The sequence below is a fragment of the Acinetobacter rathckeae genome (genome assembly GCF_015627125.1).
Classification (GTDB): domain Bacteria; phylum Pseudomonadota; class Gammaproteobacteria; order Pseudomonadales; family Moraxellaceae; genus Acinetobacter; species Acinetobacter rathckeae.
This window is the reverse complement of record NZ_VTDO01000005.1, coordinates 57,672-115,342: the sequence shown is the minus strand read 5'-3', so window position 1 is coordinate 115,342 and position 57,671 is coordinate 57,672. Positions and strand designations below refer to the sequence as shown.

47 protein-coding genes and 2 tRNA genes (2 of these 49 cut by a window edge) are annotated in these 57,671 nt (G+C 39.3%); 24 read left to right on the top strand and 25 right to left on the bottom strand.

From position 1 onward, the window contains the following. Both truA and infA read left to right on the top strand, forming a co-directional pair. A protein-coding gene (gene truA / locus I2F31_RS09540; protein WP_195768959.1) for a tRNA pseudouridine(38-40) synthase TruA crosses the window boundary here: on the top strand, nt 1–612 show its 3' portion. The gene continues 186 nt to the left of window position 1, outside the view; the window shows 612 of its 798 coding nt (coding positions 187–798); the start codon falls outside the window, past its left edge; it ends in the stop codon at nt 610–612. A 102-nt stretch (nt 613–714) separates the two neighbouring features. Next, the gene (gene infA, locus I2F31_RS09535) at nt 715–936 is read left to right on the top strand and encodes a translation initiation factor IF-1 (protein ID WP_004692529.1); all 222 of its coding nucleotides are present in this window, start codon (nt 715–717) and stop codon (nt 934–936) included. Nucleotides 937–1,399: 463 nt separating this feature from the next. Here infA and leuB read toward each other — a convergent pair whose 3' ends face one another. From leuB to leuC, 4 genes are all read right to left on the bottom strand, one after another. Next, entirely contained in the window at nt 1,400–2,476 is a 1,077-nt protein-coding gene (gene leuB, locus I2F31_RS09530) for a 3-isopropylmalate dehydrogenase (protein WP_195768958.1), read from the bottom strand. A 39-nt stretch (nt 2,477–2,515) separates the two neighbouring features. Beyond that, nucleotides 2,516–3,091: a hypothetical protein gene (locus tag I2F31_RS09525; RefSeq protein ID WP_195768957.1), complete on the bottom strand. Its 576-nt coding sequence runs from the start codon at nt 3,089–3,091 to the stop codon at nt 2,516–2,518. Between the two features lie 86 nt (nt 3,092–3,177). Continuing rightward, nucleotides 3,178–3,828 carry a 3-isopropylmalate dehydratase small subunit gene (gene leuD, locus I2F31_RS09520; RefSeq protein ID WP_195768956.1) on the bottom strand — a complete coding sequence of 217 codons (651 nt, stop codon included), beginning with the start codon at nt 3,826–3,828 and terminating at the stop codon, nt 3,178–3,180. Between the two features lie 11 nt (nt 3,829–3,839). Then, nucleotides 3,840–5,258: a 3-isopropylmalate dehydratase large subunit gene (gene leuC, locus I2F31_RS09515; RefSeq protein ID WP_213014856.1), complete on the bottom strand. Its 1,419-nt coding sequence runs from the start codon at nt 5,256–5,258 to the stop codon at nt 3,840–3,842. Between the two features lie 242 nt (nt 5,259–5,500). Here leuC and I2F31_RS09510 point away from each other — a divergent pair, with 242 nt between their 5' ends. Both I2F31_RS09510 and I2F31_RS09505 read left to right on the top strand, forming a co-directional pair. Beyond that, entirely contained in the window at nt 5,501–6,364 is an 864-nt protein-coding gene (locus I2F31_RS09510; protein WP_195768954.1) for a LysR family transcriptional regulator, read from the top strand. 49 nt (nt 6,365–6,413) lie between these two features. Beyond that, the gene (locus I2F31_RS09505) at nt 6,414–6,764 is read left to right on the top strand and encodes an SH3 domain-containing protein (protein WP_195768953.1); all 351 of its coding nucleotides are present in this window, start codon (nt 6,414–6,416) and stop codon (nt 6,762–6,764) included. A 99-nt stretch (nt 6,765–6,863) separates the two neighbouring features. Here the strand turns inward: I2F31_RS09505 and I2F31_RS09500 are convergent, their stop codons facing one another. Next, nucleotides 6,864–7,517: an HAD family hydrolase gene (locus tag I2F31_RS09500; protein ID WP_195768952.1), complete on the bottom strand. Its 654-nt coding sequence runs from the start codon at nt 7,515–7,517 to the stop codon at nt 6,864–6,866. A gap of 186 nt (nt 7,518–7,703) precedes the next feature. Between I2F31_RS09500 and I2F31_RS09495 the strand changes: the two genes are divergently transcribed. The 3 genes from I2F31_RS09495 (at nt 7,704) to I2F31_RS09485 (ending at nt 10,971) form a co-directional block, all read left to right on the top strand. Further along, entirely contained in the window at nt 7,704–8,177 is a 474-nt protein-coding gene (locus I2F31_RS09495; protein WP_195768951.1) for an RNA pyrophosphohydrolase, read from the top strand. A gap of 99 nt (nt 8,178–8,276) precedes the next feature. Then, nucleotides 8,277–10,571, top strand: coding sequence for a phosphoenolpyruvate--protein phosphotransferase (gene ptsP / locus I2F31_RS09490; RefSeq protein WP_195768950.1), 2,295 nt, complete (start codon nt 8,277–8,279; stop codon nt 10,569–10,571). A gap of 1 nt (nt 10,572) precedes the next feature. Continuing rightward, entirely contained in the window at nt 10,573–10,971 is a 399-nt protein-coding gene (locus tag I2F31_RS09485; protein WP_195768949.1) for a hypothetical protein, read from the top strand. Between the two features lie 59 nt (nt 10,972–11,030). Here I2F31_RS09485 and katG read toward each other — a convergent pair whose 3' ends face one another. Then, a complete protein-coding gene (gene katG / locus I2F31_RS09480) occupies nt 11,031–13,226 on the bottom strand; it encodes a catalase/peroxidase HPI (RefSeq protein WP_195773830.1) in 2,196 nt (731 codons plus the stop codon). A gap of 453 nt (nt 13,227–13,679) precedes the next feature. Between katG and I2F31_RS09475 the strand changes: the two genes are divergently transcribed. Continuing rightward, complete coding sequence (locus I2F31_RS09475) at nt 13,680–15,194, top strand: catalase (protein WP_195768947.1); 1,515 nt, start codon at nt 13,680–13,682, stop codon at nt 15,192–15,194. A gap of 114 nt (nt 15,195–15,308) precedes the next feature. Here I2F31_RS09475 and I2F31_RS09470 read toward each other — a convergent pair whose 3' ends face one another. Continuing rightward, a complete protein-coding gene (locus tag I2F31_RS09470; protein WP_195773829.1) occupies nt 15,309–16,349 on the bottom strand; it encodes an MBL fold metallo-hydrolase in 1,041 nt (346 codons plus the stop codon). 1,246 nt (nt 16,350–17,595) lie between these two features. Between I2F31_RS09470 and I2F31_RS09465 the strand changes: the two genes are divergently transcribed. Beyond that, the gene (locus I2F31_RS09465) at nt 17,596–18,525 is read left to right on the top strand and encodes a LysR substrate-binding domain-containing protein (protein WP_195773828.1); all 930 of its coding nucleotides are present in this window, start codon (nt 17,596–17,598) and stop codon (nt 18,523–18,525) included. On the opposite strand, the gene I2F31_RS09460 is transcribed toward I2F31_RS09465, so the two are convergent. Both I2F31_RS09460 and I2F31_RS09455 read right to left on the bottom strand, forming a co-directional pair. Beyond that, nucleotides 18,462–19,154: an HAD-IA family hydrolase gene (locus tag I2F31_RS09460; protein ID WP_195768945.1), complete on the bottom strand. Its 693-nt coding sequence runs from the start codon at nt 19,152–19,154 to the stop codon at nt 18,462–18,464. The two genes, I2F31_RS09465 and I2F31_RS09460, sit on opposite strands and share 64 nt — an antisense overlap. A 47-nt stretch (nt 19,155–19,201) precedes the next feature. Further along, a complete protein-coding gene (locus tag I2F31_RS09455; RefSeq protein ID WP_195768944.1) occupies nt 19,202–20,128 on the bottom strand; it encodes an RluA family pseudouridine synthase in 927 nt (308 codons plus the stop codon). Between the two features lie 692 nt (nt 20,129–20,820). Here I2F31_RS09455 and I2F31_RS09450 point away from each other — a divergent pair. The 3 genes from I2F31_RS09450 to I2F31_RS09440 all read left to right on the top strand — a co-directional run bounded on the left by I2F31_RS09450 (nt 20,821) and on the right by I2F31_RS09440 (nt 24,573). Continuing rightward, nucleotides 20,821–24,186: an Rne/Rng family ribonuclease gene (locus I2F31_RS09450; protein WP_195768943.1), complete on the top strand. Its 3,366-nt coding sequence runs from the start codon at nt 20,821–20,823 to the stop codon at nt 24,184–24,186. A 211-nt stretch (nt 24,187–24,397) separates the two neighbouring features. After that, nucleotides 24,398–24,473 (top strand) — tRNA-Lys (locus tag I2F31_RS09445). Nucleotides 24,474–24,497: 24 nt separating this feature from the next. Next, a tRNA-Lys gene (locus I2F31_RS09440) sits at nt 24,498–24,573 on the top strand. A gap of 43 nt (nt 24,574–24,616) precedes the next feature. Here the strand turns inward: I2F31_RS09440 and I2F31_RS09435 are convergent. Beyond that, nucleotides 24,617–25,264, bottom strand: coding sequence for a hypothetical protein (locus tag I2F31_RS09435; RefSeq protein ID WP_195768942.1), 648 nt, complete (start codon nt 25,262–25,264; stop codon nt 24,617–24,619). A 223-nt stretch (nt 25,265–25,487) separates the two neighbouring features. On the opposite strand from I2F31_RS09435, the gene I2F31_RS09430 reads away from it, so the two are divergent. The 3 genes from I2F31_RS09430 to glyS all read left to right on the top strand — a co-directional run bounded on the left by I2F31_RS09430 (nt 25,488) and on the right by glyS (nt 28,944). Further along, nucleotides 25,488–25,751 (top strand): PspC domain-containing protein, encoded by a 264-nt coding sequence (locus I2F31_RS09430; RefSeq protein WP_195768941.1) that lies wholly within the window; start codon nt 25,488–25,490, stop codon nt 25,749–25,751. A gap of 146 nt (nt 25,752–25,897) precedes the next feature. Then, nucleotides 25,898–26,875, top strand: coding sequence for a glycine--tRNA ligase subunit alpha (glyQ, locus tag I2F31_RS09425; protein WP_195768940.1), 978 nt, complete (start codon nt 25,898–25,900; stop codon nt 26,873–26,875). Next, nucleotides 26,875–28,944: a glycine--tRNA ligase subunit beta gene (gene glyS, locus I2F31_RS09420; protein WP_195773827.1), complete on the top strand. Its 2,070-nt coding sequence runs from the start codon at nt 26,875–26,877 to the stop codon at nt 28,942–28,944. The genes glyQ and glyS overlap by 1 nt, the downstream gene beginning before the upstream one ends. 47 nt (nt 28,945–28,991) lie before the next feature. Here the strand turns inward: glyS and I2F31_RS09415 are convergent, their stop codons facing one another. Then, a complete protein-coding gene (locus tag I2F31_RS09415; RefSeq protein WP_195773825.1) occupies nt 28,992–30,254 on the bottom strand; it encodes a hypothetical protein in 1,263 nt (420 codons plus the stop codon). A 261-nt stretch (nt 30,255–30,515) separates the two neighbouring features. Here I2F31_RS09415 and I2F31_RS09410 point away from each other — a divergent pair, with 261 nt between their 5' ends. Next, entirely contained in the window at nt 30,516–31,130 is a 615-nt protein-coding gene (locus I2F31_RS09410; RefSeq protein WP_195773823.1) for a hypothetical protein, read from the top strand. A 141-nt stretch (nt 31,131–31,271) separates the two neighbouring features. Next, the gene (locus tag I2F31_RS09405) at nt 31,272–32,057 is read left to right on the top strand and encodes a class I SAM-dependent methyltransferase (RefSeq protein ID WP_195768936.1); all 786 of its coding nucleotides are present in this window, start codon (nt 31,272–31,274) and stop codon (nt 32,055–32,057) included. A gap of 9 nt (nt 32,058–32,066) precedes the next feature. Here the strand turns inward: I2F31_RS09405 and I2F31_RS09400 are convergent, their stop codons facing one another. The 3 genes from I2F31_RS09400 to I2F31_RS09390 form a co-directional block, all read right to left on the bottom strand. Further along, nucleotides 32,067–32,480: a protease inhibitor I42 family protein gene (locus I2F31_RS09400; RefSeq protein WP_195768935.1), complete on the bottom strand. Its 414-nt coding sequence runs from the start codon at nt 32,478–32,480 to the stop codon at nt 32,067–32,069. Nucleotides 32,481–32,561: 81 nt separating this feature from the next. Continuing rightward, nucleotides 32,562–33,137 (bottom strand): hypothetical protein, encoded by a 576-nt coding sequence (locus tag I2F31_RS09395; protein WP_195768934.1) that lies wholly within the window; start codon nt 33,135–33,137, stop codon nt 32,562–32,564. A gap of 83 nt (nt 33,138–33,220) precedes the next feature. Continuing rightward, nucleotides 33,221–33,688, bottom strand: a complete 468-nt coding sequence (locus tag I2F31_RS09390; RefSeq protein WP_195773821.1) for a Holliday junction resolvase-like protein — start codon at nt 33,686–33,688, stop codon at nt 33,221–33,223. 105 nt (nt 33,689–33,793) lie between these two features. On the opposite strand from I2F31_RS09390, the gene I2F31_RS09385 reads away from it, so the two are divergent. Then, nucleotides 33,794–34,438 carry a ParA family protein gene (locus I2F31_RS09385; protein WP_195768932.1) on the top strand — a complete coding sequence of 215 codons (645 nt, stop codon included), beginning with the start codon at nt 33,794–33,796 and terminating at the stop codon, nt 34,436–34,438. A 40-nt stretch (nt 34,439–34,478) separates the two neighbouring features. Further along, nucleotides 34,479–35,549 (top strand): AI-2E family transporter, encoded by a 1,071-nt coding sequence (locus I2F31_RS09380; protein WP_407647877.1) that lies wholly within the window; start codon nt 34,479–34,481, stop codon nt 35,547–35,549. 67 nt (nt 35,550–35,616) lie between these two features. Here the strand turns inward: I2F31_RS09380 and I2F31_RS09375 are convergent, their stop codons facing one another. The 8 genes from I2F31_RS09375 to I2F31_RS09340 form a co-directional block, all read right to left on the bottom strand. Continuing rightward, entirely contained in the window at nt 35,617–36,078 is a 462-nt protein-coding gene (locus I2F31_RS09375) for a hypothetical protein (RefSeq protein WP_195768930.1), read from the bottom strand. Next, nucleotides 36,071–40,369 (bottom strand): hybrid sensor histidine kinase/response regulator, encoded by a 4,299-nt coding sequence (locus tag I2F31_RS09370; RefSeq protein WP_195773817.1) that lies wholly within the window; start codon nt 40,367–40,369, stop codon nt 36,071–36,073. The genes I2F31_RS09375 and I2F31_RS09370 overlap by 8 nt, the downstream gene beginning before the upstream one ends. 111 nt (nt 40,370–40,480) lie before the next feature. Next, nucleotides 40,481–42,577: a methyl-accepting chemotaxis protein gene (locus I2F31_RS09365; protein WP_195768928.1), complete on the bottom strand. Its 2,097-nt coding sequence runs from the start codon at nt 42,575–42,577 to the stop codon at nt 40,481–40,483. A gap of 45 nt (nt 42,578–42,622) precedes the next feature. Continuing rightward, complete coding sequence (locus I2F31_RS09360) at nt 42,623–43,147, bottom strand: chemotaxis protein CheW (protein ID WP_195768927.1); 525 nt, start codon at nt 43,145–43,147, stop codon at nt 42,623–42,625. Between the two features lie 24 nt (nt 43,148–43,171). Beyond that, nucleotides 43,172–43,534, bottom strand: coding sequence for a response regulator (locus tag I2F31_RS09355; protein WP_195768926.1), 363 nt, complete (start codon nt 43,532–43,534; stop codon nt 43,172–43,174). 43 nt (nt 43,535–43,577) lie between these two features. Beyond that, the gene (gene pilG / locus I2F31_RS09350; protein ID WP_195768925.1) at nt 43,578–43,946 is read right to left on the bottom strand and encodes a twitching motility response regulator PilG; all 369 of its coding nucleotides are present in this window, start codon (nt 43,944–43,946) and stop codon (nt 43,578–43,580) included. Between the two features lie 342 nt (nt 43,947–44,288). Further along, complete coding sequence (locus tag I2F31_RS09345; RefSeq protein WP_195768924.1) at nt 44,289–45,929, bottom strand: hypothetical protein; 1,641 nt, start codon at nt 45,927–45,929, stop codon at nt 44,289–44,291. A gap of 187 nt (nt 45,930–46,116) precedes the next feature. After that, nucleotides 46,117–46,473, bottom strand: a complete 357-nt coding sequence (locus I2F31_RS09340; RefSeq protein ID WP_195768923.1) for a roadblock/LC7 domain-containing protein — start codon at nt 46,471–46,473, stop codon at nt 46,117–46,119. 519 nt (nt 46,474–46,992) lie between these two features. On the opposite strand from I2F31_RS09340, the gene yccS reads away from it, so the two are divergent. Beyond that, complete coding sequence (gene yccS / locus I2F31_RS09335) at nt 46,993–49,146, top strand: YccS family putative transporter (RefSeq protein WP_195768922.1); 2,154 nt, start codon at nt 46,993–46,995, stop codon at nt 49,144–49,146. A gap of 33 nt (nt 49,147–49,179) precedes the next feature. Here yccS and I2F31_RS09330 read toward each other — a convergent pair whose 3' ends face one another. Beyond that, complete coding sequence (locus I2F31_RS09330; protein WP_195768921.1) at nt 49,180–50,403, bottom strand: MFS transporter; 1,224 nt, start codon at nt 50,401–50,403, stop codon at nt 49,180–49,182. Between the two features lie 660 nt (nt 50,404–51,063). Between I2F31_RS09330 and I2F31_RS09325 the strand changes: the two genes are divergently transcribed. After that, on the top strand, nt 51,064–52,869 hold the full coding sequence (locus I2F31_RS09325) for an aminopeptidase P family protein (protein ID WP_195773815.1): 1,806 nt from the start codon (nt 51,064–51,066) through the stop codon (nt 52,867–52,869). A 149-nt stretch (nt 52,870–53,018) separates the two neighbouring features. Here the strand turns inward: I2F31_RS09325 and I2F31_RS09320 are convergent, their stop codons facing one another. Further along, complete coding sequence (locus tag I2F31_RS09320; protein ID WP_195768919.1) at nt 53,019–54,428, bottom strand: FAD-binding oxidoreductase; 1,410 nt, start codon at nt 54,426–54,428, stop codon at nt 53,019–53,021. An 88-nt stretch (nt 54,429–54,516) separates the two neighbouring features. On the opposite strand from I2F31_RS09320, the gene serA reads away from it, so the two are divergent. The 3 genes from serA (at nt 54,517) to I2F31_RS09305 (ending at nt 57,594) form a co-directional block, all read left to right on the top strand. Then, complete coding sequence (gene serA / locus I2F31_RS09315; RefSeq protein WP_195768918.1) at nt 54,517–55,749, top strand: phosphoglycerate dehydrogenase; 1,233 nt, start codon at nt 54,517–54,519, stop codon at nt 55,747–55,749. Nucleotides 55,750–55,816: 67 nt separating this feature from the next. Next, complete coding sequence (locus tag I2F31_RS09310; RefSeq protein ID WP_195768917.1) at nt 55,817–56,710, top strand: EamA family transporter; 894 nt, start codon at nt 55,817–55,819, stop codon at nt 56,708–56,710. A 26-nt stretch (nt 56,711–56,736) separates the two neighbouring features. Next, nucleotides 56,737–57,594 carry an EamA family transporter gene (locus I2F31_RS09305; RefSeq protein ID WP_195768916.1) on the top strand — a complete coding sequence of 286 codons (858 nt, stop codon included), beginning with the start codon at nt 56,737–56,739 and terminating at the stop codon, nt 57,592–57,594. A gap of 28 nt (nt 57,595–57,622) precedes the next feature. On the opposite strand, the gene I2F31_RS09300 is transcribed toward I2F31_RS09305, so the two are convergent. Beyond that, on the bottom strand, nt 57,623–57,671 hold the final stretch of the coding sequence (locus I2F31_RS09300; RefSeq protein ID WP_195768915.1) for a sulfite exporter TauE/SafE family protein. 725 nt of this gene lie beyond the right edge of the window; the window shows 49 of its 774 coding nt (coding positions 726–774); its start codon lies beyond the right edge, outside the window; the stop codon is at nt 57,623–57,625.

Below are 57,671 nucleotides of genomic sequence, written 5' to 3'. Positions count from 1 at the left end.
GCACATTTTGATAGTCCATCTGATCGTACCGATCACGGTTGGGTTAGAGGTACAAATAGCCAACTTCCAAAAGATATTTCGGTACAGTGGATTAAACGCATGAATGATGACTTTCATGCACGTTTTAAAGCCAACTCACGGCGTTATCGTTATGTGATTTATAACGCACCGCATCGCCCTGCACTATTGCATAAGCAAGTCACCCATATACACACGCCACTCGACTTTTTAGCCATGCAACAGGCAGCGAAGAAATTTGAGGGCACACATAACTTTGAAAGTTTCCGTGCAGCAGCTTGCCAGTCCAACCAACCAATCAGACATGTTTCTCACTGTACACTGACCCAGCATGGGCCATTTATGGTATTAGACATTCAAGCAGATGGTTTTCTACATCATATGGTACGTAATATTGTTGGCTGTTTACTCGATATTGGACAACACGTCCACGATGAAGATCATATAGATACCATTTTTGCGGCACTCGACCGTAAAGCCGCTGGCATGACCGCACCTCCAGATGGGCTATATTTTATTCAAGCAGGCTACCCTGAAATATTTGATTTACCTCAAGTGGCACTTGGCCCACAATGGTTAAACTGGCCAACGTAAATACCCTGCTCATTTTATAGGTCGCAATAAGTTGCTTGCTTGTATTCTTATTGTAAGTTGTATATAATTTGCACCTTGTTATTTTATTCATTTAGGTAGGCTATGGCCAATAAAGAGGAACTGATTGAGTTCGAAGGCGTTGTCACCGAAACGCTTCCTAATACTATGTTTCGTGTTCGTTTAGAAAATGGGCATGAAGTCATTGCACACATTTCTGGTAAAATGCGTAAACATTACATTCGTATTTTAACTGGCGATAGCGTAAAAGTTGAAATGACGCCTTATGACTTAAGTAAAGGTCGTATTACTTATCGTGCGCGCTAGTCATTAGTCGAAGCAAAAAAGCCACTGCATATCATGTGGCTTTTTTTACGCCTTTATTTAGGTATTGAACGTTTGCCAGTTCGATTCTTTCGTATATGAAAAAATAAGAAAAGCCAATAATGTACTAATAGGAAAACCGAGCACTAAAAAGTAAACCAAGACCCTTGATAAAATTTTACCAAGTTATTTCCCCTTACTTACCTCGCTATATGCTTTGAAATGCATTGCAATTATAAAGGCCAAGAAACACATATAACCAATTGCCACATGACCTAATGCTTAATTCACACTGAATGACAGCACAGCAATCATGACAAAAACTATAAGATAAAAAATACCCAACCCCAAATAAAAACCGGACAACTTTTTATTTAATGAAACAAATTTCCCCTGAAACAATAAATAAAAAAATGCATGGCTCTACCTAAATATAGCCATGCATTACTAAACAAAAAAACTTGCGTTATAGAGCGTTTACAACAGCCTCGCCCATCGCTTTTGTGCCTACTTTGGTCATACCTGTAGACATAATATCTGCTGTACGTAAACCTTGGTCTAGTACTTTACCGACAGCTTGCTCAATCGCTACCGCAGCCGTTTCTTCTCTAAACGTATAACGTAGCATCATCGCTACAGACAAAATGGTTGCAAGTGGGTTAGCAATATCTTGACCTGCAATATCAGGGGCTGAACCATGACAAGGCTCGTACATGCCCTTGCCTTGTTCATCAAGTGATGCAGATGGCAACATGCCAATTGAGCCTGTAAGCATCGCCGCTTCATCAGATAAAATATCGCCAAACAAGTTGCCTGTCACAATCACATCAAATTGCTTTGGCGCACGTACCAGTTGCATTGCGGCATTGTCTACATACATATGCGACAAGTTAACATTTGGGTAACTGTCTTGCTGTACTTGAGTGACTGTTTGCTTCCAAAGTTCAGTGACTTCAAGCACATTGGCTTTATCTACTGAACACACTTTACCACCACGTAACTGTGCCATTTCAAAAGCGACTTTTGCAATACGCTTAATTTCAGATTCAGCATATACGTCTGTGTTATAGCCTTGTTTCTCACCATTTTCTAATTCACGAATACCACGAGGTTGGCCAAAGTAAATACCACCTGTGAGTTCACGTACGATCAAAATATCTAAGCCAGCAACCACTTCAGGTTTTAAGCTAGATGCATCGGCAAGTTGTGGATACAAAATTGCAGGGCGTAAATTGGCAAATAAATTGAGTTCACTTCTAATTTTAAGCAGACCACGTTCTGGACGAATTGAACGCTCAATACGATCCCATTTTGGTCCACCCACAGCACCTAACAAAATAGCATCTGCATTTTTCGCTTGCTGACTGGTGACATCAGGGTATGGACTACCATGTGCATCAATTGCAGCACCACCGAGTAAACCATGCTCCCAAGCCAAGTCTAGGTTAAATTTTTGATTCACTTCAGCCAGTACAGTTTCAGCCGCTTTAATAATTTCAGGGCCAATACCATCGCCCGCTAAAATAAGAATTTGTTTTGACATCGCATGTTCCATGGTAATATTTTATATAAAAAAGACTGATCACCTCAGTGATTTAAAGTCATTTTTTTGCTCTACAAACTCACCTAAACCTGTTAAAACATTGTATGGCTTACAAAAGACACGAATGACTCGTTGTCCTTCTAAAAGCTTGACACACAACGGGTCTGGTGTAGATAAGCTCAGTAAATTATTGTCACGCTTAATCCGATCTCTATACATACTAAATGTATAGGTTTGATTTGGTTTAAACTGATGAATCACATTAATTTTTTCAGCACGCTCTAAAGAAATTGGATAAAACCGAATCACAACTTCTTGTTGCTGTGCAGGTACGGTTAAGTACAAGTGGTTTGACTCTAAAGTCGAACTTAACTGTAAGCGAACATAGCCTTTTTGAATGGCATCATAGTCAACCAAGTGTGTGTTTTCATTTACAATGCGCACATGGCTCACACGCTCAAACTCACATGCTTTTGCACCATCGCAAAAAATTTTTACAGTACTATTATTAGGTAACGCTTGCTTTGAAACCAAATGCTTCGGTGTTGTTTGACATGCACTGAAACTCAAACAGCACATGCCAATAAACAGCATTTTAGCAATCATGTTTTTCATGGATTTAAGCCAACCTGACGGCAGTCTACTCAAAAGATGACTCATCTTAGCAAGAGTTTGTTTGGCACACCACGACTATCATTGGCTTAAGATGAAAGTGCATTAAAAATCCATGGCTTACGTTGTTTAATTTTATCTTCGTAAGCACGAATTAAATCGCCATCTTGTAAGGTTAAACCAATATCATCTAAACCGTTTAATAAACAGTGTTTACGAAATGGGTCAACTTCAAATGTAAATACCTCACCCGTACTCAAACGTACTTCTTGTGATGCAAGATCAACTGTTAAGGTATATCCCTCATTGGCTTGGCAAGATTTAATAATAAAATCAACCTGCTCTTCCGACAAAATCACAGGTAACATGCCATTTTTGAAACTATTGTTGAAAAAAATGTCGGCATAGCTTGGTGCAATCACAGTACGAAAACCGTATTCATTGAGTGCCCACGGTGCATGCTCACGACTTGAACCACAGCCAAAGTTTTTACGGGTCACTAAAATGGTTGCACCTTGGTAACGTGCTTGGTTTAACACAAAATCTGGGTTTTTCGGACGTTTATTAATGTCTTGTCCTAAATACCCTTCATCTAAATAACGAAGCTCGTCAAATAAGTTGTCGCCAAAACCTGTGCGTTTAATTGATTTTAAAAACTGCTTAGGAATAATTAAGTCGGTATCGACATTGGCACGGTCTAAAGGTGCAACAAGGCCTGTTTCAACGATATATGCTTTCACTGTGCTACTCCTTAGAATGTGCGAACATCAACAAAATGACCTGCAATCGCAGCGGCTGCTGCCATTGCTGGACTCACTAAATGCGTACGACCACCATTACCCTGACGGCCTTCAAAATTACGGTTTGAGGTTGAAGCACAATGCTCACCTGACTGTAATTTATCTGCATTCATCGCCAAACACATTGAACAACCTGGCTCACGCCATTCAAAACCTGCATCAATAAAGATTTGATGTAAACCTTCATTCTCTGCCTGTGACTTCACTAAGCCTGAGCCTGGTACAACCATCGCTTGCTTAATGGTAGGTGCGACTTTACGCCCTTTAACCACTTCTGCTGCTGCACGAATATCTTCAATACGTGAATTAGTACATGAACCAATAAACACTCGATCAAGGCAAATGTCTTGTAACGCTTGACCTGCAGTTAAACCCATATATTGGTATGAGCGAATCCAGTCGTTACGTTGCACATCATCTTTTGCTTCTTCAAGTGTAGGCACCATTTTAGACACGGGAATAACCATTTCAGGTGATGTACCCCAAGACACTTGTGGTTCAATCTCTTCACCTTGTAATACCACGACAGTATCGAAATGTGCATCATCATCTGAATGCAAGGTGTTCCAATACTCAACAGCTTTGTCCCAATCTTGACCTTTTGGTGCATATGGTCGGTTTTTCACGTATTCAATGGTTTTGTCATCTACAGCGACTAAACCAACACGTGCACCACCTTCAATGGCCATGTTACACACCGTCATACGTCCTTCTATAGACATATCACGGAATACTTGACCACCAAATTCAATGGCATGCCCCGTGCCACCTGCCGTACCAATTTTACCAATAATGGCAAGTACAACATCTTTTGATGTCACGCCCTGACCCAACTTGCCATCGACACGTACAAGCATATTTTTCATTTTTTTCTGTACTAAGCACTGCGTTGCAAGGACATGCTCCACTTCTGATGTACCAATACCATGTGCCAAACAGCCAAATGCACCATGTGTGGCAGTATGCGAGTCACCACATACCACAGTCATACCCGGCAAGGTTAAGCCTTGCTCAGGGCCAACCACATGCACAATACCCTGACGAATATCATTAATACCAAACTGCACGACATTAAAGCTTTTACAGTTATCATCTAAGGTTTGTACTTGTATACGAGAGGTATTGTCTTCAATTCCTGCAATGCCTTGCTCACGTTCTTTTTTAGAGGTTGGTACGTTATGATCTGGTGTAGCAACATTTGCCCCTAAACGCCACGGCTGACGACCTGCCAGTACAAGACCTTCAAAGGCCTGTGGTGAGGTTACTTCATGTAAAAGTTGTCTGTCGATATAGATTAAACTTGAGCCATCGTCACGTTGTTTAACTAAATGGTCATCCCATAATTTATCGTATAACGTTTTGCCTGCCATGTCGTTGTACTCCATTGGACTGGGTGCGTTTAGGTTGCTTTCACTGTATTATAACTAGAGTCTATCATAAATCTAATTTATCATTTTTATACATCATTAAACTTTTTGGAATCATTTCAGTACATTTAGTCACAGAATGAATCCTCTATTTAAAAAGCCAAGACACAACAAAAGTTGCATAAAAAAAAATAATAAGATATATGATATTGTATAAAATTATTTTTAATAAAAAGGAATAAACCATGAATCTGGCTGCTTTTGAAGCATTTGTCAAAGTCATGGAAACAGGCTCTATTTCTGTGGCAGCAGATTTACTTTTTATTACTCAGCCTGCTGTGACGAAACGTATTCATAATGTAGAGGCTTACTTTAACGTACGCTTATTTGAATCTGCTGGCCGAGGCATTCAACCCACACAAGTGGCGTATAGCTTATTGCCTCAAGTGAAAACATGGCTCAATACCCTTGGCAGTATTCATCATACATTAAGCCATGAACATGATTCTGTTCAAGGTTTACTTAAATTGGGTACAAGTCACCATATTGGACTACATCATTTACCTCACCATTTAAAACATTACGTACAGCAGTACCCTCAAGTCACGCTCGATGTAAAGTTTGTAGATTCGGAACAGGCACATGAGCAAGTACTTGCAGGTGACTTAGAAATTGCTTTTTTAACCTTACCCCCAAAACTTGATGAACGCTTGAGTTATATTTCGTTATGGGAAGATCCTCTTATTTTTGTGGCCGCACCATTCCACCCATTGGCATCAGTCAAACAACTGAGCCTTGAGCAGTTAATAACATACCCAAGCCTATTGCCTGCAGCAAAAACATATACCAGTCAAATTACTTTGGCTGAATTTGAAAAGCACAATTTACGCCCGAAAGTCAGTATGACCAACAACCCTTTAGAGTCCATTCGTATGTTGGCTTCTATTGGTTTAGGCTGGTCAGTCTTACCTCAAACACTGCTGAATGATGAGCTTGTGCGTTTAGATATTGATATTGAGCTTAAACGTACCCTAGGTATGGTCTGGCACCCCAATCGCAGTCAATCTAAAGCCACTGAAGCACTGATTCAGTTTATGCAAACACAATAATCGCCTTAAAAGCATGTCTTAAATAGCAAAACTGATGGGATAGTTTAAAGTGATATTTAATGTCATCAAAAAATATGAAAGCCAATACAAAAATCCAATCATAGTCACACGTGGCACTAAAGTAGATATTGGTTTACAAGATGAGCAATGGAAGGGCTGGTTTTTTTGCAAAACACAGAATAATAGCGGTTGGATCCCCAAACAAATCATCGACTTTCAAAGCAATACAGAGGGCTATATCAATAAAAACTATTCGGCAAAAGAATTAGATGCTGATACCAACGATATAATTGAAAAAATAGAAGAGCTCAATGGTTGGATATGGGGTATCAATAAATCGACCAAAGAAGAAGGTTGGATTCCTTTAGAGGTGCTGCAAAAGTGTATAGAAAACACATAATCTATGTGTCACATGAGCACAGAACACTTGCAAGAACCCCATTTCAAGCATGATGTCTTTAGCAAAGTGCTCTGTTTACAATAGCTTAATCCAAAACCGTTAAGCCATAGACCAATCTAAAATTGGCCATGCTTGCTCATGCGCAAGTACTGCTAAACGGTCATCAGGTGTCACAGCAAACGCATGTGTAGCATACTCTAATAAAAAACGGTCATTAAATGAATCTGAATATGCCCAACTTTCTTCAACATCTTTGCCATTAAGCCACTGCTCTAAACGCACTAACTTCCCTGCTTGAAAACACGGCGTTCCTGCCACATGGCCTGTATACACACCTGCTTTTTGTTCAGCTTGTGTGGCAATCACCTGTGTAATCCCAAAAGCATTAAAAATAGGGGTAGTAATAAAGTCGTTGGTTGCGGTAATACCCACCAACGCATGACCAAGCGATTGATGGTACTTCACCATCTCTAACCCCTGTGGTCGCATTTGAGGAACGATCACTGTTTGCATAAATCGAGCATGAATTTTTGCGAGCGTAGCCTGATCATGTTGGGTTAAAAACTCAAAGACAAACTCATTATAAGCAATTGGGTCTAATTGGCCTGTTTTGTAATCTTCATAAAACTGATCATTCATTTCACGATGACGCTTTTCATCAACCAAACCCTCTTTAATCAAAAACTCTCCCCAAGAATGATCTGAGTCGGTATTTAGTAGGGTGTGATCTAAGTCAAATAAAGCCAATTTCATGAAAACTCTCATTTAATTTGAATAATAAAGAAAAAAAATGTAAATCAATCACCGATTAAGGTCAGAAATTCGTTAAGATCATAACAATTATTTAATAAGATTCTACGGTCTTTTTTTGACAACTGTATAAAAAACGCATTTGCCCAAATCAGACCTATAAAAATCAGCACAATTACAGGTAGCCAAATGATCGACTCCGAAGGTTTCCGACCCAATGTCGGGATCATTTTGGCAAACGATAATGGACAAGTGTTATGGGCAAAACGCATTGGGCACAATGCTTGGCAATTTCCACAAGGTGGTATACAGCAAGGTGAAACTGCTGAGCAAGCCCTTTATAGAGAGCTTAGGGAAGAAGTTGGTCTACTTCCAGAACACGTCCAAATGATTGCTCAAACCAAAGGTTGGTTACGCTATCGTTTGCCACACAGATACATTCGTTCAGGATCTGAACCGATTTGTATTGGTCAGAAACAAAAATGGTTTTTATTGCGTCTCATCGCACCAACCAAATACATACAGCTAAATTTGTCACACCCACCCGAGTTTGACCAGTGGCAATGGGTCAGTTATTGGTATCCACTTGGGCAAGTCGTCAATTTTAAACGAGATGTTTACCGCAAAGCCATGCTTGAGTTATCTACGCAATTTTTGCACTAAAGTAGATCAAAAGAGACATTTTTAGTGAATGATTTTTCTGTATGATACTGTTATAACTAAAGCTACTATTACTTATTAAATGCTCGGGAGTATGCATTTATGTCGAACATGCAACTAGACACATTAAGAAGCATTGTACAAAAAATCAATGCCTCTAATGACCTGCATGAATCCTTAGATATTATGGTCAAACAAGTATCTGAGGCCATGGATGTAGATGTATGTTCGATTTATTTACTCGATGAACGAAATCAATGCTATTTGCTGATGGCAAGTAAAGGGCTCAATGTTGAATCTGTGGGCCATGTGTCATTGCAATTTGGCGAAGGGTTAGTCGGCTTAGTTGGGCAACGAGAAGAAATCGTTAATCTTGAGCGTGCATCAGAGCATGAGAAATATGCTTACTTCCCTGAAACAGGCGAAGAAATATATAACTCATTTATGGGTGTGCCCGTCATGTATCGCCGTAAAGTCATGGGTGTTTTGGTGGTGCAAAACAAAGAACGCCAAGACTTTAGTGAGGCAGCCGAGTCATTTCTAGTCACCTTGTGTGCACAACTCTCAGGGGTCATTGCCCATGCCCACGCCGTAAATAGCACCGACCTATTTCGTAAAGTGGCCAATATTTCCAACTATAAAACCTTTCAAGGGGTTGCAGGCTCTGGAGGCATTGCATTAGGTCGCGCGATTGTACTGTACCCACCTTCAGATATTTCTGCTGTACCTGAAAGAGAGGCCGAAGACATTAGCGAACAGCTCGGTTTACTTGACCAAGCAGTGCTTGTTGTACGTGAAGAGATCAAACGCCTCGATGAAAAAATGAAAGACTCACTCATGTCAGATGAGCGTGCCTTATTTAGTATTTTTTTACGTATGCTGGATGACCATGCCCTTCCGCAAGAAATTAAAGAGGAAATCCGCTCAGGTCATTGGGCTCAAGGTGCGGTACGGATTGTACTAGAACGTCATATTGCCCACTTTTCACAAATGGAAGATGATTATTTACGTGAGCGTGTCTCTGATCTCAAAGACTTAGGACGACGTATTTTAGCCTCACTGCAAGAAGCCGATGCAAGCCACAAAGAACTTAGCTCAGACAGTATTTTAATTGGCGATGAAATTAGTACAGCCGCACTGGTCGAGTTACCTGTCGACAAAATTGCAGCCATTGTTACAACAGATGGGGCTGCCAATTCACATATGGTGATTGTGGCACGGGCTTTAGGTATACCTACCGTGGTTGGTGTCACAGAATTACCCATTAGCACACTTGATGATGTAGAAATGATTGTTGATGCCTATCAAGGTAAAGTCACCATCAATCCACCACGTCGCTTGCGTCAACGCTATAAAGAAATTCAAAAAGAAGAAGAACAAATTGCTAAAGATTTAAAGCAGTACGAAACCAAAGATGCCATTACACCCGACGGCGTTGCAACACAGCTTTTAGTCAACACTGGACTGATGATTGATGTTGTCCGTGGTGTGCAACGTGGAGCGAAAGGCGTAGGTTTATACCGCAGTGAAATTCCATTTATGCTCCGTGACCGCTTCCCTGGTGAAGAAGAACAGCGCGTGATTTACCGCCAACAACTGAGCCACTTTGCAGGCAAGCCTGTCACCATGCGTACTTTAGATATTGGTGCAGATAAGGAGCTACCTTATTTTAGTATTAATGAAGCCAACTCCGCATTGGGTTGGCGTGGGCTACGTTTTACTTTAGACCACCCTGAAATTTTTTCATCACAAATTAGAGCCATGCTCAAAGCCAATATTGGTTTAAATAACTTACATATTTTATTACCAATGGTCACCAGTATTAGCGAAGTGGAAGAAGTTTTATACTTGCTAGAACGTGACTGTAAAGCCATTCAAGAAGAAGAACAGGTCAATATTACCAAGCCAAAACTGGGTATTATGGTTGAAGTACCGAGTATATTGTTCCAAATTCGTGAGTTTGCGGGCTTAGTTGACTTTTTCTCAGTCGGCTCTAATGACTTAACACAATATTTGTTGGCCGTGGATCGCAATAACCCGCATGTATCGGGCGTGTATTCTCATTTTCACCCTGCGGTATTGCGTGCCCTCAACCGCTTAGTACAAGACTGCCACCAGTACAATAAGCCAATTAGTATTTGTGGTGAAATGGCCGGTGATCCACTCTCTGCCATATTACTCATGGCCATGGGCTTTAACACCTTGTCTATGAGCTCAAGCAATATCTTACGTGTACGTAAAGCCATTTGCCATGTACCTATGCACGATGCAAAAGAACTGTTAGAGCATGTACTTACACTAGATAATCCACTGATGATTAAAAGTTGGCTAGAAAACTATTTTAAAACCCATGGTCTTGAAGATATGGTCAAAACCAATCGTTTAATTACCAGTTAACATGAGTGAATCATATATGCATAACATGCCAATGCACCCATCTTTAGGCCCACACGAATACAAAGAATTAGAACTCATGTTGGCCAACAAAAAACCATTGGCGCTATTTTATACAGACTCAGAGATGCCAGAGGAATTTACACCTTATCTCGAAAGTGGTCGTCTACACTGCACGCAATTTACCCATCATTTTTTATTTAAAGGTGAGCCTCGTGAAATCGTATATTACGTAATTTCGCATGCCCCCAATACCCCGAATGTACAGCGTTTGATTGAAGTGATAAAAATGACTTTATCTGTTGGCTTCTCTGCCCCTTTAGAGCGAGAAATTGGTCAATTACTCGGTTATGATGACGCAGACATTGAATATTATATTCAACATATAAATCGTAATACTTAAACAACTTAGCACATAAAAAAAACCGCCCTAGGGCGGTTTTTTTTACACTCTAAAATGGCTTACGCTTTCACATCAAAACGGTCTGCATTCATTACTTTTGTCCATGCTTTAACAAAGTCACGTACAAATTTTTCTTGGTTATCAAACTGACCATATACTTCCGCATAAGAACGTAAGATTGAGTTTGAACCAAAGACAAGGTCTACACGTGTTGCAGTCCATTTCACAGCACCTGTGGCACGATCACGAATTTCGTAAAGGTTTTTACCAACAGGTTTCCATGTATTACGCATGTCTGTTAAATTCACAAAGAAGTCATTGCTCAATACGCCTTCTTTATCAGTGAACACACCATGTTTAGTACCTGCATAGTTGGTACCAAGCACACGCATACCACCAATCAATACAGTCATTTCAGGTGCTGTTAAGCCAAGCAATTGTGCACGGTCAAGCAACATTTCTTCAGGTTGTACTGCATAGTCTGCTTTTAACCAGTTACGGAAACCATCATGTTTTGGCTCAAGATCTTTAAATGAATACTCATCTGTCTGCTCTTGCGTTGCATCACCACGACCCGCAACAAACGGTACAGTAATGTTTACCCCTGCATCGTGTGCTGCTTTTTCAACCGCTGCCGTACCACCAAGGACAATCAAATCAGCAATGCTTACTTTTTTGTCTAAAGATGCTTGCACACTTTCAAGTGTTGCAAGTACTTTTGCCAAACGCTCAGGCTCGTTACCTGCCCAATCTTTTTGTGGTGCTAAACGAATACGAGCACCATTTGCACCGCCACGGAAGTCTGAACCACGGTAAGTACGTGCACTGTCCCATGCAGTATTAATGAGTTCAGTTGTTGTTAAACCACTGTTCAACAATTTTTCCTTCAATGTCGCCACTTCAGCATCTGTTAAAGTGTAATCAACAGCAGGAATCGGATCTTGCCAAATTAAATCTTCCGCAGGTGCTTGATTACCTAAGTATCTAGATTTTGGTCCTAAATCTCTGTGGGTTAATTTAAACCATGCACGTGCAAACACCTCTGAGAAATAAGCAGGGTCTTTATAAAAGCGCTCAGAAATTTTACGGTATTCTGGATCAACTTTTAATGCCATATCTGCATCTGTCATAATCGGGTTACGACGAACGTTTGGATTATGTGCATCAATTGGTTTGTCTTCTTCTTTAATGTTTACAGGTTCCCACTGCGTTGCACCTGCTGGGCTCTTGGTCAATTCCCAATCATACGTAAACAAAAGATAGAAAAACTCGTTATCCCATTTGGTTGGGTTCGTTGTCCATGCACCTTCAATACCACTGACCATGGTATTCGTACCATTACCATTGCCTTGTGGGTTATGCCAACCTAAGCCTTGAAACTCAACATCTGCGCCTTCAGTATCTGCACCTAAAACCTCAGCATCACCATTACCATGTGCTTTACCTACAGTATGACCACCCGCAGTTAATGCAACAGTTTCTTCGTCGTTCATTGCCATACGGTCAAACGTTTCCCGCATGTCTTGAGCTGTTTTTAATGGATCAGATTGACCATCTACCCCTTCAGGGTTGACGTAAATCAAGCCCATTTGTACGGCAGCCAACGGGTTCTCTAAGCTTGTACGGTCTTGGTCATTTTCATAACGGTTTTCAGTTGCATCTAACCACTGACGCTCTTCACCCCAGTATATGTCTTTTTCTGGGTGCCAAATTTCTTTACGGCCACCAGCAAAACCAAAGGTTTTAAGACCAGCAACTTCATAAGCAACCGTACCTGCCAAGACAATTAAATCGCCCCAAGAGATTTTGTTCCCATATTTTTGTTTAATCGGCCAAAGTAAACGACGACCTTTGTCTGTATTTACGTTATCAGGCCAGCTGTTCAACGGCGCAAAACGTTGGTTACCTGTGTTTGCACCACCACGGCCATCTTGTTTACGGTATGTACCTGCCAAGTGCCATGCTGTGCGTACAAACATACCCACATAACTACCCCAGTCTGCTGGCCACCAGTCTTGACTTGTGTTAATTAATGCACGAATATCTGCTTTAACTGCATCAATATCTAAAGTGCTATACGCTTTAGCATAATCAAAATCAGGGTCCATCGGATCTGTTTTATGATCGTGCTGAGATAAAATATCTAAGTTAAGCGCGTTTGGCCACCAGTCTGTATTTGAGCTGGCTACGGTTGTGCTTGCACCATTTTGGTGGAATGGGCACTTTCCTGAATTAGCTTGCGTATCGTGACTCATCTAACAACTCCAATATGTTATTTAAAATCTTGATCGGTTATGTCTATAAGTTAGAAGTTTTTCATTCAAAAAGGAATCCGTTTTTATGAATGATATTTATAGGTAAACCCAATTGAAGCTAAAATGCTTTTTTAATAAAAATGTCATAGGTATCTGCATAACATACAATAATAAATCGTCATGCCATGCTGATTGAATAAAAAAGAAAATCTAAATACTCAAATCAACACACCAAAAATTTAGATGGATGATTTTATCATATCAGCATAAATAACAACCTATGACGCTTAAATATCGAAATACATACTGTTACAAAACCAGCACAACTCAATATATACCCCCCAATCACATCAGGCTAAAATTTAGCCATAAAAAAATTATTAATGTCATCAAAAAAAGTAACTCAGTCATAAAATTCAAAACGATAGCCAGCCCATAATTTAGGAGTAAGCCATGAGTAAATGCCCGTACCATACAACCACTGCAGGATCACCAGTTGCAGATAATCAAAACAGTGTCACCGTTGGACAACGTGGGCCACTGTTAATGCAAGACTGGCAATTAATTGAAAAATTAGCACATCAAAACCGTGAAAGAATTCCAGAACGTACAGTACATGCCAAAGGTTGGGGGGCATTCGGTACATTTACACTGACAAAAGATCTCTCGGAATATACACGTGCAGAAGTTTTTAATGGCGAAGGCAAGCAAACAAAAATGCTAGCACGCTTTTCAACAGTTGCAGGTGAGCATGGTGCAGCTGACGCTGAGCGTGATGTTCGTGGTTTTGCACTTAAATTTTATACTGCAGAAGGCAACTGGGATTTAGTCGGCAATAATACACCTGTATTTTTTTTACGTGACCCACTCAAATTTCCAGATTTTATTCATACACAAAAAAGACACCCACGTACCAACTTACGCTCACCGACCGCAATGTGGGATTATTGGTCACAGTCACCAGAGAGCTTACACCAAGTGACTATTTTAATGTCAGACCGTGGTCTACCAACGGACGTACGCCATATGAATGGCTATGGTTCACATACCTTTTCTTTTTGGAATAAAAAAGGAGAACGTTTTTGGGTGAAATTTCACTTCAAAACACAACAAGGTCACCGTTATTGGACCAATCCTGAAGGACAACAAAAAGTAGGCGAAAGTCGCGAAACGACACAAGAAGATTTGTACTACAGCATTGAAAAAGGCGACTTTCCAAAATGGACAGTACAAGTACAAATCATGCCTGAATTAGATGCAGAAAAAACATCATACAACCCATTTGACCTGACCAAAGTATGGCCACATAGCGAATACCCACCTATTGAAATTGGTGTACTCGAACTGAATAAAAACCCTGAAAATTATTTTGCACAAATTGAACAGGCCGCATTTTCTCCGTCAAATGTTCTTCCAGGCATTGGCTTTTCACCAGACCGTGTGCTACAAGCACGTATTTTTAGTTATGCAGATGCACACCGCTACCGCTTAGGTACACACTATGAAAATATTCCTGTAAACCGTCCACAATGCCCTGTACATCACTATCACAAAGATGGCCCAATGAATGTGCAAGAGCACTTTCCAAATCCAGATGCGTATTACGAGCCAAACTCTTTTGGGGGACCAATTGCCAACCCTGAATTAAAAGAACCCCCTCTTCGTTTGGATTCAAATATTGTAGACCGTTTCGACCATCGTCAAGACGAAGGCAATAACGATTATATTCAAGTGACTGCATTATTTAACTTATTTGATGAAGGTGAGAAATCACGACTCTTTAGCAATATTTCAGATGCAATGCAAGGTGTACCTAAAGAGATTATCGAAAAACAACTGGTACATTTTGGTAGAGTCCATCCAGATTATGAAGCAGGTGTTCGTCAGGCATTACATGCAAGTGGTCATAGTTCTTACCAGCAACAAGATGGTCATATTGAAGAACAAAACAGTGGTCACTCTGAATAGCATAGCGTTCATTTTGGTATGATTTGAAAGCATAACTCATCGCCAACATGCAATGGTCAGCTGTTGGCGATTTCATTTTAAGCACCTACCTTTATCTATATCCATGATAAAATTTTATACATCAATATACTGCCCTTCTAATACACTATAAAATGGCCGATCTAATTGGTGCTCATCAACCAATGCACTGAGCCATGTCGCAGGGGCATCACGAGTCTCATCAGTCAACTGAAATGTATGATGATGTATTGCAATAGAACAACCCGATTGCAAATCTAGATGGGCTTGAAAAGCATCGAGTGGATTCATGTGCAAATACTTCATCAAGGCTCTTGGCTCATACGCACCTATAGGCAACAAAGCCACTTTTGGGGCACCAAATTTTTTATATAATGCTGTAAATTGGGGGCAATACCCTGTATCTGCTGCAAAGTAGAGATATTCTTCTTGATAATGCACACAAAAACCACCCCAAAGAGCTTTATTTTGATCGCGAATGCCTCGCCCTGAACTATGCTGTGCAGGCACATACGTTATTTTGAACCCTAAAACATCGATCGCCTGCCCCCACTTCATTTCAACCACATGCCAACTTGAAGGTAAATAATACGCATTGCCTAAACCTGTATAAATTGGCATAGCAAAACGCTCATGTAACCATGCCAATGTGGCTAGGTCCATGTGGTCATAATGATTATGGCTGAGCAGTACAGCATCAATACGGGGTAAATTTTCAAGTGCAATACCCGCCAAGCACGCACGGCGAGGGCCAAAACCTTGTCCTGGGCCTGCAAAGTCCGCCCAAATGGGGTCAGTTAACAGATTGAATGTTCCTATTTGTATCAGCACTGTGGCATGGTTGACATACCAAATACGCCATGTACTTACATCAGGTGCTTGATCTGAAATCTTGGCTTTGGGTCGTTGTTGTTGCTGTTGCATAAAGTCATCATGTTCAGGCCATGCTTTATCCCTACGAAAAAGTAACCACTTCAGTACTTTTGTTTTCGTTAACTGTACTGTGTCTGGATACTGATTATAAAACCGTCCATTTTTAAAATAACTTAACTGCGAGTAGTCCCACTGTGGTTTTTGCAAACAGTGCAAATAACTCTGCTTTGTCACAAGATGATAATGTACTGGTTTTAGCGTCATATTGTTGGCCTGATCATAATTCAAAGAATTTGAAACAGTTTCATCTACATAATCATGTTGTTTGAATATTTAGTATGCTACTTCTTTGTATCTAAAAGCACCTATACTTTCAATACTACACAAACAAATATACTTCGAATCCTGAATAAAAATATCAGTTAAAAAGAAAGGATGAGAATCATAATTTGAGTAACTACAAACCACTAACAGCTCTAATTCTTATGACAGACAATCAGAGCTGTTACTTATGAGTGGATTTAACCATGCTACCTTTAATACAAAAACCAATATATTGTTCGGCATAGATCTTTATCAGAAATTGTAATACGAGGTAAAATTTCTATTGGTTAGTTCTTTGGCTGTCAGCTACGTTTGGCAATGATTTCATCAGGTGTATAGTTTATACACTATTATCGAATGGGCATGTTGCTGATATTAAAATGCTTGAAAATTTGGTTAAAGCATTTAAAGCAACAGTCTATCTATACAAATCGTGGCTATATTAGCCAAAGCCTGAAAGATAAACTGACGTTGCAAGGCATTTTAGTGGCTCATCATCATAACATATGCAATTAATACGTCTAAATAAGACAGATCAATACTTTGGCTTAAACAGGATTCAAGGCAAATAGTATTTATTGCTCCACTCATTTAGCTGACTTCAGCCAATAGGTTTCTTACTAATCTCAGAATAGTTCCCCAATAAAAAAGACACCATATACTGTAAATACATGATGTCAGAAAAATTAACAAACAATACTACCTATTCACAAAATATTAAAAATATTGGGTGAATTTTATTATAATATACAGCACAGCAAAAATCATTTTATTATAAAATTAATGCCACATATTATTATCTCCAAATTTATTAAAAATAAAAAAATATATTTATTACGCATTAATACTATCTAACAAAAATGAATTAATACCACATAATCTATCACCTTTTATAAGTAAAAATTTAAATTATTATAATGCTGTATATATTTTATAATTATAAAAAACTAAATCATCACAGATCCCAGTTAATCCTTAATTACATAATCTCCTTTAAATATTACCTAATGATGACTAAATTATTTTTAAATAAAATTCACATAAAAAAAATCATATTAGACAATAAATATTCCATCTTTTTGGAATATAGGTTTACCACTACACTAAAAAAAATGTATGCTGTTAAAAATCAATTATTTTATATTTAAAAATCAATACAATATTGATAAATAGTAGGTGTTTTGTTATGGAATTGCGTCACCTTCGATACTTTATTGCCGTTGCTGAAGAACTCAACTTTAGTAAAGCAGCTTTGCGACTTTATACTGCACAGCCATCCCTTAGCCAGCAGATTAAAGACCTTGAAGAAGAAATTGGCGTTCGTTTATTTAATCGCACAAAAAGAAAAGTTGAACTCACCGAAGAGGGTGTAGTTTTTTTAGAGCAAGCCAGACTCACCATCGCTCAAGCCGAACGCTCAATTTATCTCGCAAGAAAAACACATTTATCGAAACAACAAGTGCTTAAAATTGGTTTTATTACTGCCGCTGAAATTCGAATATTCCCACGAATTTTACCCACATTTCGTATGCAGCACCCCAATTTTAAAATTGAGCTCAGTATTTTAAATGATCTCGAACAACATCAAGCCTTAATAAAAGATGAGCTCGATATTATCTTCACACGTAAAACACTGACGCATGAACAAGTGGAAAACCATGTGATTTTTAAAGATGACTTGGCACTCATCTTACCCAAACAACACCCTTTAACAACGCTTGAGCATATCCCATTATCGGCATTGAACGGTTTAGACTTCATTACCGCAACCTCCAATAGCTTACTGGTACTAAACCAAGCAGTTACTCAATTTATTGACATGCACCACATCTCATTTAAATCAAAAATCAAAGCTAAGACTATTGTAGATACTTTAAATCTCATTAATACAGGGCAAGGTTGTGCCATTTTGCCCAAATATGTAGATCCATTTAGTAGCCTGCCCAATATTGCCACACGTGACCTTGATGCGAAGCTACCTACTTTAGACCTTGTTATGAGTCATAAAAAACAAAATACATCTGCCGCAGTAAAGTGCTTTTTAGACATGCTCTATAGCTTATCTATACCATCAACAGAAGTAGATAAACCAAACATATCTGATTTTAAAACTTGAGCTAACTGCTCAATATTATGCACAATGGCAAGCGGTTCATACTGTTTTAAAATGGCATCCGAGTGCACACCATACGTAACCCCGATGCGTGGCATACCAATACGCTGTGCCATCTCTAAGTCATAGCTGGTATCACCCACCATCACTGCCTCTGTTGCAGCCACACCCGTATGGTTCAAAATTTCTTGCAACATTTGCGGGTTCGGCTTAGACGCTGTTTCACTGGCTGCACGTGTGATGGTAAATAAATCGGTACTCTTTGTTTTTTCCAATACACGGTCAAGCCCTTTACGGTTTTTTCCTGTTGCCACTGCCAATAAAACACCTTGGTTTCTTAAAGCATCTAGCATTTCAGCAACACCATCAAACCAAAGGTCTTGTACAGAATTTTCAACATAATGTGTCGAATAAGCTGTTAATAATTGCTCATGTAACTCAGGCACTTGTGGAAACAAACGTTGCATCACTTCAGGTAAACCCAACCCAATCACATCTTTGGCATCTATTGCCAACAATGGCTGATCATACTTTTCAGCAGCATATAGCAAGCTATCTACAATCTGCCCCACCGAATTAAACAGTGTGCCGTCCCAGTCAAAAATAATGAGCTTTACCGCATGATTTTGCATAATTCCACCAAACACCTAAGTAAACAACTGAAATACAAAAGCTCGCATCATACCTTTAAATTGTTTAAGATTTTTTGCATATCATCAGGTAAAGGTGCTTCTATCGTTTCATAGCCTGGTATTTCTAAACGCAAAGCATGTAAGCATAAACGGCGAGGCTCTTCCCCGTGGTATACCGTTTGATGACCATATTTATCATCACCAAGAAGTGGATGACCAATACTCAAACCATGCACACGAATTTGATGGGTACGACCAGACAGTGGTGATGCATGTACCAATGTTGCACCTTTAAAACGTTTTGCAACATGCCATACTGTTTGACTTGGTTTACCATCTTTAGACACACGTACACGTCGCTCACCATTCGCCAATTCATAACGCAATAAAGGTGCATCTATTAATTGTCGATCTAAACTCACCTGCCCTTTTACAATCGCGGCGTAAGTTTTTTGTATTTTATGTTGTCTCAAAAAATCTTGTAATAACTTTAACGTGCTACGTTTTTTACTCACCATCACCAAACCTGAAGTATCGCGGTCAATACGGTGCACCAATTCTAAATATTTTTTACCCGTCGCCACACGCAATGCTTCAATCAAACCATAAGCAATACCACTGCCTCCATGCACGGCAATACCTGATGGCTTATTTACCACCAACAGTCCTTCATCTTCATACACAATACGTTGTAATAACCCCTGAACAACGCTATCACTCACTGCAATATCTGCTTCTTGCTTTTGCTCATAGCGAATCGGAGCAACACGAATCTGGTCTCCCACCTGTAAACGTGTTTCTGCTTTCACACGCTTTTTATTCACACGTACTTGACCTTCACGAATTAAGCGATAAATTCGACTTTTAGGCACACCTTTTAAACGAGAAAATAAAAAATTATCTATTCTTTGATCAAGCTGATTTTCATCAACATCAAACCACGTCACACTCTGCCATTGTTGACTCTGATCCATACTTGTTCCCTAAACTGTATTTCCCACAAAATGAATAAAATATAACCAATTAACTGCTTTTTTTCAGCAAAAATCACATCATTACCCATAGGCAGATGCATCAAGGTTTGCTATAGTCAGCGCTCGGATACCGCCGTAAATGAGATTCTGTACAAATATTGAGTAAAATATTGTGCATTGAACACAGATACTCATCACCAACTCGGAAAGGTCCTAACAGAATATGCCGATGCCAAAGGCGTTATTATATCGGCAAAATTGCAAACTGTTGCGTAAAATAATACGTTTGCCTACAAAACAGTTTGCCCCAAAAATATATGTTGCCAATTTAGATTGGTTGATTAATGTAAACTGAAACACATCGAATAAGTCATTCCCTGACACTTTATCAGGCTTAAGCATTTGATGTATTGAAAGATGCGTTAAGTGAACCTCCGCCACGATGAGTTTTCCGTGCCAGAGTTCCTTACACATACAAACAGAACAAGCAATAAAGTTCTCTTTGCATTACATCAATACAGCCCGAGATGATTTTAGGTGAATTTAGTCAGACAGACACATAAAATGTTTATTATGTAAATAAACTGCAAAACGCAGCTTGCCTTACAACCAAGAAGCGACGTATTCAACGCTTTTATTTACATACAGAAGACTGACTTATCGTTGTGGCTCAACGATTAGGTATGACCCACATGAAACGTATGCTGATTAATGCAACACATGCTGAAGAAGTCCGTGTTGCACTTGTCACAGGCCAGCGTCTATATGACTTTGACCTTGAAAATAGAACCAGAGAACAAAAAAAGTCTAACATTTATAAAGGTCACATTACTCGTGTTGAACCTTCTTTAGAAGCGGTTTTTGTCGAGTATGGTGCACAACGCCAAGGCTTTTTATCAATGCGTGAAATCTCACGTAACTACTTTAGTGCCGACGCTCGTGAAACCTCAAATATTCGTGAACTCCTCACCGAAGGTACAGAACTTTTAGTCCAAGTTGAAAAAGAAGAACGTGGCAATAAAGGTGCTGCGCTTTCTACTTATATTTCATTGGCAGGACGTTACCTTGTACTGATGCCAAACAACCCCAAAGGTGGTGGTATTAGTCGCCAAATTTCTGGGGCTGTACGTGAAGAGCTGAAAGAAAAACTCGCATCACTACAAACACCACGTGGTATGAGTGTGATTGTACGTACTGCAGGTATTGGCCGTAGCCAAGAAGAGCTACAACAAGACCTACAACACTTACTTGACCTTTGGGCACAAATTCAAAGTACAGCAAGTTCAGGCCCATCACCCATGCTGGTTCACCAAGAAGCAGGTGTGGTAACACGTGCAATCCGTGATTACTTACGTGATGATGTGACTGAAATTTTAATTGATAACGAGCAAGCCTTTAACGAAGCCTATAACTTTGTCAAAGTCGTGATGCCATCTCAACTCGACAAACTTAAAACATATACGCACCACGAGCCTTTATTTGCTCACTTTGGTGTGGAAAGTCAAATCCAAACCGCATACGAACGTGAAGTGAAACTGCCATCAGGCGGTTCAATTGTGATTGACCAAACCGAAGCACTGGTTGCCATTGACATTAACTCCGCGAAATCTACTCGTGGTCAAGATGTTGAAGACACCGCTCTCAATACCAACTTAGAAGCTGCTGAAGAAATTGCACGTCAACTGCGTTTACGTGATATTGGTGGCTTAGTTGTTATTGACTTTATTGACATGAGTAAAGACCGCAACCAACGTATGGTTGAGGCTAAGCTCAGAGAGTCAACTCAAAGCGACCGTGCTCGTATACAGTTTGGACAATTGTCACGTTTTGGTCTGATGGAAATGAGTCGCCAACGTCTACGTCCATCTTTAGAAGAGTCTACGGGTTACGTTTGCCCTCGCTGTCATGGCACAGGCATGGTACGTGATGTACGTTCATTGTCTTTATCTATTATGCGTAAGGTCGAAGAAATTGCCTTACAAGAGCGTCAAGGTGAAGTACAAATTGAAGTGCCTGTTGAAATTGCAGCTTTCTTACTCAATGAAAAACGCCATACCTTAGTGTACTTAGAGCAAAGCTCAAATGTACGCATTACCGTATTGCCTCACCCTCATTTAGAAACACCGCACTATCAAATACAGTACAACCCTGAAGGTTTTGCACCAACCAGCTACGAACGTACAGAAGCAACACGCTCAAGTGAAGCTGAACTAGGTTACCAATCTGCTGAGTGGCATTTAGATGAAGGCGAAAAAGCGATTGTTACGCCTCTTGCTAAAGAAAAAACAGTAAAAACTGTGCAAAACACGCAACAACATGCAGTAAAAGCTCAGCAAACTACTGCACAAGTAACAACTGCAGCACATAGCCCATGTGCATGGTTAGAAAACTTGTTTACACAAAAACAAGCACAAACAGTAGATCAAACACGTACAGCCAATCATGCGGCAACAGCTATTGAAGCAATGGTGAATCGTGGTGCAGTCAGCAAAGGCCAATTTGGTTCAGTAGAAGCAACCATTACGCCACAAAACACTGCTGAGTCTGCAAATAATGCATACCTTGGGCAACAAGCACAAAGTACCACTGTTGCAAAAACAGAAAAGCGCGAAGCGGACAAAGAAGAACGCCAGCCACGCAACAACAAGAAGCAACGTAACAACAAGTACAAAGAACAACGTGAGCAACATGTTGAGCAAGTAACGCCTCGTCATGGCAACGAAGAAAATACGCAACTGTCTCGTCAAGAAATGAGAGACTTAAAGCGTCAACAAAAACGCCAACAGCAAGACCATGCTCAAAGTGGTAATACGCAGCCTCATACAGCCAGTGAACAACCTGAAAATTCCACTCAAACACAGTCTGTTCCTCGCCGTGACCGTAACCAACAACGCCCTCAACGACCAAACCGTCAACGAGACCAAAGCGTATTGGAACAACCACAAGCTGTCGTAGCGACTGAAACAACTCAACCTGTGCATACAAATGACAAACCAAGCGTTCATGTTGTAGATGTTCCGCGTCATGAAGACATGCCAACGGCATTGGTTGTTAATGTAGATACGGCAAGCAAAGATATTGTTGCGATTACTAAAGAGCAACAAGCACCTGTAGCCAAAACAGACGTTGTAGACAGCCCTGTTTCTAAAGAAGCACCAACTGTTACAACCAATAAAGCACAACCTACCGAGACTACTCCTGTTCGCAAAGAAGTAGAAAAAGTAGAAGCACCGCAACAACGCGAGCAAAAGCCAAAGCGTGCGAGCAATGACCCACGTTCAAGTCGCCGTCAAAAAGCGACTCAAACAAAGCATTCAGCGGATACGCATCAAATCTCAGCAACACAAAACCCTGCCTTAAAGCAGCACAGTGTAGCAAGCTTGATTCGTACGGTTTATGGTGAAGACTGCACCGTACTGATTGAACAGTTTGGACTTATTCCAACATTTAATCGTGCGCTGAGTAAGTTCACTGAAAGCTATATTGCTTCGCAGACACAACCAACAACTGCAACAGAGAAGAAATCTGTTACTCGTGATGTTACTGTGCCAAACAATAGTAACTCGACAGATGTTAATGCTGAAGCACTATCACTTACACCACCGCAAACCAAGCAATTGCGTGTTGCAAATGACCCACGTGAGCGTAGACGCTTAGCTAAACTTGCCGCTGAACAAGCATTAGAGCAAGCCAAAGCACAGCACTTGAAAGAAGAAGCAAGTAAAGCTGAAACAGTTGCTGAAACTAAAGCTAAAGATGATGTATCTGTTGCACAGGCAAATACTGAAGCACCTGTTACTCAAGAAACTGTTCAACAAGTCATTGAACAACCTGTAGAAACAGAAGCAACAACTAACACAGAAGTTGCTGAAACAGCACCTGAGCAAACTGAAGTGGTCGCAAAGCCTGAAGAGGAAATTGCGACAGAAGATACTGTCAGCAAAGAAGCTAAGGCTGAGAGTAAGAAAAAAGCGTCTTCAGCAACAGCTGATAAACCAGCTCGCCCTCGTAGACCACGAGGTAGACCACCTAAAAAAGCAGTCACCCCTGAATCTTAATCTGCTCAAGTAAGCCACCGTTTATCGGTGGCTTACTTTTTTATATGACCTACGAATGACCAAGCAACTTAGCCAATTGAATCTATTACAGATTATTTTTTGACTCATTGTCACCAATTTGTAGCTTTTATAATCAAATGTATAACTTTTTCTAAAAAAACCCTTGTCATCAATAAATAAGTTGCTACAATACGCTCCATCAAGAAGATACGGGTCGTTAGCTCAGTTGGTAGAGCAGTGGACTTTTAATCCATTGGTCCCGCGTTCGAGTCGCGGACGACCCACCACTTATCTTAAAACTTGATCATTTTGGGTCGTTAGCTCAGTTGGTAGAGCAGTGGACTTTTAATCCATTGGTCCCGCGTTCGAGTCGCGGACGACCCACCAAGATTCAAAAAAGCCTCTTTATTTAAAGAGGCTTTTTTATTATCTAGTCTACAAGTTTTTTTAACGTATATGCCTTGTCTGGGAAAGGATAACCTTTGCGATAAGCTTGGAGATTAATCAGCCGATTACGCCCTAAATCCATCACCAAACTCCCCTTTGCATCTATTCGATAAAAGAATTTCATACCATCAACGGTGTAATACGTAATCACGTACTGATGAGCATCTATTAATTTTAATTCCCAATAGTCTTTGTTATAACTCGAAGAAGATCTAGAGTCGACTTGAATTGTGCCTAAACGTTTAATTAAACGATAGACCGAACCATCAGGCATTAAATTTAGAATAAACTCTACCGCATCATTTTTTTCATCACCACAGCGTGCAATTGGGTCTGTGCAAGGAATAATAACCGAATACCGCCCGACAATTTCTTTCTCTTCTGCATTAAGCTGTTTATTTTGCTCAGCCGCTTGAGCTTGGATTTTTCTTGGCATGGTCGCCTGCCCCGCCACTTGCCACAGGTTACTGTGATGCGAAGAAGATGCATCATCTGTGTGCATAGATTGAGCTGTGGCAGACTTCTCTTTTTGTTCAATATGCGGGTTGCAGCCAAGCAAAGTTAAACTCAGCAACACCAACATGCCACTCATAGAGTAATCTTTACATTTAGCTCGCAGATCGTCACGCATTTATCACCCTCTAACCTTGCTCATCATCACAATGCTTTAAATAGACAATTCATCTATAACCATGCCACACCCTTATAATGTGTTGCTGTATTTTAATGAAAACCTGAACATGCTATATCATCTTTTACATAAATTAACGCTTTAACTCGTGATACATGCTAGAAAATACATGCTGTAACCCATATATCTAATAAAGCAAGATTTTAACCGCAGGAGATGGATCATGGCAGAAGGTAAAGTAGGTTTATACCGCTCACAAAAACAACATATGATTGCTGGTGTGATGGGTGGTATAGCAGAACGATTTGGCTGGAATGCCAACCTATTACGCTTAGTGTTTATTGCTGTCTCTGTCATGAGTGCAGCGTTCCCCGGTATTTTAGTCTATTTAATTCTGTGGCTTGTCATGCCCAAACAACATAACATGAGCAACACCACTACACAGCCAAATCAGATGAAAACAGTCTATGAAGACCGTACAAAATAAACTAAACAAGCCTACTGTAGACTACAGTTTGACTTGTTTGATCTTTAAACATAAAGCTTATGCTTTGTGCAACAGATAGTCTTTGCCTCAGATTGGTAAAATCCTTATACTTAGTCCCAATTTTCTTATAATTTTAGGGATGCTACATGAGTCGCGCCATCTCTCACATTGATACCTTTCAAGGCCTTATTCTGGCACTACAAACCTACTGGGCTGAACAAGGCTGTGTCATACTACAACCATACGACATGGAAATGGGTGCAGGTACATTTCACACCGCAACGTTCTTACGTGCTCTAGGGCCTGAAACGTGGAATGCCGCTTACGTACAGCCATCACGTCGTCCTAAAGATGGACGCTATGGTGAAAACCCAAACCGCCTACAACATTACTATCAGTTCCAAGTTGCACTGAAGCCAAACCCAGACAATATTCAACAGCTATATTTAGATTCTTTAAAAGCGATTGGTATTGACCCATTGGTTCACGACATTCGTTTTGTCGAAGACAACTGGGAATCTCCAACCCTTGGTGCATGGGGCCTTGGTTGGGAAGTTTGGCTTAATGGTATGGAAGTAACCCAGTTTACCTACTTCCAACAAGTTGGTGGTTTAGAGTGCTACCCTGTGACAGGTGAAATTACCTATGGTCTAGAGCGTCTTGCGATGTACTTGCAAGGTGTAGATTCTGTCTATGATTTAGTATGGACCAAAGGCCAATTTGGTACAGTTACTTATGGTGATGTATTCCATCAAAATGAAGTTGAGCAATCGACATACAACTTTGAATATGCACCTGTAGAAAAACTATTTGAATTATTTGATTTTTACGAGCAAGAAGCCAATCGTTTGATTGAAGCAGGCTTACCTTTACCTGCTTATGAACAAGTGATTAAAGCATCTCACTCGTTTAACTTGCTCGATGCACGTGGTGCGATTTCTGTAACAGAACGCCAGCGCTTTATTTTACGTGTTCGTACATTGTCTCGTGCGATTGCCCAAAGTTATGTGGATGCCCGTGCAAAACTTGGCTTCCCAATGGCTGAACCAAAATTAAGAGATGAAGCATTAGCGGCAATACAAGCACAGATCGACACAGCAACAGCCAAAGCGGAGAAAAAATAATGAATCAACACACCGTATTATTTGAGCTTGGCTGTGAAGAACTTCCACCAAAAAGTTTAAAGAAACTGCGTGATGCATTACAGCAAGAAACTGAAAAAGGCTTAAACAACGCAGGCTTAAACTTTGAGCAAATGGTTGCGTATGCGGCACCACGTCGTTTAACGCTTAAAATTACAGGCCTAGATGCAGCCCAAGCCGACACACAAAAGCGTTTTGATGGCCCTGCCAAACAAGCTGCTTTTGATGCCGATGGCCAGCCTACCCGTGCCCTTGAAGGCTTTATGCGTGGCCAAGGTATTACTGTTGCAGACGTTTCTACTTTTCAAGCAGGTAAAGTCGAAAAAGTATGCTATTACAAAGATGTAAAAGGGCAATCTATAGATGTATTACTGCCTGAAATTTTACAGCACGCTCTAAACCAATTACCAATTGCCAAAAGAATGCGTTCAGCAGCAAGCCGTACCGAATTTGTACGCCCTGTAAAATGGGTGCTGTTGCTTAAAGATGACCAAATCATTGATGCAGTCATTCAAGACCATAAAACAGGCAACACTACCTATGGTCATCGTTTCCATGCACCTGAAGCCATTACCCTACAGCATGCCAATGATTACCTTGCCGTACTTGAAAAAGCATATGTGGTGGCTGATTTTGAAAAACGCCAACAGATCATTCAAAATCAAGTTAAAGACTTAGCTGATGAAGTCAATGCAACTGCGATTGTACCTGCGGACTTGCTTGATGAAGTCACGGCCTTGGTTGAGTGGCCTGTCGCTTTACGTGCAACGTTTGAAGAGCGTTATTTGGCTGTGCCACAAGAAGCTCTCATTACCACCATGCAAGACAACCAAAAATACTTTTGCTTGGTTGATGCAAACCACAAGCTACAGCCATACTTTATTACCGTATCTAACATTGCATCAAAAGACCCTCAGCAAATTATTGAAGGCAATGAAAAAGTGGTTCGCCCTCGTTTAAGCGATGCAGAGTTCTTTTTCTTACAAGACCAAAAGCAACCTTTGGCTTCTCGTTCAGAAAAACTGGCCAATATGGTTTTCCAAGCACAGCTTGGCACCCTATGGGATAAATCAGAACGCATTGCGAAACTTGCGGTGGCACTGTCTGAAATTACAGGCGTAAACCCAGCAGATGCAGAACAAGCAGCTAAGCTTGCCAAATGTGACTTAACATCAGAGCTTGTGGGTGAGTTTCCTGAACTACAAGGCATTGCAGGTACATACTATGCTCGCCTTGAAGGACAAAACCATGAAGTCGCTGAAGCACTCGGTGAACAATACTTACCAAAATTTGCAGGCGATGTACTCCCAAGCACAAAAACAGGTACAACCTTAGCATTGGCTGACCGCTTAGACACCTTGGTGGGTATTTTTGGTATTGGCCAAGCCCCAACAGGCTCAAAAGACCCATTTGCCCTACGCCGTTCAGCGATTGGTACTTTACGTTTAATCATTGAAAATAAACTTGATGTATCTATTCAACGCCTCATTGAATTGGCTTTACAAGGTTATGTAGAGATTATTAAAGACCCTGCACAGACTTTAAGCGAAGCAACAGCATTTTTAGAAGGTCGCTACCGTGCCAAATACGAAGATCAAGGCGTAACCATCGATGTGATTCAAGCTGTACAGGCACTGTCACCAAGCTCACCGCTTGACTTTGAGCAACGTATTAACGCAGTGAATCACTTCCGCACATTACCAGAAGCAGCAGCGCTTGCAGCAGCAAATAAACGTGTGGCGAATATTTTAGCCAAAGAGCCTGCAACAGCGGGTGAAGTGTCGGAAGAACAACTGGTGGAAGACGCTGAGAAAGGTTTATATCAAGCCATTCAACAGCTCATACCACACGTTGAGCCTCTATTGTCAACACGTCAGTACACAGAAGCGCTTTCTGCACTTGCAACGCTTCGTGCCCCAATTGACCACTTTTTTGATAATGTGATGGTCATGGCCGACGACCAAGCCCTAAGAGCTAACCGTTTACGTTTACTCAATCAATTACGACAACTGTTTACAGCCATTGCAGATATTTCTGTACTCCAAGCATAAACAAAAAAAGCCCTCAAATATGTGAGGGCTTTTTTATCGTCATTTAATTAAACCAAAATAAAACGTGTTGTATCTGTTAAAGGTGGATCTACAAACGTACACACCCCATATTCATCGGTACTTAAATTTTGTCCTTTATAACTAATCACATAATATCCATCATGTTTTTTTAGCACCAATGGACTTAAATCTGCTGACAATGCGTCATCTTCCTTGACCAATTTCATTACACGGCGGTCATTCATGGCCACCAAATAACGCTCACGGTTGATCTCTATTTTCACTAAACAGCTTGATTTTGCTAACAGCGGAATTAAATATTTATCATTTAAACCAATCGCTTCTTGCGTGTAACTTTCCACCTTACTACTAATTAAGTTAAAAATTAAAAAGTTTTCAAAGTGATCTTGCAACTTTAAATGTGACTCTTGTGGCAAGTTCACTTTAATACCAAGCTTTTGTAAATCTTGCTCAGTCACTTGCCTACGATTCAGCATAACACGGGTAATTAATTGCTTTAATGCAGGGTCAAAGTACTGTGCATCTAGCTGTAAATCATTATTTTTTAAAATACGTCCCAATGCTTTACTATGGCGTGACATCAGTTGCCCAATGACATTACGATAATAAAACTTACTGTTCTTTTTCACTTGACGAATTTGCGTATAAAAATAATTTTGATCAAGCTTATGACGAATAAAGTCATTCAGTAGACTAGAGCTAGCTAAAACAGACAGTGCATCATGACCTGTAAAAGGTAAATTTAAAGTCATTAAACGTGGCAACAGACCTTTAATCTTTAAATAATGCTCTTTGTCTTCGTTATAATATGGATCATAGACAATAATATAGTCGGTCTGTGGTGAAATATCTTGTGCTGAAATATCCATATCACGGTGCAAGTTAATATCAAAAAACTCGGCATAGCGTCGGTCTTCAACTTCTTGCGGATTAATACTGTATTGCGGTACAAAAGCAATCGCACGAGACATACGTAACAGTTTAGCGTATTTAATCACTGCATAACCACCCATAGACCCGCCGTAGCCTACAATGGTTTTAAATTGTGCCAAATAAGGCTCTACTGCTTGCATCATCTGGTGCATGCTTTCTACAGGAAACCATGACTTTTCTTTTGGCATCACGCCAATTACATTGTAATCGTACTTCACCAACGATTTTTCAGCATTAATGCTTAAGCCTTTCGCACGTGTGATGAGATCGCCAAAGGAGAAAATTAATTCTTCTGAATGTCCTTTTAAAAAAATAACGCGAATATGGTCATCTTCAAAAATGATTTGTTTATCCATTACACACCAAAAGGTTAGAGGTTTGACCTAAAGCCCGCTTATTTTAATGAAATTATGTTAAATTTATCACACTAAAATTCTAATACGCTTTAGGAAACTCATAAAAGTAGTTTAGTTACTACATATTATATACTGTCTTGGCAATAAAATAAGCATCAAAAAAAGCCAATAAAATTCAAACACTTCATAAATATGTCATATAGTTTTGTCAAAGTATTAACTGGAAAATCACCTCTTTAGTGTGCTTTTGGAAATTTAGGCATGAATTATATTAGAACAGCCGAGGCCATTACGGCGTTAGAAACCCGCGATCGCGTATTATCTGCAAAACAACGCCAACTACTGATTTTAATTGGCAGTAAAGATTTTAATAAACTGTCCGATACTGCAAAAGAAGCAATGTGTTCATCGGAAGTGTTTAATAGTCTAATAGACTTAGGCTTTTTGACACATAACAATCATGATGCTGTATCTACACCTGAACCACAAAAAAGCTCAGAGATAAAAGAACAAGATACGCTCACACCCTCTAAACAGACGAAAACCCCAATAACACCTCATGTTCAAAGTGAGCCAACTATTCACAATGAGGCACCTGTAACGATACAAGTACAGCCTGAAGAAAGTCATGAGCAATATCAGCAGATTGAACTCACGTTCGACAATATGAAGCAGTTGCTGATTGCTACACTGTCTCAACACTGCGGACTGATGGGAAAAACCCACGCTAAAAAAATAGAAAATGCCCAAACCGTGGCTGAATTAAAACGCTCACATATGACCGTGATTACATTATTGCAAGAAAGTCGCATGTCTCAAGCTGAGTTACTTCAGTTCACAAAAGCATTACAACGTTTTTATCAGCACATACACTAAGTCAATTCGATCTTCTTTAAGCCATATCTCACATAACAAAATAAAGCCGTGCGTAAATCACAATTGTAAATATATGTACAATATCAATATTCTTTTAAGCCATGCCATGCACCCTCAAAGGCTTTATGAAATGGCAAAATCATGTCAAAGAATAGCATACACCCAACAGCACAACACGGCTTTGCCAATATACAACACGCAAAAAACTATCAACAGGCTCGGCCAAATTATCCAGTAGAAATCACAGCATGGTTACAACAACACCTCAACCTCAATCATCAGTCTAAGCTTCTTGACCTTGCCTCAGGCACAGGAAAATTTACTGCTCGCCTTATCCCAATTAGCACAGATATTACTGCTGTTGAGCCTGTAGAGGCAATGCGAGCCATTTTCACACAGCAACACCCTCAGCTTGGGGTTATGCATGGTTTAAGTCATCAGATTCACTTACCAGACCATCAATTTGATGCCATTTTTTGTGCTCAAGCATTTCACTGGTTTTCAAATATTGAAACACTCCAAGAGATCAACCGCCTACTTAAACCACAAGGTGATTTCATTTTAATCTGGAATAATCGGGATAATAGCCAAGCATGGGTCAATGCCCTATCTGAGCATTTAAAGCCATTTGAAAATGATGCACCTCGTTTCTATACACAACAATGGCAACAGGTATTTTCACAACAAAACCTGTTCCAAGCCGTGACAACACAACAATTCAATTACGCACATTGCGGTACAGTACAACAGGTGGTCATAGATCGGTTGTTATCCAGTAGTTTTGTAAAAACATGGCCTAGTGCCGTACAACAACAACTCGCAGATGATTTAGAAAAAATCGTAAAACAGCATACTGGACTTTTAGCCACCGATCAGGTTGCATTCCCCTATGTTACTCACATTTATCACTTTCGTGCTACAAACTAAAACTAGGTTTTAAGATGAGATACGTACACGGCACACCCAACGCTCTACTGGTGGTGCTGTTGTTTCCCACGGTCTTATATAACTTAAAGAAATTTCTTCTTCGCCTGCTTGCGTTGCATAAAATTGAAAGATTTTTTCTGTTGGTTGGCCAACCATATCAGGTTGCTCTGTTTTAGGTTTCTGCTCAGATTGCTCTACATTAAAGTTGCTTAAGGGCTTGGTGATTTGCCACTGATATCCGGTACTCGGATTCTCAGGGGCGTGAAACATTAGACTCTGACCTACTTTCATTTGTAAAAGTGCGGGGCATTTTTGCTTTAAGGTAAATACATGCGTTTTACCATCGACTGTTGGGCTTGTACCATGACATGCACTCAACAGCAAAGAAATACATAGAACACCCTTGCGTAATGCACTGTTCATGATCTCGCTCACTTATTTTATTTATGTACTGACGTAAAATATATTTCATCAATGTATAATATTTTGACCATAGATAAAACCTTACATCGGCACTTTTTGTAACCATTGTACTTGTGTTACACGAAATAACTCACAACCACCCTCGCCAACATCTGTATTGGTTAAAGATGACGTCCAGACTAAATCACCATCTTTCACTTCAACCAAGTCACCTTTTAAACGCACTAAATCACCCCGTTTCACTTGGTTGAGTTGTTTTAGTACTGTCGGTGTTGCAGGAATCATATGCATATTCGACACCATTTGCATGGCTCGCTGTGGTGACACAGGTAACGGATTCATCTTCCAGTTTAAAAAGCGGTCATATTGACGAACGTCTATACGTTGTGCGATGTTCTGGCGAGCAAATAATCCCCAACTTACAGCAAAATCTACAGGGGAAAATTTTGCTTGTTCATCTTGAGTATAGTGCTGTGTACTCAAAATACGGAAATCACCTAAGAATGGTTTTAGACTACGGATAGACTGCTCAGGTGCTGTTGGACTCAGCCCGTTGGCAATATTATATTTTGCACTGTCAGTGACCAGTTGGGCACTATACGCCACCTGACTACACAGCAATATCATCAGCCCTATACCGTACATTCTTCCTTTCATCTGTTGACTCATTCATGCTTGGGAGTTTTAATTCCTCATTTTTACATCATTCAGCACATCATCATGGAAGCCATTTGTCTGATTTATTCATCAAACTGTATATAGAGTGTTTCAAATCGTACTCGTTTTTGCTCAATGGCCTGTGCAATGGCTTTTTGCCCAGCAGTGAGTCTGGCCTGACCACTTTTAATATCCATAAAAACCACTTGTATGTCTTCTGCTCTGCCTTCACCATCTCTAAATGCGGTATAACCATCAAAAATTACATAGTCGATGGGATCTCCTAAAAACCGAGCATCGGCAGGTAAATAATTAAAATCGGGTAAAATAGGTGCAAACTGTTCAGCCATTTTTCCTTTCAAAACAGCACGACTGGTATTTACACTTCTTTTTTGTGCCGCTTGTAACGCAAGAGCATGTTCTGCTTGAAGCTCTAAAATGTAGGCTTCATACTCCGCCTGAATTTTGCCATGTCTTGTTCGAGCAAGTAACATACTGGCTAGGAATGCACCTACAATCATTCCAATGACCAAAATCATCCATGCTGGCATATTCTTTCATTCCTCTGTTGCTCAATGATTTATCAAGCATATTGTCATGTTTTATCTATTTAAAAAATGCTAAAGTATTTGAAACATCACAATTTAATATTTCTTATGAAAACAATTCTGATTGCAAATCAAAAAGGTGGATGTGGTAAAACCAATACAGCAATTACTGTGGCTACTGCATTAGCCGTCAAGGGCTATGCCGTCGCTTTGGCCGATGCAGATACACAAAAATCAACCCTACACTGGTTAAAACAACGTCCATCTTCTGCGGTACAAATTTTATCTTTAGATTGGCGTAATGAAAAGTCGATTGGTGACGCACCCAAACACATAGATTACTTGGTCATTGATGCCCCTGGCGCAGTTTCTGGCGAGCTTGCAGAGCAATTGATTAGTGAAAGTCATGCCATTATTACACCACTACAACCTTCTTTTTTTGATTTACACAGTACCAAGAATTTTTTAAAGAAATTACAAGATATTAAAAGAATTCGTAAAGGGAAAGTCGATATTTTACTACTTGCAAACCGTGTAAAACCACAAAGTGTAAACTCGCAAAACTTCCAAGACTTTTTTAAAAAAGTTGAGCATGACCCGATTGCATGGATTTCAGAACGTACCGTATATGGTCAGCTAGCAGCACAGGGATTGAGCATTTTTGACCACACACAAAAGCGTTATGTGGATATTCAAAAACAATGGCAACCTGTGCTTGATGTCATCATTGAAGATAAGACACAGTGGTTCTAATCTAATACATCACCGACACATCAAACAACTCGAGATTGCCGTGCAACGATATATTCCGAACCTGCTGCATAAAACCTTTTTCTTAGGGTTACTGAGTATTTTTTTATATTTAAGTTTCAATGTATTAAAATATTTTATTGTACCTGTCGTTTGGGCCGTCATTATTGCGTATATGACTTGGCCAATTTATACATGGGTTCAAAAAATATGTGGTGTTGAACGGCGTAATCTGGGGGCATTTTTTATGTTGCTGATGATTATACTTACCATCGGCTTACCCTTAGGTTTTGGTATTGTAGTATTACAACGAGAAGGGCAAAGTCTCTTTTTACAAGTACAACAACAGATTTATGCAGGTCATTTCACTTTACCCAGTTTTGTTTTACAACTACCGATTGTTGGTACTGAAGCCAGTCGTATTTTGGCAGAACTCAATACCAATCCCGATCGTATTTTTCAAAATATTACCACATGGCTACAAGGGCATTTAAGCTATGGCCGTGCGGTATTGAGTGAAATTACACGGAATCTAGTAAAATTGGGTTTTACTTTACTGTCATTGTTCTTTTTTTACCGTGACGGCCAGTCATTACTCAAGCAGTTCCACTTTGCTTTAGAAAAAGTGATTGGCAATCGCATTCATCACTACATGACCACCATTTCAGATACAACACGTGCCGTCGTCTATGGTATTGGATTAACTGCTTTAGTACAGGCGATTTTAGCAGGGCTGAGTTATTTTGTGGCTGATGTACCTAATCCATTACTCCTCACCTTAGTGACTTTTATATTGGCACTGATTCCCTTTGGTACACCTGTATCTTATGGCAGTGTTGCTCTTTGGCTCCTTTCACAAGGACATATTGTCAGTGCAATTGCTGTATTGGCATGGGGCATATGTATTGTCAGTTCATCAGACAATGTGATTCGCCCTCTGGTCATTTCCGGTGCGACACAAATTCCTTTTCTGCTGATCATGTTTGGTGTATTAGGTGGCATAGCCAGTTTTGGATTAATCGGGCTCTTTATTGGCCCTGTGATTTTAGCTGTATTGTTAGCGGTATGGCGTGAATGGATTCAAGAGTTAAAAGAAGATACCTCACAGAACTAAAGATAACTAGACAATGTTCGGGCAATTTAAGCCCGAACAATATCAGTCTTAAGCATTCAAAAAAGGCTTATTTACTGTCGTTTGTAATCTCTGCATAGATTTCAGCAAGTACAGGTATTTGACATAATTCTTGGTGAATACGCACATACTGAAACACCCCTACTTCTTTTTCCACACCATAGACATCAACCACCTCAGAAATCCTGAGACGATGTGCTTCTGGCATCTCATCACACAAAATGGCAAAGCGTTGCTCTATCTGCTCATTTTCAATAATCAAGGCAATTACATCTTTTGCATCAGGCGTGTGTACATCATAAATGGGCAATTCAACATCATGCCACTGAATGTACTTTACCCCATGCTGGGGGGTTTGCACCGATAAAATTAAATTTTGTGGTAGGACAATTGTTGCTTGGTTGGCACAGCGAATCTTAAAGACATCAACAAAACCTGCCGACACCGTCATGAGTTCGCTCAAGTTTTGTTTAGATGCACCTGATGTATCTATGAATTGGTTATCAACCATTTGCATCACCTTTTAAATCTTGTATGACCTGTTCAATTTGAGCCAATAAAGCCTCTTCTTGGAATGGTTTACCCATATAGTAATTCACACCCAGACTCATGGCACGCTCACGATGCTTCAAACCTGTTCTAGAGGTAATCATAATGATCGGCAATGCATGATGCACTGTATCATTTCGCACTAAATTAGCCACTTCAAAGCCATCCATACGTGGCATTTCAATGTCAAGTAACATCATATCTGGCTGTAAACTTTCTAATTTTTCAATGGCATCAATACCATCTTTAGCTGTAACAACATCATAACCATGACGCTCAAGTATACGAGAAGTCACTTTTCGTACTGTCACTGAGTCATCAACAATCATTACTGTATGACGTAAATCTTGCTTGTCATCGTGGTTGAATTTCTCAATCGCATAATTATAACGGAAAGTATTCTGTGCAGTCCGAGCAATATTTTGTGCATCTAGAATAAAGCAGACTCGACCATCACCTAAAATGGTTGCTCCACCTAAGGTCTGAATATGCTTGAGGGTATTGTTCAGAGGTTTAACTACAATTTCTACTCGCGACCCAACCAGCTGATCCACCAATAAAGCAATCAATTGATTGTTATAACCTCTTACCAGAATAATTGGGAAGTTTTCAGCTGTCGCAAAGTTTGGTTTTTTTGCATAACCTAAAAACTCTGACAAATAACGTAAACGGCAGTCCTGCCCATTGATTTGGCAATATTCCTCATCAGTACTAAAGTGTTTTTGTAGCTGCTCTGAAGGCATCATGGCAATACGTTCAATTTGTGACAATGGAATCGCAAATTGTTGTTCACTCACTTTAACCATGAGTGCATCTGCCACAGTCATAATGGTTGGAATACGTATGGTAAATTTTGCACCCTGATCTTTCGTTGAGGTTACAGAAATGTGTCCACCCAAAGCACGAATGTCATTTTTTACCACATCTAGACCAACACCACGACCTGACAGCTGAGTCAGTTCTGCAGCCGTAGAAAACCCAGAGCTAAAGATAAATTGTAGTACATCATCATCAGCCATCGGCTCTTGTGCGGTAATCAGACCTAAGCCTTGTGCTTTACGACGAATTTGTTCAACGTCAATGCCTCGACCGTCATCTTGTACATCAAGCAAAATATCTGTACCTTGACGCATTAAAGTGATACTCACTTTACCCACTTTAGGCTTATCTTTTTGCAGTCTCTCTCTCGTACTTTCAATACCATGGTCAATCGAGTTACGAATCATATGCTCTAATGGTGTGACTAAGCGATCCAAAGTGCTTCGGTCGATTTCAAGCCTTGCGTTCACCACTTCCAATTCAACTGAGCGGTTTACCGACATGGCTGTTTGGCGAACCAAACGCTGTAATCGTGATTCAACCAGTGAAAAGGCAACTTGTCTCACCCGCAACAGGTTATCTTGCACATCTGTTTGCATACGTGCCTGTTCAAGTAACAAGGTTTCAGAATCAGCAATTTTATCAGTCAATGTCGACTTAAAATCGAGTAAATCTGAGGCAGACTCAGCAAGGGACTTAGATAATTGGTTCAATGCTGAGTATTGATCCATTTCTAATGGGTCAAAGTCTTCATACTCACCTTCAAGACTGTGTCTTGCTAAAATTTGAGTTTCGAGCTCACCCTCCATTCGCCGCAACTGTTCAGACAGTCGTACAATTGCAAGCTCCATTTCAGACAGTGTGGTACTAAATTGGTTTAAACCCATTTCAACACGTGATCGGTTAATTGCACTTTCAGCAGTTAAATTGGTGACTTTATCAATGGTACTTGCTGACACACGAAGCATTTCTTGAGTAACAGTTGCATCAAACTGTTCTTGCCACAAACCATGCATTGATGGCGGTATTGCACCATCTCCTTGTAAACGATCATCATCTACGTTAACAATCTGCTCTACAGGATCATTCATTCCCTTTGAAGACAAAATAGTATGCTTAATTTTTTCAAGTACTTTAAGACTGTCTTCAAGTGTCGTTAGGTCAATGTTTTGCTTAAAGTAAGCAGATATCTGATCAAATGCTGCATGAATGCTACGGTCATATGCATCTGTTTCTACTTGATAAATGGTATATTGCTCAAATAAATCAAGTAACGAAGCAACAAGTTCTTGAAGCTGTTTTGCATTCGCAATAAGTTTTACATCATTATGCAAAGCATAGACACTACGCTGTACGGCAAGTAGTAAGCCACGGCTTGCGCGTTCTTCACCCCAGGCGTCAAAAGCTTTTTGAGAGGCCTCTAACAACGCCATACTATACGGCGTATGAGTGATATGTTCAGGCGTCTTTTCTATCACTACATCAGTTTGATCTTTTGACTGAGTAAGATCAGTGGCATTTGATATGGCCACCTCTGGCATGGCTTCTTCTATTTCTAGAGAGAAATCATAATGCTCACCTGATTGCTTACACGACTCAAGTAAAGCCACAGTATGTGTAGATCGATAATCTAATCCTTGGTTTCGAATCGCATCGGTACGGCCTGCAAGTTTATCTTGAACACAACGTAAAATCGCAATAAGTAAAGGCGTTGCTTCTCGCTTTTGATGAATCAGTAGTTCATAAATTGATTCTAAATGATGGGCGATTGTCCCTAAATTTACTGCTTGAATCATATTTGCACTCCCTTTTAGGGTATGCAAATTTCGCATCAATTTCTTTAATGTAATCAGCTGTATCGGGTTGCTTTCAAACTCAGCCAGATCACTGTCCATCTGTGTAACAATTTCTTCAGCTTCTTCAACAAAGATATCAACCAGTTCTGTGTCATCTAGCACATTGGCAGATTGCTGTGATAAGTAATGCTCATCACACTCCAATTTTTTAATAATTTGAGCAACAGGAATCACTGGCACAGGCTTAACTAGTGGCTGTTCAGCAATATAACGTACGTCTGATAGTTTTTTGATCAACACATCAAGTTCATCTTGATGTTGTAATAACACAGGATTTATTTGGCCCGATGCAAGAAAATCAAAATAAATCATAAGTGCATTATGAAAATCAGCAAAAGCAACACTTTGTGTTTTTAATGCATCATAATCAGAAAATGCGACTGCAAGTAAAACCATATATGCTTTGCGTAATTTACTCACATAATCAGCTAAATCTACAAGCTTTTTGGTATCTGCCCACTGAATTAATGTTTCACTTTCATCAATCAGTTCTGTTAAATATTTTTCAGCATCCTGCCATACACAGAATTCAAAATCATCTGCAACATCAATAAACTGATCAATCTTTAGTGCAATAATGTCATTAATGCGAATTTGTTCTTGCTCTGAGCGTTTAATATATGCTGCGTACTGTTGCCATACTGCATTAAACTGCTTCAAACTTTGAGTAAGTAACTCAGGATCTGTCGTTTTCAAGCCTTGTAAGTATTGGGCCAAGAATACCTCAAACTGCTCAAGCAAATTCAAACTGAGGTCGAGTTGCCCCTTTTCTTGCAACTCTAAATTAAGTGAAACTTCGACATTACCACTTACACAGACCAAGTCATCAACTTGCATCATGCTTGAGCTCCCTTTTAGGGTATGAATTGCTCTAATTAAGCTAGTGGTGTCTTTCACTGAAGGTTCGTTGTTATTTAAGTAATGTTGTACTTGTTCAAGGTGTTCTGCCATTTCATCTAAATACACACTTGGTATATCTGCAATCATGGCTGTATTAGATGAGGTACTTTCTTCAATCTCTTCACTTGACTGCTCAGAAGTGATGAAATCTGCTTTAGCCGTTGAGTCTTGTTTTGATGTTTCAGTCTTGGTATCAGATGCTGTAGTGATTTGCCAAATTTTCGAATCAATATTGTGTTGCTCTTTTAATGCTTTTGCAACATACAAAAATGGACGAATATCCGCAGTCGATGGCTGTATATACTGAATACTTGGAAGTAAATGTGTTTGATAAAACTCAAAACTAGAGAGTACGTATTGCCTAACCTGTTCGGTGAGTAATGTATGGTCTTGTAATACACCATTGAGTAACTCTTCAACCCCCCAAGCAAACTCTCCCATTTGATTTGCACCGACCATACGGCCAGAACCTTTTAAAGTATGAAAGTGACGACGAATTATGGTAAGCGCATCAAATGCGTGTAAATCTTGCTGCCATTGAACAAATAATTCTGTCAGTTCAACAATAATTTCTTCGACTTCTTCGGCAAAAATTTCAACAATTTCTGCATCTTGTTGTAAATAGGTATCTGCTGGTACTGCAATATCTTGCACTATCCTCTGTACGAGTTCATTCATATTTCGCTCAAACTTTATCTGTTTAGCTCTTGTCGATGTATTGACCGACTTTTAACGTAGATCAACACATCGAAGTTTGTATATAGATAACACGGCTACCGTGTAAGACAATTACTGCTTCTCTGGCAGTTTAAAGTCGGTTACAGACGCTCGTAATGACTCAGCCATATTTGCAAGTTCAGAAACTGATCGAGCCGTATCAAATGTTGCAGCCGTTGTTTGTGTAGTAATGCTTTGTACAACCGTCATCGTATTTTCAATCTGATTTGCTGACACAGATTGTTGTTGAGACGCTTGCGAAATATTACCAATCAGCTGTGCCAATGTATTCGATACTGTTTGAATTTCATCCAATGCGATACCCGCATCTTTTGCAAGATTTGCACCACGTACAACCTCTGTTGTGGTGTGTTCCATTGAAATAACGGCTTCATTAGTATCTGACTGAATGGTACGTACTAAACCTTCAATCTGTTTAGTTGCAGATGCAGAACGTTCTGCAAGACGCTGTACTTCATCAGCAACCACGGCAAAACCTCGACCGGCTTCCCCTGCCATAGATGCCTGAATGGCCGCATTTAATGCCAAGATATTGGTCTGATCAGCAATATCGTTAATCAAAGAAATAATGTTACCAATTTCTTGCGATGATTCACCAAGGCGTTTAATTCGTTTCGATGTTTCTTGAATCTGCTCACGAATGGTGTCCATACCTTGCATAGAACGGTTTACAACATCTGCACCCGTTGATGCAATCTTTACCGAACGCTGTGCAACCTCTGTAGATTCCGTAGCGTTATTTGAGACTTGACCAATAGAAGCCACAATCTCTCGGATTGCTACAGATGCTGTTGAAATTTCATCAGATTGTTTTTTAGCAGCAGCGGTTAAGTTAGTCGTTACATGCTGTGTATTTTGCGAATATTGTGATACTTCTTGTGACGTTTCATTAATTCGAGAAACCAAATCACGGAGTTGGTCAATTGCAAAGTTAATCGAGTCGGCAATTGCCCCTGTAAAGTCTTCAGATACCGTTGCATAATGGCGTAAGTCACCATCTGCCAAGTCTGCAATTTCATCTAAGAGTCGTAAAATTGCAGTCTGGTTTTGATCATACTCGCTTTTTAATTCGGCAAGACGCAACTGATCGTTTTCAGAACGAATTTTAAATAGTTTTGCCAGTGCAATAATGAATGTTAAGAAGCATACTATCAGCAATACACGTGGAACATATACTGTCAATACAGCAGATACAGAAAGCTCATTCAAGCTGTCTAGCAAAGTGTCCGAGTCAGCTAAAATTGCATTTGATGACTTTTGTACTTGTAACAATTTATTACCATCAGCAATCAAAATTTGTGCATCTCTTTGCACAACATCATCATATTTCTTTTTAATCTCTGAAAGGCTCGCACGTAGTTCAGGATCAGCTAACTTCTCAACACCAAAAATCGTTTCACCATCAATTTGCGCATTTAAATAGTTGGCAAATGTTTCACTGGCCTCTTGAAAGTCTGTTGTTGGTGTGGATTCCTCATCACGATCAAGTGCAATACTTTTAACAGGGTCAACCAACTGTGCTTGGCTAATACGTGTCACGTTATGCATTGAACGTAACATACGTTCTGCCAAAACCACTTGGTCTTTTGCAATGTTCACTTGGCTGGTCGGTAACCCTCGTTTGACCATTTCTTTAACCAAAGCGTTATATTGAAATTGCAAACTTGGAACAACCTGATCCATTTCAACAACGGTTTTACGTAAATTATTCAAGACTGGTTTATTATCAAGAATAACTTGTAAGTTTTTCGCCGTATTATACCATTCAGCCTGTACTTTGGCTGTATCACCACTGACTGAAAATGATTTATCAATAACCGTTAAGTTTTTATCAAAGTTTTCACGACTCTGTCTGAGCTTCTGAAATTCAGCATCTGCACCAGTGGCATTGGTTTCAGTGACTTGCTTAGGAATGACTTGAGAAATGAGCTTAAGATCAGCGAGGCTTCGGTTCACAGTATTATTTTGTGCAGTACTGTAAAAAATAAAAAGTAGAACCAGTAACGTGCCAACAATACTAAAAATACTAAGTAGCAATAGTGTTTTAACACCCTTACTGTCACCAAAGCCATGACTTAATTGATTTAAGCGAGCATCTAGTTGTTTAATGATGCCACTCTTACCACTTGCTAGACTTTTCAAGCCCATACAACTCTCCCCCAAAATCTCAATATTCGTGTAACAAATGCATATCTATGTATTTAAGATGGTGTTCACTTGGTAAAAATCTTTCAGCAGTGTACTAAATAAGAAAACGTTCCAATGAATCTGTTTTTGCTTAAAATAGCCATAACAGTATTTTTGTAACTCTGGCTGAAGTGCTTTATTTAAAGCAACAAAACTGGTTGTATGAAAGTGCTGAAGTCCTAACACCTGATCTACAATAAAACCAATATAGTAGTCTTCATGACGCAAACACAATAATTTGTGTTGCCGTGTTAACTTTACTGCTGGGCCTATAAAGTACTCAGAAAGGTCAATTACTGTGAGTAATTGACCTCGTACATTGGCTAAGCCTTTAATCCAAGACTCTGCGTTGGGTACTGATGTCAGATCAGGACAATATAACACCTCACTGACCTCACCCAAAGGAACGACAAATGTCTGTCCTTGCATCTCAAATGCAATACCAGACCATCGATTGGCATCATCTTCTTGTTGATGCTTATTTCCTTGCTTAGTCAGCCGAAGTAATTCTAAAAATCCACTTACTGCCATGGTCTATAAACTCTGATCTTTGAGTTAAACAAGGTTAGCTTGAATCACACCAATCAGTGCATCTTCATCAATAGGCTTAGTCAGGTAGTCTTTGGCACCTTGACGTTTGCCCCAAACTCGGTCTGTTTCTTGATTCTTAGTGCTCACAATCACGACAGGAATATCTTTGGTTTGCTCTGTACGAGTAATTTGACGTGTCGCTTGAAAACCATTAACACCTGGCATGACGACATCCATCAAAATTAAATCTGGCATTTCAGCGGTTGCAAGTGTCACACCATCGGCACCATTACTTGCTTCTAAAACATCATAACCATGTTTGATGAGAATCTCTTTAAAGCGAAATACTTCAGTTGGTGAGTCATCAATAATTAAAATACGTTTCACGTTATCCCCAAACTTAAACTCAAAAGCGTTATTACAAACTTTACTACTTTACATGCGTACGAATTGCATCAAGCAATTCATCTTTACTAAATGGTTTCGTTAAATACTCATCAGAACCTACAATTTGCCCTTTTGCACGGTCAAATAAACTGTCTTTACTTGAAAGCATAATAATTGGCGTATTGCGGTATTGTTCTGAGTTTTTAATTAATGCACAAGTTTGATAACCATCTAAACGGGGCATCATGATGTCAACAAAGATAATATCTGGATTACTTTCGGTAATTTTAGATAATGCTTCAAAACCATCAACAACCGTAACGACTTCAAAGCCTTCTCTTTGTAATAAGGTTTCAGCAGTACGTCGGATTGTTTTTGAATCATCAATGACCATTACTTTAAGACCGTTCATCTTGTCCCCCCCTTCAGTTAAATGATCTCATTCATTCACGCATGATTGGTCAGTTTATTCAACTAGACCTTTACATGCCATGTATTAAATATGCATTTTGTATACGCTTCAATTAATAAATTGCCTTTAAATAAAATAAGACACTCAAAGTGAGACAAGGTTCACAAAAAAAATATGGATAGCAAACCCAATAGATAGTTTCACTCATCTTACTTGGACTTAAAGAAATTAAATTCTCTATCATCAAAAATATAACAGATCAAGTAGCTTAAATGATATATGTAAAAATCGTGTGACACCTATCATTAAATACTTAATTTACATAGCATCAAAATCACTTCATTAAGCAGCAATCTTTAATTGTTGTGTATTATTTAACGCAACAACAAACATATCTAACATCATTGGTTGTTGGTTCTTCATATCCTTCAGTGCAATATCAATACTTGCATACACACCCAAGAGTGTTTTAATGTCAGATGCATTAAGTGGCAATTGTTTTTCAAGACATGTTTCAATAAAACGAGCACTATTTGTTGCCGCTTGGTGAATCGCTTGATGGTCAAAAATAAATTGGGCCGCACCTGCAATTTCATCTAATCGTTTTGGTAATTCAACGATCAGGCTTTGTTCAGGCGTTTCTACATATTGCATTAAGTGGTTTGAACCAGTATCAACCAGTGTTTGTAACTCTTGTGCCAAAGTATCATAGGCATCATCTAAGCGATCTAAAGCAATGTCTTGGTTCATGACTTTATAACGAAGTAAACGAGGTGTTTTTTCTCTTGCATACAGGCGTAAATGGTTTAAAGCACACATTAAACTCTGTATAAGCTGATTCACTTTCTGCTCTTGCTCAATTTGAGTGGGATCTTGTAATAATGATAAATATTGTCCTAAATCATCTGCGATCTCATGCATATTTAAAACACTCAAAATCTGCTTAATGGCCAATGTCTGTTGATATAAAGTACCCAAGCGTTCTGTGCTTAAATTTTGATACTTGATTTCTAGCTCTTGAGAAATCGTAATAATTTCCTCAGCGAGTAAATGTGTAATTGTTCTAACTGTTTCATAATCTGCAGAAAATAACTTCTTACGTAATACACTTAAATCACGATCAGCAATCACATAAATATCGTGGCCTAGTTGTTGTTGTAATTGTTTGGACACTGTTGTACCTTGCGCCAAACAAATATAAATAATATTTGCGACCTCTGCCATGTTTGGTTTAAAACTTGAGTCCCTTAAAAATGAATCAATATTTTTCTCAATTTGCACAAAGGTTCGTAAGCGTGTGATATTTAAGAATACATCATCAATATGTACAAATAACTGATATACCAATTTCCAATAAGAGCCACTTGGCTTGTGCATAGAAAGATAAACCAAGTGCTCACCTACAGCTTTTAATGCATGGTGATTCAGTGTAGATGTATTTTGACGAAATAGCTGTTTTAAGCAAATTTTATACAACTGATAAATATATTCCGAAGATTCTGTCACTTGATGACCATCAAAAGCCACTTCAGGAATATGGTTTAACATCTGCTCTAATGCGGCAGCTTCTGTTGTTTTAGGCAAATTAAGTTGCTGCTCTAATGCATTTAAATCACACAATAAAAACTGAGGAATACTTTTTTCTTCTAAGCAACTAAAGTCTATGTAGCGTTTTGCACTCAATAGCGCATGACTCACAACAAATGAGTCTCGTTGTTTAATATGTTCAGGCGCTTTAGCCATTTTAACAATTAAAAGTGCACTGTACTCAATCACTTTAGCCAGATTATATTGTTTAAGTAGTTGTAAAACCTGCACACATTGATTTAAATGCAACAATGCATCATCAAGCTCTAAAGGTTCTTTACGTTCATCAATCAGACTTGTCACAAGTATTTCAATTTGCTGAATAGATCGTTCTATTTCAGATTTAACCATTAACAGTGAGGTTGGGTTAAAAGATACTGTTGCTTGATCAGCCATGAAAGATACCTATTACGTGAGACAATATGCAAAACATTTTTATCATGTTATAGCATATCTTTAAATAATTCTGAGCTTAAATATCAATAAAACCATGGTTTATTATTGTTTATAAAAAATAATTTACGATAAGACATAAAAAAAGGAAGTCTCTTGTACTTCCTTTTTTATTGAATAATAAATAAACTTATGAGAAATCGAGCTGGTTATCGAATTTTTTTAATACGTGACGTGCCATTGCAAGATTCGCTTTTTTACGGTCTAAAGCAATGTATAAAAACAAATCTTTATTCCCCTTAAGCGGGCGAATAAGGTGATATTGTTCAGCTAACGTAATTAAGATATCTTCAATCGAATCATCTAAACCTAAAGCTCTTGCTACATTGCGTTTTGCACGTACCACCTCTGTGTTACCTGCAGATGCAATATCTATATCTAACCCCGTCCCTTCGGTTGCAAGAGGCATACCACTTTCGCTATCAACTAAAGATGCTGCAATGAAGCCGTCTAACTCATCATTTAATATAGCTAACTTAATTGCCATGTTTTACTACTCCAAAATTAAAGTGCTGCTGATTAATACAACCAACTAAATGCCCTTTAAATACAGTGGATTTAATCCACAAAAATATGTTATTGCAAGTTTAAGAACTCTTTCAAGCAACAATAACAACCTAAAATATAAAACCCTACTTAGTGCATCGTTTTAACTTTATGTCTTATTTTTGTCCTGATTAAATATATTTAGCAATAAAACCATACATTTTTATTAATTAATGCAACACACATCACAAAAAATAGATCAAATATCCTTAAATTATACTCTAAACACAAAAACAAACAACCAAATAAAGTTATTTTTAAATATTAAGCTAATAGTCATTATATTTCCAATACCGTGACACAAACAACAAAACATACTTATAAAGTAATTACTACCTCTACAAATATAAGTTAATACAAAAGCCTAATTATTATTAAGCCATATCAGGCAAATATATTTGACTTTATCTCATAAAAAGTAGAATCTAAAAACTTGTTTGATTAGCTTATAAAAACAACCATGTATCGGCTTATTCAATATATACGACGCTATACCTCCAATGCCCTTTTCATGTATTGCTGGCAGATTTTTATTGTCTTTTTAGGTACAACCCTTGCACTTTATTATCTGGGCTATGAAGAATACATTGTCCCTATAACGCTTGGGACAATTGCAGCTGCACTAACTGACTTTGATGACCGCTTAAGTGTACGACTTCGTAGCTTAGTTTACGTTTGCTGTTTATTTTTTATTACCAGTAGTATTTTAGAAATGTTGGCAACACAGCCAATATTTTTTATTGCTTATTTATCACTATCTAGTGCATTTTTTATTTTACTTGGTAGCCTTGGCCAGCGTTATGCCGCTATTTCTTTTGGCACAATTTTACTGTCTATTTACACCATGTTTGGTCTAGGAGAATACACAACATGGTATTTTCAACCCGCGTGTTTTGTTGCCGGTGCAATTTGGTATAGCTTAACATCTATTATATTTTACTTACTCAAACCAACTTTATTTGTCCAAGACAGTCTTGCACAAACCTTCTCACTCTTATCCAACCTGCTTCATCACAAAGCAAAACTCTTTGATCCTGACAACACAAAACAAGATATAGAACAACGACTCTATGAACTATCTGGATATAACTCAAAACTCGTCCAACAATTAGACATTAACAAAACAGCTCTACTTACCCGACTCAAAGCCTCACGTGCCAATAAAAATACGATCTACTGGCTCAATTTACATTTTTTTGCACAAGACATTCACGAACAAGCCACTTCTAATTATTTAAACTATGAAAAAGTAGGTACACACTTTAGTCGCAGTGATGTCATTTTTCGTATGCAAAAAAACATTCATTTAACTGCAAATGCGTTTGAAGATCTTGCACGTAGTATTTTACAACAACAGGCCTATGACATCTCACAGCAATACACCACTGCCCTATTACAGCTTGAGGACTCTGTAAGAGATTGGATTAAACAACACCCGCAAAATATTGAAGTTAAAAATTTACAGCTTATTTCCAATAATTTACATGGAATTTACGAACAGTTAAAACATCTAAATGATCTTACTATACAACAAAATATTGTAGATACGCAGACACCTGAAAATATCAATTTATTAGATGGTGATATTCAAGACTGGCAAGATCTTGTCTTGAAATTTAAACAGCACCTTACCCCACAGTCCGCTTTATTTCGCCATGCAGTTCGCATTGCTTTCGTTTTTTTTATCGGTTACTTGGTGTCTTTACTGCCATTTGCTAAAAATGGTTATTGGATTTTACTCACCAGTTTATTTGTTTGCCAAGTCAGTTATTTTGCAACCAAAGCCCGTCTAAAAATGCGTACCTTAGGTACAATTTTAGGCGTAATTATTGGTATGCCGATTTTGTATTTTATTCATGATACCCCAACACAGCTCATACTGACTGTAATCTGTGCAGTATTGTTTTTTTATTTACGCGTAAAAAAATATGCGATTGCCACACTCATGGCAACACTTATGGTATTACTCATTTTCAGCATTAAAGGTGCTGCATACGAAATTATTATTCCACGTATTGCAGACACGCTCATTGGCTGCTTTATTGCATGGTTTGCTGTCAGCTTTATTTGGCCCGATTGGCAATGTCGTGATATCTCAAAAAATATTAAAAATAGCGAACGAAGAACCATGGACTACCTTGCAGAAATTAGCCTGCAATATCAGCAAGGCAAAAATAACAGTATGCGTTATCGCACAGCACGGCGTTTTGCACACAATGCACAAACTGAATTAACCAATATGATTTCAAGTTTAAGTGCCGAACCTCACCCAGATCCAGAGCTGATTCATCACGCATTTCGCTATTTAGTATATAGTCACAGTCAACTCAGCTATATTTCAGCACTAGGTGCCCAGCGAAATTTAGTCACAGATACTCAAGTACTGGCACTGATTCAATGGTGTAACGACACCATGCAAAACGTGCTACTGCATGAACAAGGCCTCTCTACAGCACAAATTCATGCCAAAACCATAGAGGTAGAGCAACTCTTTCAACAAGAACGACTGTCTGAACACTTACAATTGGTTTTAAAGCAAATTAATTTATTACTTGAATCATTCCCCGAATTTATTAGCTTGCGTCGCTATCTTTTAGCACGTGATATTAAATAAAAAAGAGGCTCTTGAGAGCCTCTTTTTAAACAGTTACGCCTGTTTACGTTTTTGCATTTCTTTAATCAGAGCACGGCGTGGGAATGTGAACCAAATTAAAATCATCACAATGCTCATAAGCAAATAGGCAGCCATATGAAAGTGCGTATATAACACACGTAAGATTTCTATGCCTGAGAAAAAACACACCATATTTAACATAGACATAGATGCAGCCACCGTACCTTTAGGAAGGTCAGACGATGCAAATGCCGAACGAAATACCACAGAAACTGCAATACCCTCACCAAAGCTAACCAGCGTTAAACCCACCAATAACAAAGGTAAAATCAATGTAGGGAAAATTAATGATGCACTCGCAATCAATGCACCAACCAACATGATTGGAAAGCCAACAAAAATTGTTTTACCCAACTCATAACGATCTACGACTTTAATTAAAACAATATTACCTAAAATCAAACCAGTAAATACAGGCACTTGGAATAAACCATATTGCAAACTAGATAACTTAAGTTCATCGACCAAAATAATTGGAGAAATCGCAATCCATAACATTAATGGCAATACCACCAAAGGCAATGCCACAGCAAGACTTAAAAAATGTGTATCTGCATACACCGCTTTAAAGCCTTTAAATAGTTCAGGCAATGTCTTTTGTTCTACCGCTGTTGGCTTAATTTCAGGCATAGCCTGTTTCAAACCAAACCAACTGAGCAAAGATATCAACGCAATAAAGACAAAACCCCAATGCCAAGAAATATGGTTAATCAGAAAAGCACCCAACACAGGCCCTAAAAGCGGTGCTAAAAGTGACAAATTGGTCATGAGTGCCATGACTTTCACCGCATCTTTTTCTTCAAAGGACTCTTGCACAGCAGCATAGCCTACTGCGGAAACAATGGTTAAACCTGAGCCTTGTAAAAACCGTAGGATTAAAAATTGCGACATGTTTTGTGTAAACATAATAAGTACACAGCACACTGTGAAAAACAACACCCCTGCTAGAAGTACTTTTTTTCGACCATAGCGGTCAGACAATGGGCCAAATAACCATGCTACACATGCCCCGCCAAGCAAATACAATGACATCGCTGAAGGTGCTAAAGTTGTACTCACACCAAAATATTGCGTAATAGGCAACATTGCAGGCTGAATAAGGTCATTACCAATATATGTCGCAAGTTCAAATAGAACCAATGCGAGAGGGAACATTAACGTGGTTCGATTTAATGTTCGTGTAGAAGAGTTTTGCATGTTTATCTAAATAACTGGAGGTTCAGTCATTACCAGCATGTTATATAAAGCATACAGGTAGTCACTGCACATAAAATGATTAAAATATACTCAAATCTAAAGCATGGTGATTGTTGTTTCAAACATCTGAAATAACAACGTAAACACACACATCAGCTCGTTTTGACTGTTTGAAAGTGGCCGAACCTTAGCATATATCTAAATAAAGGTCGAACAATTTTACAACAATCCAATTTTTACTTTTTTCTATTTCACACCACATTTTATATATGTACTACTTCTTATAGAGACAAACATACTCGCCATTAAGCATAAAAGCATGGAGATGTTAAAGACTTAATAAATAGCACAACTTCTTACAACACGAAAATTCAAATAATAAAGCTAGCCAAGCGATGCATGTTTCGCCAAGAAACTAAATCTAGCAGACTCACGTATTCATTTTAGTTGAAAGGCATTCTCTTTACTGTAAAAAATATCTCAAATGAGACTCAGCTAGACCGACTTAAACCAAGTAAAATAAACTTTTATACAATAATATAAACAATACATATAAATTAGACGAAACAGGTAGATCGGTGTATCTTATTAAAATAACAAAGCTTTTAAACAGCATACTTTTAACCTAAACATCGTTTAAACAATGAAGGTTGATGACCAATGACACAACTGTCTACGAATCAAAAACTACAACAATTACGCCAACATATGGAATCTCACCATATTCAAGCCTATATTGTACCGAGTGCAGACCCACACCTATCAGAATACCTACCTGCCCACTGGCAAGCACGTGAATGGCTCTCTGGTTTTACAGGCTCTGTAGGCACATTAGTGGTCACTCAAGAAGAAGCGGGGTTATGGGTCGATGCAAGATATTGGGTTCAAGCAGAAAAAGAACTTCAAGATACCGACATTAACCTAAAAAGGCTTACCGCAGACCCTGATTCACACTACACCTCATGGCTGACCCATAAACTCTCTGCCAATCAAATTGTCGCCATTGATGGTCGAGTCCTTTCACTAACACAATTCGAACAGCTTTCAAAAGCACTTAAAGAAAAAGAAATTGCTTTACACACCATTAAAGACTTGGTTGACCCAATTTGGACAGACCGCCCTGCACTTCCCAAACAACCAATTTATAGCATGCAAGAAGGGCTAAATACCCTATCACTCAAAGACAAAATTGCCGAAGTTTGTCGTTACCTCAATGAACATGGTATAGATGGCCATTTCATCTCAAGTCTTGACGACATTGCATGGTTACTGAACTGTCGTGGCAACGATGTCGAATATAACCCTGTATTTTTGGCTCATCTATACATTGCTAATGACAAAACCACAACGCTGTTTATTGATCAAGATAAGCTTCCTGCCGAAGTCAAAGACATTTTTGATCAAGAACGCATTCACATTCACAACTACGAAGACAGTGCCCGTTTCTTAGCACAATTAGAAACCACAAAAATTCTCATTGATCCAAGTAAAGTCACGCTATATCATGCCCATGCGATTGCAAGTCACATTGAAGTGATTCAAGCAACCAACCCAAGCACCTTTTTAAAAGCCTGTAAAACACCAAGTGAAATAGAGCATATTAAACATGCCATGCTTAAAGATGGTGTTGCACTATGTCACTTCTTTCACTGGCTAGAACAAGCCTTAAAAAATAATGATGCCATTAATGAACTCACCATTGATGAAAAGCTGACTCATTTCAGAGCTCAACAAGAGGGCTTCACAGGCCTAAGCTTCCCAACCATTGCAGGATTTAACGAAAATGGGGCTTTGCCTCACTACCGTGCTACACCAGACGCATTTTCACACATTCATGGCGATGGCTTACTACTCATAGACTCAGGTGCACAATACCACGATGGCACAACAGACATTACCCGTGTAGTCCCGATTGGCACACCATCAATAGAACAGTGTCAAGACTATACCCTTGTGCTCAAAAGTAATATTGCACTCTCACAAGCGGTATTTCCTGAAGGCCTTGCAGCACCACTGCTCGACAGCATTGCACGCCAACCACTTTGGCAACACCAACTTGACTACAGACACGGTACAGGTCACGGCGTCGGTTTTGCACTCAACGTACATGAAGGCCCTCAAAACATTTCATACCACACACCAATCAGTGCAAATGTTGCTATGCGTGAAGGCATGGTGACCTCCATTGAGCCAGGACTATATCGTGATCAACAATGGGGAATTCGTATAGAAAATCTGGTTGCCAACATCTTGGTTGCTACAGAGGATTACGGCTACGGATCATTCTTAAAGTTTGAAACACTGACACTCTGTCCGATTGATACCCGTTGTATTCAAAATGATTTGATCACAGCACCTGAAAAAGCTTGGCTTAACCAATACCATGAACACGTAAGAACTGTGCTTGGTGAACACCTTGAAGGTGATGTGAAAGCATGGCTCATTGAACGCACTCAAGCGATTTAACAACACATAAAATTGCCCTTACAATACAATATTGTAGGGGCTTTTTTTTATGACCCTGCTGATCTCAGATGCCATGACCCACACTAAAAAACTAAACCCTACCAGAGGCAGGGTTTAATCTTAAAACATGTACTGCTTTTCAGAAGTCATTATAGGTCAAATAATTTACCTGGGTTCATCACTGCATTTGGATCAAACACTTGCTTTAACGCTTTCATATATTCAATTTCTTCAGCACTGCGGGTATAAGCTAAATATGGCTTTTTAGTCATACCCACGCCATGTTCAGCTGAAATCGAACCGTCATACTTTTGTACTGTATCAAAGACATATTGGTTCACCACTTGGCATTTGGCAAAAAATTCATCTTTGCTTAAATCTTGTGGCTTCAAAATATTTAAATGTAAGTTACCATCACCAATATGACCAAACCAGCAAATTTCAAAGTCTGGGTAATTGTTTTGTACAATTTCTTCAATATCTTTAATAAATGCCGGTACATGTGTGACAAGCACAGAAATATCATTTTTATACGGCGTAAATGGTGCAATCGACTCAGAAATATCTTCACGTAAACGCCATAGGCTTTCTACTTGATCTAAACTTTGACTAAGTACCCCATCAAGCACCCACCCTTCTTCCATGCAATGCTCAAAAATTTCCATCGCCTTATCCATAATAGGTTCATACGGCGCTTCAAATTCAAGTAATACATAAAATGGACATTCGGTATCAAATGGGCGTTGCACATGACCATGATCTAACACTTTCTGCATAGCAACTTCACCAAAGAACTCAAATGCAGTTAGGTCTATTTTACTTTGAAATGCATGTAAAATTGGCATCACTGCGTCAAAATCTGGCACACCTAATACCATCACTTGCAAATCTTGCGGTTGACGGTCTAATTTGATCTCAGCCTCAGTCACAATGCCTAGTGTGCCTTCACCACCAATAAATAAGTGTTGCAACGCATAACCTGTAGCATTTTTAATCATGCCTTTATTAATACGTAATACATCACCTTTACCCGTAACAACGGTCAGCCCCAACACCCAATTACGTGTCATGCCATATTTAATGACTTTAATACCACCTGCATTAGTCGCAATATTGCCACCCATTTGGCTTGAACCAGCAGAAGCAAAATCGACAGGATAATACAAACCTTGCTCTTCAGCGTACTGTTGTAATTGCTCTGTGAGCATACCCGCTTGAACACGCACCATACGGTCAGCAGGAAAAAAGTCTACGACCTGATTCATTTTATCTAAGCTAACAACAATCTCACCGTTAGCGGCCACTGCACCTGCAGATAAACCTGTACGTCCGCCCGATGGCGTAATGGCCAATTGATTTTTATTAGCAAACTGTACAATCTGTTGCACTTGCTCTGTAGACGTTGGAAAGACAACCACAGAAGGTTTAGGATCAAAGTGTTTGGTATAGTCACACCCCCACGTTTGTAAACTTAAATCATCTGTCTTAATACGGCTTTCACCCACAATAGAGCTTAGTTCAGTCAATAATTGTGGCGATAATGGTGCTGCAATATTCATCAAGGCAAACCCAGCAAGAAATAAACAAGTTGTTACGCATTATGTTATCATACTGCGACCAACATTTGGCCTTTCTAGCGGAGCCGTAATGAGCCAACTTCTTTCTCTTGATAAAGACAAAATTCGTTTTTTATTACTAGAAGGTGTACACCAAAATGCAATTAACACTTTAAATGCAGCTGGTTATACCAACATTGAATACCACAAAACTGCCCTTGAAGGCGATGCTTTAAAAGAAGCCATCAAAGATGCACACTTTATTGGTATACGTTCCCGTACTCAACTGACTGCTGATATCTTTGCATCAGCAGAAAAATTGATTGCTGTGGGTTGCTTCTGTATCGGTACCAACCAAGTTGATGTTGATGCTGCCATGGAACTTGGTATTCCTGTATTTAATGCCCCTTACTCAAACACACGTTCAGTAGCTGAGTTAGTTTTAGCAGAAACGATTTTACTGCTACGTGGCGTACCTGAAAAATCAATGAGCTGTCACCGTGGTGGCTGGCAAAAAACTGCTGTGGGCTCATATGAAGCTCGTGGTAAAACACTCGGTATTGTCGGCTACGGTTCAATTGGTTCACAGCTATCTGTACTTGCTGAAAGCCTAGGCATGCAGGTCATTTACTATGACACTGTAACCAAATTACCAATGGGTAATGCACGCCAAGTCGGCTCACTTGATGAACTACTTGAAACTGCTGATGTCGTAACTTTACACGTACCAGACTTACCATCAACACGTAATTTCTTCACCAAAACCCAATTTGACAAAATGAAGCAGGGTTCTATCTTCTTAAATGCTGCACGTGGTACATGTGTCGTGATTGAAGACCTTGCTGATGCCATCAAATCTGGTCATATTGCTGGTGCTGCTGTAGATGTCTTCCCTAAAGAGCCTAAAGGCAATAGCGAAGAGTTTCAATCACCTCTTCGTGGCTTAGACAACGTGATTTTAACCCCTCACGTAGGTGGTTCAACCGTTGAAGCTCAAGCCAATATTGGCTTAGAAGTGGCTGAAAAATTTGTAGCTTACTCAGACAAAGGCATGACACTTTCTGCGGTCAACTTCCCAGAAATTGCTTTACCATTGACTGAAGGCAAACACCGTTTATTACACATTCATAAAAATGTGCCAGGCGTATTGTCTAAAGTAAATACACTATTTGCTGAACAAGAAGTGAACATCTCAAGTCAAACACTCATGACTAAAGGCGATGTCGGCTACTTGATTATGGATGTAGATGCTTCTGCTTCAAAAGAAGCATTAGATATGCTACACCAAGTCCAAGGAACCATTCGTATTCGTGTTTTATTTTAAACACCAATATTAGACTAAAGAGCCACAACGTTGTTGTGGCTTTTTTATTCATTCATCACGGTGCAAGATGCAAAATTCTCAACACAGTCACTATGCAGGTGCAGTTCTACTACTGATTATTTCTATTTTTAGTATTCAATTCGGTAGTTCATTTGCCAAAGTTTTGTTTCAATCACACCATGTTTTGGTGGTTGCAGTCATGCGTTTAGGATTTGGTGCAATGATCTTGGCCTGTTTCAGTAAACTATGGCAGATGCAATTTCGCAACATCGTTTGGAAAAACATGTTGATCTATGGCTCATCTTTGGCCGCCATGAATGCTTTATTTTATCTCGCTTTAGCACGCCTTCCCCTTGGTATTGTTGTGGCGATTGAATTTCTTGGCCCTTTAAGTGTAGCCCTGTATTACGCCAAACAAAAAACTGATTTTATTTGGGTGGGTTTGGCTGTGATTGGTATTATTCTACTGATTCCCTTTAAACAAACACAATACGCCTTTGACTGGCTCGGTGCATTATATGCATTAGGTGCAGGTACTGGTTGGGCTTTTTATATTATCTCAGCAAAAAGAAATACAGGCATATCTAACCAACATACCGTTGCACTTGGGATGATGCTTGGTGCATGTATTATTTTTCCTTTTGCATACTTCACAAGTACCATCAGCAGTATTTTCAATGTACACGCTTTAGGTTATTTTCTAGTGGTCGCAATACTTTCCGGTGCATTGCCGTTTTCACTCGATATTATGGCACTCAAACGCTTACCTCCTTTAGTCTTTGGTACAATGACCAGCCTAGAGCCAGCGATTGCCGCCATCATTGGCTTTCTTTTTTTACATGAAAACCTACTCTTTACGCAGTGGATTGCACTGTGTACGATTATTAGTGCATCTATTGGCTGTACTTACTCAATACAACGCAGTAAAAAACAACGTATCTCAGAAATACAACAACTTTAAATCATTGACACAACGCTGTGACTGTTATGCCAAATAATTACCCAATGGCCGTGGTTTATATGATTTTATCCATGGTCTCATATCAAATTAGTGCATCCTTTGCCAAACAACTGATGGAACAACTTGACCCAATCAGTGTCACTTTACTTCGCATGTTTTTTGCTACGGTGATTGTTTGTGTCATGTTCAAATCTTGGAAAATTATTCCGCAGTTAAAAACACTCAAATGGCGAAATTTACTCATTTATAGCTTTTCACTAGGGCTGATGAATGCTTTATTTTATTTGTCTCTTGGCAAGTTACCACAAGGCATTGCTGTAGGCTTAGAGTTTCTTGGCCCGCTGGGTTTAGCTTTTTTATCTATACGTAAAATATCTGATTTTTTTTGGGTCATTTTAACCATTATCGGTATTGGCCTCATGGTACCTTGGACCCAACTCAATACCCTTGAATTTTCATGGTTTGGCGCCGCTTGCTCACTGGGTGCAGGCCTATGCTGGGCATTTTATATTTATTACGGACAACGTGTCGTTAAACTCAATATTGGTATGCATGCACTGAGCATTGCCTTAGTCATTTCTACACTTTTTTTACTGCCGATCAGTGCTTTTCAGCATAGCCCTGTCTTTACTCACCCTGAGTTTTGGTGGTCTGGTATGATCATCGCCATACTGGCAACAGCCATTCCCTACACGCTCGACTTACTCGCATTAAAACAGCTATCTAGTATCAGTTACGGCACACTGTCTAGCTTATCACCTGTATTAGCTGCATTGTCTGGCTTAGTTTTTTTACATGAGTTTATTTCGCTCACACAGTGGATTTCTTTAATACTCATTATGGTGGCTGCGATTGGGGTCACATTAAATGAAAAAAATAGCTGATTTACTCAGCTATTTTTTTCATCGTGTATTACATCGTCAGTGTTTGATACCCAATACGACAAATTAACACGCTTACA

Coding starts and splice junctions, on each gene's coding strand:
- I2F31_RS09510 (WP_195768954.1), top strand. CDS start 5,501: ATGAATCTGGCTGCTTTTGAAGCATTTGTCAAAGTCATGGAAACAGGC.
- I2F31_RS09385 (WP_195768932.1), top strand. CDS start 33,794: ATGAAAACAATTCTGATTGCAAATCAAAAAGGTGGATGTGGTAAAACC.
- I2F31_RS09370 (WP_195773817.1), bottom strand. CDS start 40,369: ATGAATGAACTCGTACAGAGGATAGTGCAAGATATTGCAGTACCAGCA.
- I2F31_RS09310 (WP_195768917.1), top strand. CDS start 55,817: ATGCAAAATTCTCAACACAGTCACTATGCAGGTGCAGTTCTACTACTG.
- I2F31_RS09405 (WP_195768936.1), top strand. CDS start 31,272: ATGTCAAAGAATAGCATACACCCAACAGCACAACACGGCTTTGCCAAT.
- I2F31_RS09410 (WP_195773823.1), top strand. CDS start 30,516: ATGAATTATATTAGAACAGCCGAGGCCATTACGGCGTTAGAAACCCGC.
- glyS (WP_195773827.1), top strand. CDS start 26,875: ATGAATCAACACACCGTATTATTTGAGCTTGGCTGTGAAGAACTTCCA.
- I2F31_RS09360 (WP_195768927.1), bottom strand. CDS start 43,147: ATGGCAGTAAGTGGATTTTTAGAATTACTTCGGCTGACTAAGCAAGGA.
- I2F31_RS09470 (WP_195773829.1), bottom strand. CDS start 16,349: ATGACGCTAAAACCAGTACATTATCATCTTGTGACAAAGCAGAGTTAT.
- I2F31_RS09475 (WP_195768947.1), top strand. CDS start 13,680: ATGAGTAAATGCCCGTACCATACAACCACTGCAGGATCACCAGTTGCA.
- I2F31_RS09500 (WP_195768952.1), bottom strand. CDS start 7,517: ATGAAATTGGCTTTATTTGACTTAGATCACACCCTACTAAATACCGAC.
- I2F31_RS09340 (WP_195768923.1), bottom strand. CDS start 46,473: ATGGCAATTAAGTTAGCTATATTAAATGATGAGTTAGACGGCTTCATT.
- I2F31_RS09455 (WP_195768944.1), bottom strand. CDS start 20,128: ATGGATCAGAGTCAACAATGGCAGAGTGTGACGTGGTTTGATGTTGAT.
- I2F31_RS09465 (WP_195773828.1), top strand. CDS start 17,596: ATGGAATTGCGTCACCTTCGATACTTTATTGCCGTTGCTGAAGAACTC.
- leuC (WP_213014856.1), bottom strand. CDS start 5,258: ATGGCAGGCAAAACGTTATACGATAAATTATGGGATGACCATTTAGTT.
- yccS (WP_195768922.1), top strand. CDS start 46,993: ATGTATCGGCTTATTCAATATATACGACGCTATACCTCCAATGCCCTT.
- I2F31_RS09320 (WP_195768919.1), bottom strand. CDS start 54,428: ATGAATATTGCAGCACCATTATCGCCACAATTATTGACTGAACTAAGC.
- I2F31_RS09305 (WP_195768916.1), top strand. CDS start 56,737: ATGCCAAATAATTACCCAATGGCCGTGGTTTATATGATTTTATCCATG.
- I2F31_RS09435 (WP_195768942.1), bottom strand. CDS start 25,264: ATGCGTGACGATCTGCGAGCTAAATGTAAAGATTACTCTATGAGTGGC.
- I2F31_RS09395 (WP_195768934.1), bottom strand. CDS start 33,137: ATGAAAGGAAGAATGTACGGTATAGGGCTGATGATATTGCTGTGTAGT.
- I2F31_RS09325 (WP_195773815.1), top strand. CDS start 51,064: ATGACACAACTGTCTACGAATCAAAAACTACAACAATTACGCCAACAT.
- I2F31_RS09495 (WP_195768951.1), top strand. CDS start 7,704: ATGATCGACTCCGAAGGTTTCCGACCCAATGTCGGGATCATTTTGGCA.
- I2F31_RS09430 (WP_195768941.1), top strand. CDS start 25,488: ATGGCAGAAGGTAAAGTAGGTTTATACCGCTCACAAAAACAACATATG.
- pilG (WP_195768925.1), bottom strand. CDS start 43,946: ATGAACGGTCTTAAAGTAATGGTCATTGATGATTCAAAAACAATCCGA.
- I2F31_RS09330 (WP_195768921.1), bottom strand. CDS start 50,403: ATGCAAAACTCTTCTACACGAACATTAAATCGAACCACGTTAATGTTC.
- ptsP (WP_195768950.1), top strand. CDS start 8,277: ATGTCGAACATGCAACTAGACACATTAAGAAGCATTGTACAAAAAATC.
- serA (WP_195768918.1), top strand. CDS start 54,517: ATGAGCCAACTTCTTTCTCTTGATAAAGACAAAATTCGTTTTTTATTA.
- I2F31_RS09375 (WP_195768930.1), bottom strand. CDS start 36,078: ATGGTTGATAACCAATTCATAGATACATCAGGTGCATCTAAACAAAAC.
- I2F31_RS09450 (WP_195768943.1), top strand. CDS start 20,821: ATGAAACGTATGCTGATTAATGCAACACATGCTGAAGAAGTCCGTGTT.
- katG (WP_195773830.1), bottom strand. CDS start 13,226: ATGAGTCACGATACGCAAGCTAATTCAGGAAAGTGCCCATTCCACCAA.
- I2F31_RS09415 (WP_195773825.1), bottom strand. CDS start 30,254: ATGGATAAACAAATCATTTTTGAAGATGACCATATTCGCGTTATTTTT.
- I2F31_RS09525 (WP_195768957.1), bottom strand. CDS start 3,091: ATGAAAAACATGATTGCTAAAATGCTGTTTATTGGCATGTGCTGTTTG.
- I2F31_RS09485 (WP_195768949.1), top strand. CDS start 10,573: ATGAGTGAATCATATATGCATAACATGCCAATGCACCCATCTTTAGGC.
- infA (WP_004692529.1), top strand. CDS start 715: ATGGCCAATAAAGAGGAACTGATTGAGTTCGAAGGCGTTGTCACCGAA.
- I2F31_RS09400 (WP_195768935.1), bottom strand. CDS start 32,480: ATGAACAGTGCATTACGCAAGGGTGTTCTATGTATTTCTTTGCTGTTG.
- I2F31_RS09460 (WP_195768945.1), bottom strand. CDS start 19,154: ATGCAAAATCATGCGGTAAAGCTCATTATTTTTGACTGGGACGGCACA.
- leuB (WP_195768958.1), bottom strand. CDS start 2,476: ATGTCAAAACAAATTCTTATTTTAGCGGGCGATGGTATTGGCCCTGAA.
- I2F31_RS09390 (WP_195773821.1), bottom strand. CDS start 33,688: ATGCCAGCATGGATGATTTTGGTCATTGGAATGATTGTAGGTGCATTC.
- I2F31_RS09345 (WP_195768924.1), bottom strand. CDS start 45,929: ATGGCTGATCAAGCAACAGTATCTTTTAACCCAACCTCACTGTTAATG.
- glyQ (WP_195768940.1), top strand. CDS start 25,898: ATGAGTCGCGCCATCTCTCACATTGATACCTTTCAAGGCCTTATTCTG.
- I2F31_RS09365 (WP_195768928.1), bottom strand. CDS start 42,577: ATGGGCTTGAAAAGTCTAGCAAGTGGTAAGAGTGGCATCATTAAACAA.